The organism is Mesorhizobium sp. CO1-1-11 (assembly GCF_020164995.1).
GTDB lineage: Bacteria > Pseudomonadota > Alphaproteobacteria > Rhizobiales > Rhizobiaceae > Mesorhizobium > Mesorhizobium australicum.
The window spans coordinates 1-56,426 of the sequence record NZ_JAIUHE010000009.1 but is presented as its reverse complement, the minus strand read 5'-3'; the positions used below and the strand labels follow the sequence as shown (position 1 = coordinate 56,426).

The 56,426-nt window shown below is 62.0% G+C and carries 57 protein-coding genes, 1 tRNA gene and 2 pseudogenes (1 of these 60 running past the window's edge); 40 read left to right on the top strand and 20 right to left on the bottom strand.

Annotated features, from left to right (window positions below; all coding sequences use genetic code 11):
* The 3 genes from LB554_RS12300 to LB554_RS12290 all read right to left on the bottom strand — a co-directional run.
* Positions 1-270: the 5' end (the start) of a YcjF family protein gene (locus LB554_RS12300; protein WP_224584768.1), read on the bottom strand. It extends 816 nt beyond the left edge of the window; 270 of the gene's 1,086 nt are visible here — the first part of the coding sequence; the start codon lies at positions 268-270; the stop codon falls past the left edge of the window.
* Entirely contained in the window at positions 267-1,745 is a 1,479-nt protein-coding gene (locus tag LB554_RS12295) for a YcjX family protein (protein ID WP_140821796.1), read from the bottom strand. Before LB554_RS12295 ends, LB554_RS12300 begins: the two co-directional genes overlap by 4 nt.
* A gap of 76 nt (positions 1,746-1,821) precedes the next feature.
* Complete coding sequence (locus tag LB554_RS12290) at positions 1,822-2,325, bottom strand: SixA phosphatase family protein (protein ID WP_140616288.1); 504 nt, start codon at positions 2,323-2,325, stop codon at positions 1,822-1,824.
* A gap of 274 nt (positions 2,326-2,599) precedes the next feature.
* Here LB554_RS12290 and dksA point away from each other — a divergent pair, with 274 nt between their 5' ends.
* Entirely contained in the window at positions 2,600-3,016 is a 417-nt protein-coding gene (gene dksA, locus LB554_RS12285; protein WP_140792588.1) for an RNA polymerase-binding protein DksA, read from the top strand.
* A 148-nt stretch (positions 3,017-3,164) separates the two neighbouring features.
* Here the strand turns inward: dksA and LB554_RS12280 are convergent, their stop codons facing one another.
* The gene (locus tag LB554_RS12280) at positions 3,165-3,917 is read right to left on the bottom strand and encodes a flagellar biosynthetic protein FliO (protein WP_015317689.1); all 753 of its coding nucleotides are present in this window, start codon (positions 3,915-3,917) and stop codon (positions 3,165-3,167) included.
* A 328-nt stretch (positions 3,918-4,245) separates the two neighbouring features.
* On the opposite strand from LB554_RS12280, the gene cckA reads away from it, so the two are divergent.
* Both cckA and LB554_RS12270 read left to right on the top strand, forming a co-directional pair.
* The gene (cckA, locus tag LB554_RS12275; RefSeq protein WP_224584948.1) at positions 4,246-6,822 is read left to right on the top strand and encodes a cell cycle histidine kinase CckA; all 2,577 of its coding nucleotides are present in this window, start codon (positions 4,246-4,248) and stop codon (positions 6,820-6,822) included.
* 86 nt (positions 6,823-6,908) lie between these two features.
* A complete protein-coding gene (locus tag LB554_RS12270; RefSeq protein WP_224584766.1) occupies positions 6,909-7,622 on the top strand; it encodes a DeoD-type purine-nucleoside phosphorylase in 714 nt (237 codons plus the stop codon).
* Here LB554_RS12270 and LB554_RS12265 read toward each other — a convergent pair.
* Positions 7,619-7,918 carry a ribbon-helix-helix domain-containing protein gene (locus LB554_RS12265; protein ID WP_224584946.1) on the bottom strand — a complete coding sequence of 100 codons (300 nt, stop codon included), beginning with the start codon at positions 7,916-7,918 and terminating at the stop codon, positions 7,619-7,621. The two genes, LB554_RS12270 and LB554_RS12265, sit on opposite strands and share 4 nt — an antisense overlap.
* 245 nt (positions 7,919-8,163) lie before the next feature.
* On the opposite strand from LB554_RS12265, the gene LB554_RS12260 reads away from it, so the two are divergent.
* The 3 genes from LB554_RS12260 (at position 8,164) to LB554_RS12250 (ending at position 10,786) form a co-directional block, all read left to right on the top strand.
* Positions 8,164-8,559, top strand: coding sequence for a VOC family protein (locus LB554_RS12260; protein WP_224584762.1), 396 nt, complete (start codon positions 8,164-8,166; stop codon positions 8,557-8,559).
* Positions 8,560-8,637: 78 nt separating this feature from the next.
* Positions 8,638-9,168, top strand: coding sequence for a hypothetical protein (locus tag LB554_RS12255; protein WP_015317694.1), 531 nt, complete (start codon positions 8,638-8,640; stop codon positions 9,166-9,168).
* 46 nt (positions 9,169-9,214) lie between these two features.
* Positions 9,215-10,786: a GMC family oxidoreductase gene (locus LB554_RS12250; protein WP_140821788.1), complete on the top strand. Its 1,572-nt coding sequence runs from the start codon at positions 9,215-9,217 to the stop codon at positions 10,784-10,786.
* 155 nt (positions 10,787-10,941) lie between these two features.
* Here LB554_RS12250 and LB554_RS12245 read toward each other — a convergent pair whose 3' ends face one another.
* The gene (locus LB554_RS12245; protein ID WP_015317696.1) at positions 10,942-11,349 is read right to left on the bottom strand and encodes a hypothetical protein; all 408 of its coding nucleotides are present in this window, start codon (positions 11,347-11,349) and stop codon (positions 10,942-10,944) included.
* A 391-nt stretch (positions 11,350-11,740) separates the two neighbouring features.
* On the opposite strand from LB554_RS12245, the pseudogene urtA reads away from it, so the two are divergent.
* From urtA to LB554_RS12215, 6 genes and pseudogenes are all read left to right on the top strand, one after another.
* Positions 11,741-12,973 (top strand): annotated as a pseudogene (gene urtA / locus LB554_RS12240) (urea ABC transporter substrate-binding protein); the annotation flags it as partial.
* Positions 12,974-13,083: 110 nt separating this feature from the next.
* A complete protein-coding gene (gene urtB / locus LB554_RS12235; protein WP_224584760.1) occupies positions 13,084-14,700 on the top strand; it encodes an urea ABC transporter permease subunit UrtB in 1,617 nt (538 codons plus the stop codon).
* On the top strand, positions 14,697-15,932 hold the full coding sequence (gene urtC / locus LB554_RS12230; RefSeq protein ID WP_140821786.1) for an urea ABC transporter permease subunit UrtC: 1,236 nt from the start codon (positions 14,697-14,699) through the stop codon (positions 15,930-15,932). Before urtB ends, urtC begins: the two co-directional genes overlap by 4 nt.
* 6 nt (positions 15,933-15,938) lie before the next feature.
* On the top strand, positions 15,939-16,685 hold the full coding sequence (urtD, locus tag LB554_RS12225; RefSeq protein ID WP_015317700.1) for an urea ABC transporter ATP-binding protein UrtD: 747 nt from the start codon (positions 15,939-15,941) through the stop codon (positions 16,683-16,685).
* Positions 16,686-16,754: 69 nt separating this feature from the next.
* Positions 16,755-17,450 carry an urea ABC transporter ATP-binding subunit UrtE gene (gene urtE, locus LB554_RS12220; protein ID WP_140616298.1) on the top strand — a complete coding sequence of 232 codons (696 nt, stop codon included), beginning with the start codon at positions 16,755-16,757 and terminating at the stop codon, positions 17,448-17,450.
* A gap of 261 nt (positions 17,451-17,711) precedes the next feature.
* Complete coding sequence (locus LB554_RS12215; RefSeq protein WP_013531844.1) at positions 17,712-17,888, top strand: hypothetical protein; 177 nt, start codon at positions 17,712-17,714, stop codon at positions 17,886-17,888.
* Between the two features lie 37 nt (positions 17,889-17,925).
* Here LB554_RS12215 and LB554_RS12210 read toward each other — a convergent pair whose 3' ends face one another.
* From LB554_RS12210 to LB554_RS12175, 8 genes and pseudogenes are all read right to left on the bottom strand, one after another.
* The gene (locus LB554_RS12210; protein WP_224584759.1) at positions 17,926-19,074 is read right to left on the bottom strand and encodes a GGDEF domain-containing protein; all 1,149 of its coding nucleotides are present in this window, start codon (positions 19,072-19,074) and stop codon (positions 17,926-17,928) included.
* 181 nt (positions 19,075-19,255) lie between these two features.
* Positions 19,256-20,062 carry a DUF72 domain-containing protein gene (locus tag LB554_RS12205; protein WP_140664221.1) on the bottom strand — a complete coding sequence of 269 codons (807 nt, stop codon included), beginning with the start codon at positions 20,060-20,062 and terminating at the stop codon, positions 19,256-19,258.
* 28 nt (positions 20,063-20,090) lie between these two features.
* Positions 20,091-20,599: pseudogene (locus tag LB554_RS12200) on the bottom strand (GNAT family N-acetyltransferase).
* Positions 20,599-23,520: an excinuclease ABC subunit UvrA gene (gene uvrA, locus LB554_RS12195; RefSeq protein WP_140664219.1), complete on the bottom strand. Its 2,922-nt coding sequence runs from the start codon at positions 23,518-23,520 to the stop codon at positions 20,599-20,601. Before uvrA ends, LB554_RS12200 begins: the two are co-directional and overlap by 1 nt.
* 697 nt (positions 23,521-24,217) lie before the next feature.
* Positions 24,218-24,517, bottom strand: coding sequence for a hypothetical protein (locus tag LB554_RS12190; RefSeq protein ID WP_224584757.1), 300 nt, complete (start codon positions 24,515-24,517; stop codon positions 24,218-24,220).
* A gap of 87 nt (positions 24,518-24,604) precedes the next feature.
* Positions 24,605-25,210, bottom strand: coding sequence for an ATP-dependent Clp protease proteolytic subunit (locus tag LB554_RS12185; RefSeq protein WP_140716866.1), 606 nt, complete (start codon positions 25,208-25,210; stop codon positions 24,605-24,607).
* 23 nt (positions 25,211-25,233) lie between these two features.
* On the bottom strand, positions 25,234-25,695 hold the full coding sequence (locus LB554_RS12180; RefSeq protein WP_140716868.1) for an SRPBCC family protein: 462 nt from the start codon (positions 25,693-25,695) through the stop codon (positions 25,234-25,236).
* A complete protein-coding gene (locus LB554_RS12175; protein WP_224584754.1) occupies positions 25,692-26,006 on the bottom strand; it encodes an ArsR/SmtB family transcription factor in 315 nt (104 codons plus the stop codon). The genes LB554_RS12180 and LB554_RS12175 overlap by 4 nt, the downstream gene beginning before the upstream one ends.
* Before the next feature lie 225 nt (positions 26,007-26,231).
* Between LB554_RS12175 and LB554_RS12170 the strand changes: the two genes are divergently transcribed.
* Complete coding sequence (locus LB554_RS12170) at positions 26,232-26,756, top strand: single-stranded DNA-binding protein (RefSeq protein ID WP_023773877.1); 525 nt, start codon at positions 26,232-26,234, stop codon at positions 26,754-26,756.
* Positions 26,757-26,883: 127 nt separating this feature from the next.
* Positions 26,884-27,309: an OsmC family protein gene (locus LB554_RS12165; protein ID WP_224584745.1), complete on the top strand. Its 426-nt coding sequence runs from the start codon at positions 26,884-26,886 to the stop codon at positions 27,307-27,309.
* 6 nt (positions 27,310-27,315) lie between these two features.
* On the opposite strand, the gene LB554_RS12160 is transcribed toward LB554_RS12165, so the two are convergent.
* The 3 genes from LB554_RS12160 to LB554_RS12150 all read right to left on the bottom strand — a co-directional run bounded on the left by LB554_RS12160 (position 27,316) and on the right by LB554_RS12150 (position 28,985).
* Entirely contained in the window at positions 27,316-27,945 is a 630-nt protein-coding gene (locus LB554_RS12160) for a MarC family protein (RefSeq protein ID WP_015317712.1), read from the bottom strand.
* An 81-nt stretch (positions 27,946-28,026) separates the two neighbouring features.
* A complete protein-coding gene (locus tag LB554_RS12155; RefSeq protein ID WP_140716872.1) occupies positions 28,027-28,419 on the bottom strand; it encodes a VOC family protein in 393 nt (130 codons plus the stop codon).
* Between the two features lie 32 nt (positions 28,420-28,451).
* Complete coding sequence (locus LB554_RS12150) at positions 28,452-28,985, bottom strand: hypothetical protein (protein WP_224584743.1); 534 nt, start codon at positions 28,983-28,985, stop codon at positions 28,452-28,454.
* Between the two features lie 85 nt (positions 28,986-29,070).
* On the opposite strand from LB554_RS12150, the gene LB554_RS12145 reads away from it, so the two are divergent.
* Together LB554_RS12145 and gyrA are read left to right on the top strand one after the other, a co-directional pair.
* A complete protein-coding gene (locus LB554_RS12145) occupies positions 29,071-29,901 on the top strand; it encodes a helix-turn-helix transcriptional regulator (RefSeq protein ID WP_224584742.1) in 831 nt (276 codons plus the stop codon).
* Between the two features lie 234 nt (positions 29,902-30,135).
* A complete protein-coding gene (gyrA, locus tag LB554_RS12140; RefSeq protein ID WP_015317716.1) occupies positions 30,136-32,934 on the top strand; it encodes a DNA gyrase subunit A in 2,799 nt (932 codons plus the stop codon).
* 64 nt (positions 32,935-32,998) lie between these two features.
* Here gyrA and LB554_RS12135 read toward each other — a convergent pair whose 3' ends face one another.
* The gene (locus LB554_RS12135; protein ID WP_015317717.1) at positions 32,999-33,151 is read right to left on the bottom strand and encodes a hypothetical protein; all 153 of its coding nucleotides are present in this window, start codon (positions 33,149-33,151) and stop codon (positions 32,999-33,001) included.
* A gap of 194 nt (positions 33,152-33,345) precedes the next feature.
* On the opposite strand from LB554_RS12135, the gene coaD reads away from it, so the two are divergent.
* The 7 genes from coaD to tgt all read left to right on the top strand — a co-directional run bounded on the left by coaD (position 33,346) and on the right by tgt (position 37,925).
* A complete protein-coding gene (gene coaD / locus LB554_RS12130; protein WP_015317718.1) occupies positions 33,346-33,846 on the top strand; it encodes a pantetheine-phosphate adenylyltransferase in 501 nt (166 codons plus the stop codon).
* A 108-nt stretch (positions 33,847-33,954) separates the two neighbouring features.
* A complete protein-coding gene (locus LB554_RS12125; RefSeq protein WP_411961388.1) occupies positions 33,955-34,449 on the top strand; it encodes a peptidylprolyl isomerase in 495 nt (164 codons plus the stop codon).
* Positions 34,450-34,476: 27 nt separating this feature from the next.
* Positions 34,477-34,989: a peptidylprolyl isomerase gene (locus tag LB554_RS12120; protein WP_015317720.1), complete on the top strand. Its 513-nt coding sequence runs from the start codon at positions 34,477-34,479 to the stop codon at positions 34,987-34,989.
* 12 nt (positions 34,990-35,001) lie between these two features.
* Complete coding sequence (locus LB554_RS12115) at positions 35,002-35,451, top strand: DMT family transporter (protein ID WP_023773870.1); 450 nt, start codon at positions 35,002-35,004, stop codon at positions 35,449-35,451.
* Positions 35,452-35,457: 6 nt separating this feature from the next.
* Complete coding sequence (queA, locus tag LB554_RS12110) at positions 35,458-36,543, top strand: tRNA preQ1(34) S-adenosylmethionine ribosyltransferase-isomerase QueA (protein WP_224584737.1); 1,086 nt, start codon at positions 35,458-35,460, stop codon at positions 36,541-36,543.
* Positions 36,533-36,802, top strand: coding sequence for a hypothetical protein (locus tag LB554_RS12105; protein WP_140616328.1), 270 nt, complete (start codon positions 36,533-36,535; stop codon positions 36,800-36,802). Before queA ends, LB554_RS12105 begins: the two co-directional genes overlap by 11 nt.
* Entirely contained in the window at positions 36,795-37,925 is a 1,131-nt protein-coding gene (gene tgt / locus LB554_RS12100; protein WP_224584735.1) for a tRNA guanosine(34) transglycosylase Tgt, read from the top strand. The genes LB554_RS12105 and tgt overlap by 8 nt, the downstream gene beginning before the upstream one ends.
* A 6-nt stretch (positions 37,926-37,931) precedes the next feature.
* On the opposite strand, the gene LB554_RS12095 is transcribed toward tgt, so the two are convergent.
* On the bottom strand, positions 37,932-38,351 hold the full coding sequence (locus LB554_RS12095; RefSeq protein ID WP_015317725.1) for a DUF4864 domain-containing protein: 420 nt from the start codon (positions 38,349-38,351) through the stop codon (positions 37,932-37,934).
* 313 nt (positions 38,352-38,664) lie between these two features.
* Between LB554_RS12095 and LB554_RS12090 the strand changes: the two genes are divergently transcribed.
* From LB554_RS12090 to LB554_RS12015, 16 genes are all read left to right on the top strand, one after another.
* Positions 38,665-38,901: an Lrp/AsnC family transcriptional regulator gene (locus LB554_RS12090; protein ID WP_010909609.1), complete on the top strand. Its 237-nt coding sequence runs from the start codon at positions 38,665-38,667 to the stop codon at positions 38,899-38,901.
* 171 nt (positions 38,902-39,072) lie between these two features.
* Positions 39,073-40,485, top strand: a complete 1,413-nt coding sequence (locus LB554_RS12085; RefSeq protein ID WP_181166272.1) for a circularly permuted type 2 ATP-grasp protein — start codon at positions 39,073-39,075, stop codon at positions 40,483-40,485.
* A gap of 140 nt (positions 40,486-40,625) precedes the next feature.
* Positions 40,626-41,567: an alpha-E domain-containing protein gene (locus LB554_RS12080; RefSeq protein WP_224584733.1), complete on the top strand. Its 942-nt coding sequence runs from the start codon at positions 40,626-40,628 to the stop codon at positions 41,565-41,567.
* 64 nt (positions 41,568-41,631) lie between these two features.
* Positions 41,632-42,423, top strand: a complete 792-nt coding sequence (locus LB554_RS12075; protein ID WP_224584731.1) for a transglutaminase domain-containing protein — start codon at positions 41,632-41,634, stop codon at positions 42,421-42,423.
* 31 nt (positions 42,424-42,454) lie between these two features.
* Positions 42,455-43,186: a peptidase gene (locus LB554_RS12070; protein WP_015317729.1), complete on the top strand. Its 732-nt coding sequence runs from the start codon at positions 42,455-42,457 to the stop codon at positions 43,184-43,186.
* 113 nt (positions 43,187-43,299) lie between these two features.
* Entirely contained in the window at positions 43,300-44,712 is a 1,413-nt protein-coding gene (locus tag LB554_RS12065) for a pyridoxal phosphate-dependent decarboxylase family protein (protein WP_224584730.1), read from the top strand.
* Positions 44,713-44,839: 127 nt separating this feature from the next.
* On the top strand, positions 44,840-45,607 hold the full coding sequence (locus LB554_RS12060; protein WP_015317731.1) for a DeoR/GlpR family DNA-binding transcription regulator: 768 nt from the start codon (positions 44,840-44,842) through the stop codon (positions 45,605-45,607).
* A gap of 126 nt (positions 45,608-45,733) precedes the next feature.
* Positions 45,734-47,260 (top strand): glycerol-3-phosphate dehydrogenase, encoded by a 1,527-nt coding sequence (gene glpD / locus LB554_RS12055; RefSeq protein ID WP_140616337.1) that lies wholly within the window; start codon positions 45,734-45,736, stop codon positions 47,258-47,260.
* Between the two features lie 41 nt (positions 47,261-47,301).
* Positions 47,302-48,381 (top strand): ABC transporter ATP-binding protein, encoded by a 1,080-nt coding sequence (locus LB554_RS12050; RefSeq protein ID WP_140664202.1) that lies wholly within the window; start codon positions 47,302-47,304, stop codon positions 48,379-48,381.
* A gap of 10 nt (positions 48,382-48,391) precedes the next feature.
* Positions 48,392-49,459 (top strand): ABC transporter ATP-binding protein, encoded by a 1,068-nt coding sequence (locus LB554_RS12045; RefSeq protein ID WP_224584728.1) that lies wholly within the window; start codon positions 48,392-48,394, stop codon positions 49,457-49,459.
* Complete coding sequence (locus LB554_RS12040) at positions 49,460-50,326, top strand: carbohydrate ABC transporter permease (RefSeq protein ID WP_027044598.1); 867 nt, start codon at positions 49,460-49,462, stop codon at positions 50,324-50,326.
* Between the two features lie 37 nt (positions 50,327-50,363).
* A complete protein-coding gene (locus LB554_RS12035; protein ID WP_411962625.1) occupies positions 50,364-51,245 on the top strand; it encodes a carbohydrate ABC transporter permease in 882 nt (293 codons plus the stop codon).
* A gap of 2 nt (positions 51,246-51,247) precedes the next feature.
* Complete coding sequence (locus tag LB554_RS12030) at positions 51,248-51,535, top strand: DUF2160 domain-containing protein (RefSeq protein WP_015317737.1); 288 nt, start codon at positions 51,248-51,250, stop codon at positions 51,533-51,535.
* Between the two features lie 79 nt (positions 51,536-51,614).
* Complete coding sequence (locus tag LB554_RS12025) at positions 51,615-53,342, top strand: ABC transporter substrate-binding protein (RefSeq protein ID WP_015317738.1); 1,728 nt, start codon at positions 51,615-51,617, stop codon at positions 53,340-53,342.
* Between the two features lie 91 nt (positions 53,343-53,433).
* Positions 53,434-54,927, top strand: a complete 1,494-nt coding sequence (glpK, locus tag LB554_RS12020) for a glycerol kinase GlpK (RefSeq protein ID WP_140873777.1) — start codon at positions 53,434-53,436, stop codon at positions 54,925-54,927.
* 32 nt (positions 54,928-54,959) lie between these two features.
* Complete coding sequence (locus LB554_RS12015) at positions 54,960-55,436, top strand: DUF6882 domain-containing protein (protein ID WP_140716900.1); 477 nt, start codon at positions 54,960-54,962, stop codon at positions 55,434-55,436.
* Positions 55,437-55,541: 105 nt separating this feature from the next.
* Here LB554_RS12015 and LB554_RS12010 read toward each other — a convergent pair whose 3' ends face one another.
* Positions 55,542-56,012 (bottom strand): BA14K family protein, encoded by a 471-nt coding sequence (locus LB554_RS12010; RefSeq protein ID WP_015317740.1) that lies wholly within the window; start codon positions 56,010-56,012, stop codon positions 55,542-55,544.
* A 255-nt stretch (positions 56,013-56,267) separates the two neighbouring features.
* On the opposite strand from LB554_RS12010, the gene LB554_RS12005 reads away from it, so the two are divergent.
* Positions 56,268-56,343, top strand: a tRNA-Lys gene (locus LB554_RS12005).
* The last annotated feature ends 83 nt before the right edge of the window (positions 56,344-56,426 follow it).

Here is a 56,426-nt window from a genome sequence, read left to right as displayed (position 1 = left end):
GACAGCCAGCGAAACCAGCACGCCGAAGGCGCCGAAGAAGATGCTGCCGAGAACCGAGCGCCTTCTGGGGGCGACCGATGGCGGCGGCTCGGCGGCAATAGCGTCCGGTTCGTCGAAAACGTCGACCTCCGCCGGGATGACCAGCGCCACATCGGCCTTCATGGAGCGCGGTCTGCGCGACGGTTCGGTCTGGCGGGCTTGTGGCGCGTCTTGTTTCGGCGCGGCTTCCGGCTCGATGCGGAATGCCGCCGGTTTGCGGGGCGCGGTCATGCCAGATGGTCTCCGATCAGGAACTGCAAGGCGCGGTCGAGCCTGATATGGGGCAGCGACAGCGTGACACCTTCGGCCGTGCGTTCGAGTTTCGGCGGACGGAACCGGACGAAGCGGATTGCCGGGTCCGTGGAGTCCTGCCTGTGATCCGGCCCCGAAAGATCGAAAACAGCATCAATGTTCTCCGGTAAATCACCAGGAAATATAGCTGTTTCCGTCTTTCCGTCGAATGTTTCACCATCGATCTTCTCGCCGGCGATCGGCGTGCCGATGATAACAGGCAATGTTTCGCGACCCTGTTTGACGGTGCCTTCGCGGGTGGCGCGCACCGCCGCCATGGCGACGACGTCGACATCGGCGCCGGTGAAATTCGCCCGCGCCACGGCGCGGTCGGCAAGGCGCCGCACGATCGCCTGCAACCGGTCATGGCTTTCGTGGTGCAGATGATCGGCCTTGGTCGCCGCGACCAGGATGCGGTCGATACGCCGGGAGAACAGGTCGGTTATGAAGCTGCCCCGGCCGGGGCGAAAACAGCTGAGGATCTCGGTGACAGCGCGCTCCAGATCGGCCATGGCACCAGGCCCGGCGTTCAGCGCCTGCATGGCGTCGATGAGCACGATCTGGCGGTCCAGGCGCGTGACGTGCTCGCGGAAGAACGGTTTGACGACATGCGTCTTGTAGGCCTCGTAGCGCCGTTCCATCATGGCGTGCAACGAGCCGTTGCGCGCGCGCCTGTCGCCCAGGCCGGCCAGCGGCGCGAAAGTCAGCGCGGGCGAGCCTTCGAGATCGCCGGGCATCAGGAAACGGCCGGGCGGCAAAGTCGAAAGCGCCCGTTCGTCGAGCTTGCATGCCTTGAGATAGGCGGCGAAGCTTTCAGCCAGCCGGCGTGCCGTCATTTCCTCGGCGTCGGCATTCGGGTCGATTTCCGCCGAGATCGCTCGCCAGGCCAGCGAAAGGTCCTCGCGCACCGGCAGCGTGGCCATTTCGAGGGCTTCGCGCGAAAAATCGGCGAAGGATTTGCCGAGCAGCGGCAGATCGAGCAGCCATTCGCCGGGGTAGTCGACGATGTCGACCGACAGCTTGCCCGACGAGAACATGCGGTTCCAGCCGGAGGCCGATTCATATTCGATCGTCAGCCGCAGTTCCGAAATGGCGCGGGTCGAGTCCGGCCAGACGCGATCGTTGACCAAAGCGGCGATGTGGTCTTCGTATTGAAAACGCGGCACGGCGTCGTCGGGCTGCTGTTCGAGGAAGGCGCGCGCGATCCGCCCCGATTTCTGCGCCTCGAACAGCGGCAGACGTCCGCCGTGGATCAGATTGTGGACGAAGGCAGAGATGAAGACGGTCTTGCCGGCGCGGGAGAGACCCGTCACACCCAGACGCAGCGATGGAGAAAAAAGTCCGGTGGCACGTCCCGACAATGTGTCGAGGGCAATTCTTGCCTCGTCGGTGAAGGTGGTCAGCGATGATGCCAAAATATGATCTCTCGGGCTTGCGTCCGCCCGATATAGGCGCTGGAACCCGGCTTTGAAATGGCGCTGGAAATCGGCATCAGGGATCGGCCGGTGTCAGGAAGGCTTCGAGATAGCCCGCTCCCTGGGTCGCTTTCGCCAGATCGCCGGGGAAACGGACGACCGCAAGACCCGAGGTTGGAAAGCCGTGATTGAGCATTGCCCGCTCCGCCTCGCCGCCATCACCCGAAACCGCCATGGCGAGATCCTCCGTCATCGGGTTGTGGCCTATGACCAGCAATGAACCGGGGCCGCCATGATCCCGGACGAGGCGGAGATAGCAGGCCGCGTCCTCGCTGTAGAGCGCGTCGAAAAACAGCACCTTGCCTGTGTCGGTCTGTCCGGCCAGACCCTCGAGGGTTTCCCTGGCGCGTTTGGCGTTGGAGCACAGCGTCAGGTCCGGCACATAGGAGCGGGAACGCATCGCGGTCCCCATTTTTTCGGCATCGGCGCGGCCGGATGCGTCCAACGGACGATCGAAATCACGCATGCCCGGCAAGGCCCAGCCGGCCTTGGCGTGTCGCAACAGATAAAGCCTGCTCACCCAACCTCCAACGGTGCCCGAGAGGAGAAGTCCTGCCGCGATTAGCCACGAGAAAAGCCGCACGCACAATGGTACGCGTGCTTCAGCACGGCGAATCACTTGCACGCGATGGGCGAGGATCGTCGTACTTTCGCCATCAAAACAGATTTATGCCGCTCCGGAGAAGGCTGGAGACGCACTTTAACAATTGCGTGAGTCGGTGGCTGATTGCGCTTGTGCAGGCGTCTGGTGGCGAATATATAGGCGCCAAATTTGGGGCTGTTGGGTGAGTCGAATGAACGACATCGTTACCGCCGATTACATACCCTCCGAAGACGAGCCGTTCATGAACGAACGGCAGAAATCCTACTTCCGCCAGAAGCTCGTCACCTGGAAAAATGACATCTTGCGCGAGGCGCGCGAAACCCTCGAAATCCTGCAGCAGGAAAACGCCAACCATCCCGACCTCGCCGACCGCGCCTCTTCGGAAACCGACCGCGCCATCGAACTCAGGGCCCGCGACCGTCAGCGGAAACTCATCTCAAAGATCGATTCGGCGCTGCAGCGCATCGATGAAGGCACTTACGGCTATTGCGAAGAAACCGGTGAGCCGATCGCCTTGAAGCGGCTCGACGCGCGCCCGATCGCCACCTTGTCGATCGAAGCGCAAGAACGGCATGAGCGCCGTGAAAAAGTCTATCGCGACGACTGATAGACCGCCTTTGCATTGATTTCCAAATGGCCGGTTATCCGGCCATTTCTGTTCGATGCGTGCCACCTTCAATAGATTTGAACACGCTTGAACGCCGGCCAGCCTAGTCACTGGCAGGCGACAGTTCATCTCTTGACCTAGGCGCAGTTCATCTCTTTTGGCTTGAAAGTTCGCCCAACAGCCTGGTCATTTCATCGTCGAGCGAGGGCGGCGCCTTGGCTGCCGGTTTGCCCACCGGGCCGCCGGAGCGGGGCTGGTCGAGCGAAACCTCGAGTTCTTTCATCAGCGTGTCGTCGATGCTGTCCTGCGTCGGCGGTGGTGGCGTGTGCCTGGCGGCATTGACGTTGGCGGAGCCATAAGCAGGCAGCGGCGTGACATTGGTCGATTGATAGGTTTGCGCCGCTGGTTTCGGTGCGGGCGCCGGAGCCGGTGGTGGCGCCGCCGGACGCTGGCGGGCAGGCTGTGCCATGGCCACCGGCTGCGGAGCGGGTGCTTGTCTCGGAGGCACGGGAGCGGGCTGCGGCGACCGCGGCTTCGCAGCCGGGGCGGCGGCCGCCGGGACAGGCTGCAGGCCGCCATCTCCAGTCAACGCCGGACGGCGCGGCGCGGCGAGGCGGATGTCGCGTTCGACAACGACGTCGGTCGGGCCGCCGATCAGAAGCAGATGTTCGATGTCGTCGCGTCGCACCAGCACCAGTCGGCGATGGCTGTCGACGGCGGTTGCGTCCATGACGGCGAGCCGCGTCTTGCGGTTGCGGCCGCCGGCGACAAACGTGCCGAAGGTCAGGTTGCGCACGAGCCTGACGATGACGAGAACGATGACCAGCAGGATCAGCGCCGCGAAGGTCCACAGGAGTGCCGCCGCATAACCGGGACCCGCCACGCTATCCAGCCACTGCATTGGTTTCCCCCGAACGGTTTGGAAAGTGACGCGACACTAGACCGTTGCGACTGGCTACCGCAAGTTGCCTTTCACGCATCGTGAACAGCTTGAAACACAGGGAAGGCCAGCCGACAGCATTTTTATCCGACATTTGCCGCCCGGGCCTTTTCCAGACCAGGAGAATGTGATTCAACCGGCTAAAGCGCGTCGCGCTGAAACGGATTCATGCGGCGCGTTTCAGGTCCGTGTTTTTCATGCATGTCGTTTTCCCAAAACCGAAGTCATTTTTGGGCGACATGCATTGGGGGCGGGTGTCGGAACATCGGATTTCATGAGCAGGGGGCATATGGCCAAGGAAGCGCGCGGCGATTTCTATCCGGCACCGATCGTCGACCAGAATACGCGACCGGGCGCGGTCACCCGGCTTATCATCTTCATCGTCGTCCTGACGGGCGCCGCAATCGTCTTCGGCCTTTTCCGCGAGCGCCTCGGCGATCCGTTCCTGCTCGGCATGCTCGGCGTACTGGCGATGATCGGTGTCGGCTTCCTGTTCGCGACCGCGATCGGCTTCGTGCAGATCACACCGCGCTCCACGGGCGACGAACTGTCCAAGGCCTTCGTCGATTCGATGTCGCAGGGCCTGCTGGTCACGGACACCAAGGGTCGCGTCGTCTACGCCAACCGCGCCTATGCCGATATGACCGGCGCCTCATCGGCCGCCGACCTGAAGACGGTCGAAGGATTGCTCTCCGATGTCCCCGAAGCCTCGGTGACCATTTACCGGCTGGCGTCCGGCTTGCGTGACGGGCAGCCGGGCGACGGCGAGTTCCGGCTCGCGCAATCGATCCGGCCCGGCGCCGAACCGGGCGCGCGCTGGTACCGGGCACGCGCCCGCGCGTTCAGCGTCCCGGGCCAGCGGCTGCCGATGCTGGCCTGGCAGCTCGCCGACATTTCGCAAGAGCGGGCCGAGCAGGAGCGTTTCTTCCTCGATCTGCAGAAGGCAATCGACCACCTCGACCACGCGCCGGCCGGCTTCTTTTCGGCCGACCAGGACGGCCGCGTCACCTACATCAACGCCACGCTCGCCGGATGGCTGGGCATCGATCTCGCCAGCTTCACCCCCGGTGCCGTCGCCTTGCCCGATATTGTTGCCGGCGACGGCATGGCGCTGGTGCGCTCCGTCAAGGCGGACCCCGGGACGACGCGCAATGCGGTCATCGATCTCGACTTGACGACGATGACCGGCGAGGCGCTGCCGGTGCGCTTCATGCATCGCGTTTCGGCCAGCCGTGAGGGCGTCGGCGGGCCAACCCGCACCATCGTGCTCAACCGCACACAGGGCGAGGATGCCTCGGCCGACCTGCGCGCCTCGGAAGTGCGCTTCACCCGCTTCTTCAATTCGACGCCGATGGCGATTGCCGGTGTCGATGCCAGCGGGCGCATCCTGCGCACCAACGCACCGTTCCTGTCGCTGTTTTCCTCGGTCGTCGACCGCGATGCCGTGGATCGCCGCGTGCGGCTCGACACGGTCATCCATGACCGCGACCGGCCGGCCTTTGCCGCGGCTTTCGAGAAAGCCCGGCAGCGGCAGGCCGACATTGATCCGATTGAGACCGTGCTGCCCGGCAATGATGAGCGGCATATCCGTTTCTACGTCAACGCCGTGGCCGATGGCACCGGCGGCGAAGGAGCCGAGGAAGCGGCCATCGTCTACGCCGTCGAGACGACCGAGCAGAAGGCGCTCGAAGGGCAGATGGCGCAAAGCCAGAAGATGCAGGCCGTCGGCCAGCTCGCCGGTGGCATCGCGCACGACTTCAACAATGTGCTGACCGCCATCATCATGGCGTCCGACCTGCTTTTGACCAATCACCGGCCGTCGGATCCGTCCTTCCCCGACATCATGAACATCAAGCAGAACGCCAATCGCGCGGCCTCCCTGGTCAGGCAGTTGCTGGCCTTCTCGCGCAAGCAGACGCTGCGGCCGGAAGTGCTGAACCTCACCGACGTGCTCGCCGATCTGAGGATGCTGCTTGCCCGGCTGGTCGGCAACGACATCAAGCTCAAGGTCGACCACGGCCGCGACCTGTGGCCGGTCAAGGTCGATATCGGGCAGTTCGAGCAAGTGGTGGTCAACCTGGCGGTCAACGCGCGCGACGCGATGCCGGCGGGCGGCGATCTCACCGTGCGCACCCGCAACGTGACCGCCGAGGAATGCAAGACCTTTCCCTATCGCGAACTCGCGGCCGCCGACTATGTGGTGGTCGAAGTCGAGGATACGGGTTCAGGCATCGCGCCCGACGTGCTGAAGAAGATCTTCGAGCCGTTCTTCACCACCAAGGAGGTCGGCAAGGGCACGGGCCTTGGCCTGTCCATGGTCTACGGCATCATCAAGCAGACCGGCGGTTTCATTTTCTGCGATTCCGAAGTCGGCAAGGGGTCCACCTTCCGCATCTTCCTGCCGCGTCACATCGTGGAAGCGAAAACGGCAGCCGAAGCCGGTGAAGCGCCGGCGGCAGCGGCAGTCAAACTGGCCGATAGCACCAAGGATCTGTCCGGGTCGGCGACGGTCCTGCTGGTCGAGGATGAGGATGCCGTGCGCATGGGCGGCATGCGGGCACTGACCTCGCGCGGCTATACCGTTCACGAGGCATCCTCGGGCGTCGAGGCGCTGGAAGTGTTCGAAGCGCTAGGCGGCAAGGTCGACATCGTCGTTTCCGACGTGGTGATGCCGGAAATGGACGGGCCGACCTTGCTCGGTGAGTTGCGCAAACGCCAGCCGGACATCAAGTTCGTTTTCGTCTCCGGCTATGCCGAGGACGCTTTCGCCAGGAACCTGCCGGCGGAGGCGCATTTCGGCTTCTTGCCAAAGCCGTTCTCGCTCAAGCAACTGGCCACGATCGTCAAGGATGTCCTTGAATCCTAGGTGCTTCCAATGCCGCACTCTTGCACAACGCCGTAACAACGCCATGATTGTTGAAAATACAGCAGGCGGGCTTGGGGGAGCGGCTGTTGACGCCACACATCGAGGCAGGCAAGGGCGATTACGCCGACACGGTTTTGTTGCCGGGCGACCCGCAGCGCGCGGAGTGGATGGCGCAGACATTCCTGGACGCGCCGCGCTGCGTCAATCGCCGACGCGGCGCTCTCGGCTTTACCGGCTTGTTTCGCGGCAAGCCCGTCAGCATTCAGGCGACGGGCATCGGCGTTTCATCCTTCCTGATCTACGCCCATGAACTGCTTGACTTTTATGGCGTCCGAACACTGATCCGCACCGGTACCTGCGGCAGCCTGAGCGCCGAGGCAAAGCTGCGCAGCCTTGTGATCTCGCAATCGGCACGGCCTGAAAATACCGAGAGCGGTCGAGTTTTTGGCCTTTACGCAGCCGATGTTGGCCCGGATCCGGCGCTGCTGGCTAGCGCATTGAGCAAGGCAGCCGCACTTGGCATCGACTACCACGCCGGCCTGACAGCCTGCACCGATATATTCTACCATCCTGAAGCGCGTGCCCGTTATGCCGACGCAAGGGCGCTCGGGGCGCTGGCGGTAGACATGGAAACCAGCGCTCTCTATCGCATAGCGGCCCATTTTGGCGCGAGGGCATTGTCGCTGCTGACCGTCGTCGACAATCTGCTTACCGGCGAACAGACCGACTATTCCGAACGCCAGGCGCTTTTCACCGACATGAGCCGGCTCGCGCTCGAAGTCGCCACGGAAGGGCGCTAGGCGGCCTCTCGCTTCAACACCTCCTGCATGGATAGTCGGTGGCCGCGTAGATAGAGTGCGCAAGTTGTGCGCAGCATCGACGCGAAGTTAGGGATCTCGCCGTTGATCTCGATGGCTTCGTCGTAGAGTTTCGAGATGAATTTCGGCGTCGTCAGGTTCTGGCTTTCGGCGATTTCGTCGAGCAAGGCCCAGAACGTGACCTCGAGCTGGATGCTCGTCGAATGTCCATCAATGCGGATCGACCGGTTGATCTGACGATAGCCTTCCGGATCCTGTGCGGCAAAGACTCTGCACATCGTTACCTCCCATTTTTGTTGGTCTTGGGCGCCGACGGGGCGGTCGGTGCCTTTTGAACACTGCCTGCGGTTCATCATCGACCGGAAGGTCGTCAACGGCAATCAGACTTTCGTCCTTGGCAGACTTTCGTCCTTGGGATGGGCATATCCGTTTTTCCAATCCCATGCGTGGTAGTCGGCTGCCACCACCTTCCTTCCCCGGCGCGCATAATCATCTTCGAAAGCACGAAGCTGCGGAGTCTGATTTGGCGAAGGCAATCCACACCATGATCCGGGTTCTCGACGAAGCCCGCTCCATCAATTTCTACACCAAGGCATTCGGCCTTGAGGTCGCCCAACGACTGGACTTCGAGACCTTCACGCTGGTCTACCTCAGCAATGCCGATGCGCCTTTCGAGGTTGAGTTGACCGTCAACAAGGGGCGCGCGGAGCCCTATGCGCTGGGCGATGGCTACGGTCACCTCGCGGTCTCGGTCGCCGATCTCGACAGCGAACATGATCGGCTCGGCGCTCTCGGCCTCAATCCGAAGAAGATTGTCGAATTCAGCCGCGACGGGTCGCTCATCGCCCGCTTCTTCTTCATCGAGGACCCCGACGGCTACAAGGTCGAGGTCCTGCAGCGCGGAGGGCGCTTCCAATAGGGACAACCGGCCGCGCGGACCGGCGCGGCGCCAGCAACGGCACTCTTTCGAGTGCGAACAGCAAGCAGGGAGGAAAACATGGTCACGATCCACGAGGGGAAGCCCGGGCTTTCACGGCGCGAACTTCTCAAACGCGGCGGCGTCGGCGCGCTGCTCGTCATTTCCGGCAGCGCCGTCATCAGTCCGCAACATGCCTGGGGGCTGGAAACCTCGGCTCTGAAGCCCGAGACAATGGCGACGCTGATCCAGCTGGCGCGCGATATCTACCCGCATGACCAAGTCCCTGACAAATATTACGCCGTCGCGGTCAAGGGCCATGATGAGATGGCCGCCAAGGACAAGGCTCACAAGGAGCTTATCGAAAACGGGATCGCCGATCTCGACAAGAGAGCCGGCGAGGGCGGTTATCGCGGGCTCGGCTGGGAAGAGCAGCGGGTCGCGCTGCTCAGGGACATTGAGGGTACGGCCTTCTTCCAGGCGGTTCGCGGCGGTCTTGTCGTCAGCCTCTACAACCAGAAGGAGGTCTGGCCGATCTTCGGCTACGAGGGCGAATCCTATTCCAAGGGCGGCTACATCGCGCGGGGATTCAGCGACATCGAGTGGCTCTGACCCGCTTCGCCTCAACCGCATTCATTTGATTTCATGGGAGGAAACCATGGCAGCAGCATTTGATCTGAAAAACGACGGCGTGGTCGTCATCATCGGCTCCGGCGCCGGCGGCGGCACGCTCGGCAACGAACTGGCGCAGAAGGGCATCGATGTCGTCATCCTCGAGGCCGGTGCCCGCCACGAATATGAGGACTTCATCAACGACGAGTGGGATTCGTTCGCTCAGCTCGCCTGGACGGACAAGCGCACCACATCGGGCGATTGGCGCGTGGCCAAGGATTTTCCCAACCTTCCGGCCTGGATCGTCAAGTCGGTCGGCGGCTCGACCACGCACTGGGCGGGCGCATCGCTGCGCTTCCAGGAGCATGAGTTCAAGACGCTGTCGACCTACGGCAAGCTGGAAGGCGCCAACCTTTTGGATTGGCCGGTGACGCTGGCCGAGATGGAGCCCTATTACGCCAAGGCGGAAGCCAAGATGGGCGTCACCGGCACCAATGGCTGGCCGCGCCTGCCGGGCAACAACAATTTCAAGGTGCTGAAGGCCGGCGCCGACAAGCTCGGCTACAAGGAATGCCATACCGGCAACATGGCGATCAACTCGGTGGAGCGCGACGACCGCAATTCCTGCCAGCAGACCGGCTTCTGCTTCCAGGGCTGCAAATGGGGCGCCAAATGGTCGACGCTCTATACCGAAATCCCGAAGGGCGAGGCGACGGGCCACCTCGAGGTCCGGCCGAACGCCATGGCGATCAAGATCAACCATGACGCCTCTGGAAAGGTCACCGGCGTCGTCTATGCCGACAAGGACGGCAAACTGCAGGAGCAGAAGGCCCGCATCGTGGCGGTCGCCGGCAATTCGATCGAGAGCCCGCGCCTGCTGCTCAATTCCGAATCAGCCAAGTTCCCGCACGGCCTTGCCAACTCGTCGGGGCAGGTGGGCAAGAACTACATGCGGCATACCACGGGATCGGTCTATGCCATCTTCGACAAGCCAGTGCACATGTATCGCGGCACCACCATGGCCGGCATCATCCGTGATGAGGCGCGCCATGATCCGTCACGCGGTTTTGTCGGCGGTTACGAGTTCGAGACGCTGTCGCTCGGCCTGCCCTTCATGGCTGCCTTCCTGAACCCTGGCGGCTGGGGGCGTTCCTTCACCACCGCGCTCGACCACTACGACCACATGGCCGGCCTGTGGATCGTCGGTGAGGACATGCCGCGCGAGGAGAACCGCATCACGCTGCATGGCGACGAGAAGGACGAGCACGGCATGCCGATCGCCGATGTGCATTTCGACGACCATGCCAACGACACGGCGATGCGCAATCATGCCTACAAGCAGGCCACCGCGCTTTACGATGCGGTCGGCGCCACACGCACCTTCCCGACGCCACCCTATCCCTCGACGCACAATCTCGGCACCAACCGGATGAGCGAGAAGGCCGCCGACGGCGTCGTCAACAAGCATGGCCAGGCACACGACATCAAGAACCTGTTCGTGTCGGACGGCAGCCAGTTCACGACGGGTGCGGCCGAAAACCCGACCCTGACCATCGTGTCGCTGGCGATCCGCCAGGCCGACTATATCGCCGCGCAGATGTCGGCGAAAACCATCTGACCTCCCGACTGCCTGCTGGCGCGGAACTTGACCAGTTCCGCGCCTTTTTTCATGGCCTCAGGCGCCGACCGGCTGGCGGTCCTTCGGCAACATCCAGATGAGATGAGAAGACGGGCAGGGTTGCAGACCGAGGCGGTGTCATTGCCAGGGAAGATCTATTGATTGCTTCCCCTGGTGCAGGTCGTGGCGGTGAAGGCGCCGTCGGGCTGCTTCATGATGATGTCGAAGGAGGGCGGACTCTGGCCGTCCAGCGTTGCCTGGGTGAGCGAGAGCGAGTTGCCGCCAGTGGTGTAACCGCCAACTGGTCCCAACCAGGAGATCACGCCGTTTGCATCCATCTGGTAGTTGTAGCCCTGCTGCGCGGTCCCGAACGTGACCGGGCCGTTGTAGACGTTTCCCTTGATGGTGATGTCGCCGAGGTTGAGGAACATGCCGAGCAGGTAGGCCTCGCAGTGATAGATGCCGTCGGGCATCCTGCCGTCGCTGAAGTCGGCTCGGGCCGCTCCGGTTGCCGCCGCCAGAGCCACTATGCCGATGAATATGCGTGAAATGGCTGATGTCATGATGCCGTCCGCTTGAACGACCAAGCTTGCCCTATTTTTGCGCCGCGCCGCAACATTTGCCGTCGGCGATCTGCCTTCGAGATCAAAATATAGGCATCTAAAGAAAATGGGCAAAACTTAGGCATATGCCTTGTGCATTGCGCAAATTTCCCTCAATCAATTTTTAACCGGCTCTCTTTGTTTCGTTCAATCTAATATAGCAACGCACTGATAACATGTATCTATTTTGCGCTTTTCCGCATGCCTTCAGCGGTTGGCACGGGGGTTGCATTGCATAGTCGCGGTGCAATCAACCAGCTTGGGAGTCTTCCGCATGAGGGGTAATTTCTCGACAATAGCAAAAATGTTCTCGGCGAGCGTAGTTGCCGCCTGCCTGGTGATGTCTGCTCCGGCCAGGGCCGCCGATGATACGATCAAGGTCGGCATTCTTCATTCGCTGTCGGGCACGATGGCGATTTCGGAGACGACGCTGAAGGACGCCATGCTGATGCTCATCGACGAGCAGAACGCCAAGGGCGGCCTGCTCGGCAGGAAGCTCGAGGCGGTCGTCGTCGATCCGGCTTCCAACTGGCCGCTGTTCGCCGAAAAGGCGCGTGAGCTGATCTCGAAGGACAAGGTCGCCGCGGTGTTCGGCTGCTGGACCTCGGTGTCGCGCAAGTCGGTGCTGCCGGTGTTTTCCGAACTCGACAATATCCTGTTCTATCCGGTCCAGTATGAGGGCGAGGAAAGCGAGCGCAATGTCTTCTACACGGGTGCCGCGCCGAACCAGCAGGCCATTCCGGCCGTCGATTACCTGATGAGCGAGGACGGCGGTTCGGTGAAGCGCTGGGTGCTCGAAGGCACCGACTACGTCTATCCGCGCACCACCAACAAGATCCTTGAAGCCTATCTGAAGGCCAAGGGCGTCGCGGCCGAAGACATCATGGTCAACTATACGCCGTTCGGCTTCTCCGACTGGCAGACCGAAGTCTCGGCGATCAAGAAATTCGGCTCGGCCGGCAAGAAGACCGCCGTCGTCTCGACCGTCAATGGCGATGCCAACGTGCCGTTCTACAAGGAACTCGGCAACCAGGGCATCAAGGCCGAGGACATCCCAGTCATGGCCTTCTCGGTCGGCGAGGAAGAGCTGGCCGGTCTCGACACCGCGCCGCTGGTCGGCCATCTCGCCGCCTGGAACTATTTCGAGAGCGTCGATACGCCCGAGAACAAGAAGTTCATCGCCGACTGGCACAAGTTCATCAAGAGCGACAAGCGCACCACCAACGACCCGATGGAAGCCCATTATATCGGCTTCAACATGTGGGTGAAGGCGGTCGAGAAGGCCGGCACCACCGATCCGGACAAGGTCATCGACGCCATGATCGGCGTTTCTGTGCCAAACCTGACCGGCGGCTACTCGACGATGATGCCGAACCATCACATCACCAAGCCGGTGCTGATCGGCGAAATCCAGGCCGACGGCCAGTTCGAAACGGTTTCGCGCACGCCGGGCCTAGTGATGGGCGACGAATGGTCCGACTACCTGCCGGACTCCAAGGATTTGATCTCCGATTGGCGCAAGCCGCTGTCGTGCGGCAACTTCAACGTTGCCACCGGCAAGTGCGGCGGCAAGGGCACAAACTGATCCTCCCCGGGCAGGGCCTTCATGCCACGCCCAAGACCGCACGCGTCCGGACGGTTTCCTCCACCGTCCGGACGCGCCCATTTCAAACCTTCAAGGGTTAACACAAGCCGATGACCTTGATCCGCACGATTGGCCTGACGCTGTTGTTCCTGCTGGCGACACTGTCGTCGTCGGGCGCAGGCGAAGCCGATCTGCGCGCCATCATCGCCAAGTTCGCGACCGCCAAGGGCTTTTCCGAGACCGGAGCCGTCGTGCATGACCTCGCCGCCACCGGCGATCCCTTGGTCGAACACCCGCTTTCGGCACTCGCCGACGGCAATCTCTATATCCGCAAAGCGGATTCCCTGGTCTTCGTCGGCAAGGAAACCGGCGAAAGCGTCCAGCTTTTCGATCCGCTCAGCAGCGAAGCATCCGGCGAGGCGGCCAAGGGCGACGTCGCCAAGATCAAGGTCAACAACACGCTGCGCCGCGTCATCCGCGATGCGCTCGGCACGCTGACGCTTGGCGCCAAGGATCCGGCCGTGCGGCTGGCCGCCGCCCGCACCATGTTCAAGACGCCCGACGCAGCCAACATCGAGCCACTCGACACGGCGATCGCCGGCGAGACCGTGGCCAGCGTCAAGGCTCTGCTCGAACAGGCCCGCGCGGCCTCGGTGCTTGTTTCCGACAGGCCCGAGGCCGACAAACTCGCCGCGGTCGCCCTGATCGGCGCGCGTGGCGACCGCGACGCGGTTTCGCTGCTCACTTCGGTCGAGGGCAGTGCCTCCGGCGCGGTCAAGGACGCGGCGACCGCAGCGATCGCCAACATCAATTCGACGCTGGCCTTGTGGGATGCCGGACAGAACATCTGGTACGGGATTTCGCTGGGTTCGGTGCTGCTGCTGGCAGCGATCGGGCTTGCCATCACCTTCGGCGTCATGGGCGTCATCAACATGGCGCATGGCGAGATGGTGATGCTTGGCGCCTATACGACCTTCGTCGTCCAGCAGGTGATCCGGACGTCCTTTCCCGGCTTGTTCGACTGGTCGCTGGTGATCGCGCTGCCGCTCGCCTTCCTGGTCGCGGCATTCGTCGGTCTCATCATCGAGCGCGGCGTGATCCGGTTCCTCTACGGCCGGCCGCTGGAGACGCTGCTGGCAACCTGGGGCGTCTCGCTCATCCTGCAGCAGGCGGTGCGCTCGATCTTCGGACCGACCAACCAGGAGGTCGGCAATCCGTCCTGGATGTCCGGCTCCTTCGACGTCGGGCAACTGGCCATCACCTGGAACCGTCTGTGGATTCTGGTGTTCGCGCTCACGGTATTCGGCATGTTGCTCTATGTGATGAAGCGCACGCCCTGGGGGCTGCAGATGCGCGCCGTCACCGCCAACCGGCGCATGGCCGCCTCGATGGGCATCAGGACGCCCTGGGTCGACGCGCTGACCTTCGCGCTGGGATCCGGCATTGCCGGTATCGCCGGCGTCGCGCTCAGCCAGATCGACAATGTCTCGCCCAATCTTGGTCGCGGCTACATCATCGACAGCTTCATGGTGGTCGTCTTCGGCGGTGTCGGCAATCTCTGGGGTACATTGGTCGGCGCCTTTTCGCTCGGCATCGTCAACAAGGTTCTCGAGCCCTATGCCGGCGCGGTGCTCGGCAAGATCGTCGTGCTGGTGCTGATCATCCTGTTCATCCAGAAGCGCCCGCGAGGCCTGTTCGCGCTCAAGGGCAGGGCGGTGGAAGCATGATATCGGGACGCTTCTTTGCCGCCGGCGCGGATCGCCGCATCGCCATCACCATCTTCATCCTGCTGGCGGTGGCTATAATCGTGCCGGTGCTTAACCTGGCCGTCTCGCCGACAAGCGCCTTCTACATTCCGTCCTACATCGTGGCGCTGACCGGCAAATATCTCTGCTATGCACTGCTGGCGCTCTCGCTCGATCTGGTCTGGGGCTATTGCGGTATCCTCTCGCTCGGCCACGGCGCCTTCTTCGCGCTCGGCGGCTATGCGATGGGAATGTATCTGATGCGCCAGATCGGCTCGCGCGGCGTCTACGGCAACCCGATCCTGCCCGATTTCATGGTGTTCCTGAACTACAAGGAATTGCCCTGGTTCTGGACCGGTTTCGACCATTTCTGGTTCGCCGCCATCATGGTGCTGGCGGTGCCCGGCCTGCTTGCCTTCATCTTCGGCTGGTTCGCCTTCCGCAGCCGCGTCACCGGTGTCTACCTCTCCATCATCACCCAGGCGATGACCTATGCGCTGCTGCTTGCCTTCTTCCGCAACGACATGGGTTTCGGAGGCAATAACGGCCTGACCGATTTCAAGGATATTCTGGGCTTCAACGTGCAGGCCGATACCACCCGTTCGGCACTGTTCGCGGCCAGCGCGGTGATGCTGGCACTCGCCGTTTTCATCACCTGGGCGATCGTCGGCTCCAAATACGGCAAGCTGCTGATGGCCGTGCGCGACGCCGAGAGCCGCACGCGCTTCCTCGGCTGGCGGGCGGAGAACGTAAAGCTGTTCGCTTTTACCGTTTCGGCCGTCATGGCAGGCATTGCCGGCGCGCTCTACGTGCCGCAGGTCGGCATCATCAATCCAGGCGAATTCGAGCCGGCCAATTCGATCGAGGTGGTGATCTGGGCGGCGGTCGGCGGCCGCGGCACCATTGTCGGGCCGATCATCGGCGCGTTGCTGGTCAATGCCGGCAAATCCTGGTTCACCGGCGTGCTGCCGGAATTCTGGCTGTTCGCGCTCGGGGGCCTGTTCGTCGCCGTCACCTTGCTCCTGCCCAAGGGCATCATCGGCATGTGGGACAGCTGGCGCGGCAATGCCAGGGCGCTGCGCGTGGCGTCCCTGGCTGAAGAAGCCGGCGCCGAGGTTGGCATCGCGTCCGCGACCTCGAAGCCCGCTCGCTCGCCGGCTAGAAACCCAGGCGAGTGGTCCTGGTCCGACCCCGAACCGCAGGCGGCGGAGTAAGCGACCATGAGCAAATCCAACACTATCCTCTATCTCGACGGCGTCTCAGTGTCCTTCGACGGCTTTCGCGCCATCAACAATCTGTCCCTGGTGCTCGACAAGGGCGAGATGCGCGCCATCATCGGCCCCAACGGCGCCGGCAAGACGACGATGATGGACATCGTCACCGGCAAGACGAGGCCGGATGAGGGCGAAGTGTTCTTCGACGGCCAGGTGGACCTGACCAGGCATGACGAAGCCGAGATAGCCATGATGGGCATCGGCCGCAAATTCCAGAAGCCGACCGTTTTCGAAAGCCACACGATCGAAGAAAACCTGATGCTGGCGCTGAAGGGGCCGCGTTCGATCTTCCCGGCGCTGTTCCATCGCCAATCGCCCGCCGAGGCGCGGCAGATCGATGACATCCTTGGCATCATCCGGTTGGGCGACAAACGCAGGGAATTGGCGGCCAATCTCAGCCATGGGCAAAAACAGTGGCTGGAGATCGGCATGCTTCTCGCGCAGGACCCGAAGCTGCTGCTGGTCGACGAGCCGGTGGCCGGTATGACCGATGCCGAGACCGAGGAAACCGCGCGGCTGCTCAGGGATATCGCCCGTGACCACTCAGTCATTGTCGTCGAACACGACATGCATTTCGTCCGCGAACTCGGCGTCAAGGTTACCTGCCTGCATGAAGGCTCGGTGCTCTCGGAAGGGACGCTCGATTTCGTTTCGGCCGACGAGCGCGTCGTCGAAGTCTATCTGGGGAGATGAGCATGCATTGGCGGGTTCAATTCCATCGCTTCGATCTGTCTTTGCTGAGGTTCTGGAGAAGGCGCTGACATGCTCGAGGTTTCCAATGCCACGCTGCACTACGGCGCCGCCCAGGCGTTGCGCGGCGTATCGCTGAAGGCGGGCGCCGGCAAGATCACCTGCGTGCTCGGCCGCAACGGCGTCGGCAAGACCAGTTTGATGAGATCGATCGTCGGCCACCACAGGCTGACGAGCGGAAGCGTTGCCTTCGAGGGGAAGGCGCTCGACCGGAGCGCGGCGTATGACCGCGCCCGGTCGGGCATCGCATTCGTTCCGCAGGGCAGGGAGATCTTTCCGCTGCTCAGCGTGCGGGAAAATCTCGAATCCGGCTTCGCGCCCTTGAAGCGCGCCGACCGCAACGTGCCGGCGCACGTCTTCGAGCTGTTTCCGGTGCTGAAGCAGATGCTTGGCCGCCGTGGCGGCGATCTTTCCGGCGGCCAGCAACAGCAGCTCGCCATCGGCAGGGCACTCGTGATGCGGCCGAAGCTGCTGGTGCTCGACGAGCCGACCGAAGGCATCCAGCCCTCTGTCATCAAGGATATCGGCCGCGCCATACGCTATCTGCGCGACCAGGCCGGCATTGCGGTGCTGCTGGTCGAACAGTATCTCGATTTCTGCCGCGAACTCGCTGACGAGGTCAACATCATGGATCGCGGCCAGATCGTCCACACCGGCCCAGCGGAAGATTTAGACCGGGCTGATGTCCGCAAATTCCTCACGGTCTAGAATCGGCGCCAGACTTCATTGAAGATTTGAAGTTATTGGCAAGACCAATATTTCCTACATCCATCATCTGCGTCTCTGGCACATGCAATATCGCATGCTAGTGTTTCCGTGGCTTTGTGAGTCGGCCGTTTCCGTATCAGTCTGGTTATCGCAGATCGCGGCGCGGCAAAGGCCCTGCAAGTTCCACGCAAGCAAGGCTTCCTACCTTCCCGATCTGATTGTCGTTCAAACGCGTTTGGGCACACAGGCTAAGGGACAGCCATGGAACGTTACGTCGAAGACTACCAGAAGCGGCGGCTTACCGAACGCGTCGACATCATCGCCGCCATCAACATTCTGAGGTCACAGGGCTGTGACTACGACGACCTGATCGAGGAGATCACCAAGGTCTTCTATGTCGATCTCGATACCTTCAATGAAATCGTCATGGCGGCCTAATGCATGTCGCCCGGCGGGCTTGGCATGATACGCGCGTTTAGCTCGCGCGTCGGAATGGCGAGGCGGTGACGCGGTTGCGACCTCCCCGCTTGGCGTCATAGAGCGCCTTGTCGGCGGCGCTGAGTACCTTGTCCAGGCTGATGCCCTCTTTGCTGCCAAACGCAAATCCGGCGCTGACCGTACAGGTGAGGGAACCGGTTTCGGTTTCTATCAGTCGCGTCGCGAAAGCCGCCCGGATACGCTCGGCTGCTTCCTCGACCGCCTCCGGCAGCGTGCGCTTCAGTACCAGCGCGAATTCCTCGCCGCCCATGCGCGCGGCGACGTCGGCCGGCCGAAGGTTGGCTACCAACTCGTTGGCGAACACCCTCAGCACTTCATCGCCCGCCGCATGGCCGAATTCGTCGTTGATGGTTTTGAAGTTGTCGAGGTCGAAGACGACCACCGCGGTAAAGGCGCCGACCGGGACATGGCCATGCATGTCGAACAGCGCGCGCCGGTTGAGCAGGCCGGTCAGGGAATCCGTCTGGGCGTTGCGATGGTGGTGCCTCGCCAGACGCCCCTGATTGAGGGCAAGCGAGAGCGCGCCAATACCTGTCATGCTGGCGATAACCACGACGAGGCTGAGCTCCTCGGCCCAGTTGCTTGGTGCATGTCCGAGCACCAGTTTTCCTTCCCAGGCGAGAACCATGGCGCAGAGCCCGAAGGAGGTGGCCGTGGCCGAATAGAGCGCGGTGATGCCGATCGTCAGGGCGGGTGCCTCATCACGGCCCTTCCAGTATTCGAAAGCCGTGGCGAACAGGAGCACGGCGGCAAACATGTTCTCCGCCACGAAGCCGAGGCCATCGTAGCCCAGAGCCATGGGGGGCAACGCTATCGCCAGGGAATAGCAACCCCACAGGGTCCGCGGCAGTGGCGAGCCGCCGGTTCGGAACTGATAGGCCGCACCCAGCATCGTCGAAAAGCCGATCAGCAGAAACGCCGAGGTGGCGATGCCGAGCAGGCGTCCCGGCATCCCGATATAGGCGTCATAGATAAAAATATCGCCGACCACGAACACCAGGCTGATCGCCCATGTCAGCAGGAATTTTTCCGAGCGGGCGGTCAGCCACATGCCGAACAATGTCAGGCTGAGGCAAGCGGCCGAGAAACCGACGGCCAGCAGAAGTGAAGTGTAGTCGAGCGACATGCCCTCTTTCCCTGCCGGCGGCGGTCCCAGCTCTGCGGCTTGGCGTCGGCGCATTCATGCGGCAAGGAAGTGTCGATAAGGTTACGATCGTGGCGAAGATGCCCAGGAACAGGCGCTTTGCTACGCTAATACGCACAGGCTATGCGCCTATTGTGTGTAGCTGGAACCGACTGATGCCTTTTCAGTCGGCTACGCGCCTCATCAATGCCATCGCCCCGAACGGCGCCCGCACCTTGCCCTCGGTGATGAAGTAGACGAACACGTCGCGCGGTTGGACCGGCGCGTCGCTGGCAGGGTCGGCGCGCCGCAGATCCGCCGGCTGCTTGCCTTGCGCCCAGATCTTGGCCCGCGCCGCCCATTCGTCGAGGCCCTTTGGCGTGTAGCAGTCCGGATTGTCATCCGAGCCGGTCTGCAGCCGGGCGTAGATGAAATCGCCAGTGATGTCGGCGATGTCAGGATATTTGGCATGATCGGCATAGACGATCGCCGCCTTGTATTTGCGGGCGAGCGCTGGGAATTCCGGCACGATGAAACTGTCGTTGCGCACTTCCAGCGCGTGGCGCAGCGCGACACCATCCTGCTTTTCCGGCAGCAGCTTCAGAAACGCCTCGAAATCGTCCGGATCGAACTTCTTGGTCGGAGCGAACTGCCACAGGATCGGTCCCAGCTTGTCGCCGAGCGCGGCAACGCCGGAACCCAGGAAACGCATCATCGATTCACCGGCCTCGCCCAGCACGCGCCGGTTGGTAACGAAGCGGTTGCCTTTCAGCGAATAGACGAAATTGTCAGGTGCTTCGTTGGCCCATTTGACGAAGGTCGGCTCCTTGAAGCTCGAATAATAAGTGCCGTTGACCTCGATGCTCGGCACCTGCCGGGTAGCGTATTGCAGTTGCTTGGCCTTCGACAGTTTCTCGGGGTAGAAGGACGTGTCCCAGGGTTCGAAGGTCCAGCCGCCCATGCCGGCGCGGATTGTTCCCGATTTGCTCATTGTCGTCCTCCCAGATTTCTAGTGGCGATCAGGCCGTGGTGGACCTGTTGTCGACGGGTTTGGCCATGTCGACGAGTATCCACCCTGGCCGGTAGGGATTGGGCCGGCGACCCGTTTCGCGATAGCCGTAAGCGAGATAGAGCGCGATGTTTCGTTCCATTTTCGCATTGGTGTAGAGCCGTATCTCCGGCAGGCCCCACTGCCGCGCCTGCTCGTCAGCGTGCTTCAGCAATGCAATACCGAACCCCTTGCCTGGAAGGCAGGCGACACCGCGACGGAGAAGATCATCGCGTGATCTTCATGCCGCTCCAGCGTGATCACTCCGGCAAGTTCATCACCGCTCTCCAGCAGCCAGACCTGGCCCTGGGCAATACGCGGCGCGTAGTCCTCGGTAACCGGGATCGGCGGTGCATCGAGTATGGCATTGTAGGGAGCGTAGGCGGCTTGCGTCAGCGCGACGATTGCGGCGAGATTTTCGGGGCCGGCAAGCCTCACCCCAAAGCTGCTCTGGACCGTGATGAGATCATCCTTACCCATCACTCCGCCGCTTCGCGTTTGCCTCCGGGGCGTCGCTCCAGCAGTTCCTTCAGGAACTGGCCGGTGTAGCTGCGCTTTTCGCGCACGATCGCTTCCGGCGTGCCCGAGGCGACCAGTTCGCCGCCGCCATCACCGCCCTCGGGGCCGAGGTCGAGCACCCAGTCTGCGGTTTTTATCACTTCGAGATTGTGCTCGATGACCACCACCGTATTGCCTTGGTCGACCAGTTCATGCAGCACTTCCAACAGCTTGGCGACGTCGTGGAAATGCAGGCCGGTGGTCGGCTCGTCGAGGATGTAGAGCGTCTTGCCGGTCGCCTTGCGCGACAGTTCCTTGGCGAGCTTGATGCGCTGCGCTTCACCGCCGGACAGCGTCGTCGCCTGCTGGCCGATGTGGATATAACCAAGGCCGACCTGCTTCAGCGTCTCCAGCTTGTCGCGTACGCCGGGTACGGCGGCGAAGAAATCGACGCCTTCCTCGACGGTCATGTCGAGCACGTCGGCGATCGACTTGCCCTTGAACAGGACGTCGAGCGTCTCCCTGTTGTAGCGCTTGCCATGGCAGACGTCGCAGGTGACGTAGACGTCGGGCAAAAAGTGCATCTCGATCTTGATGACGCCGTCGCCCTGGCAGGCCTCGCAGCGGCCGCCCTTGACGTTGAAGGAGAAACGGCCCGGCTGATAGCCGCGCGCCTTCGCTTCCGGTAGACCGGCGAACCAGTCGCGGATCGGCGTGAAGGCGCCGGTATAGGTGGCGGGGTTCGAACGCGGCGTGCGGCCGATCGGCGACTGGTCGATGTCGATGACCTTGTCGAGGAACTCCAATCCCTCGATGCGGTCATGCTCGGCCGGATGTTCGCGCGAGCCCATGATGCGGCGCGAGGCCGCCTTGAACAGCGTCTCGATCAGGAAGGTCGACTTGCCGCCGCCCGATACGCCGGTGACGGCGGTGAAGGTGCCGAGCGGGATTTCGGCGGTGACGTTCTTCAGATTGTTGCCGCGCGCGCCGACGATCTTCAGCCGCCGGTTTTTCTTCGCCTCGCGGCGCACGCCGGGCGTTGCCACTTCGAGCGCGCCCGACAGATATTTGCCGGTGATCGAATTGGGGTTGGCCATCACCTGCTGCGGCGTGCCCTGGGCGATGATCTCGCCGCCATGGATGCCTGCGGCCGGACCCATGTCGACAACGTAGTCGGCATGCAGGATTGCGTCCTCGTCGTGCTCGACGACGATCACGGTGTTGCCGATGTCGCGCAGGTGCTTGAGCGTATCGAGCAGGCGCGTGTTGTCGCGCTGGTGCAGGCCGATCGACGGCTCGTCCAGCACGTAGAGCACGCCGGTCAGGCCTGAGCCGATCTGCGAGGCCAGCCGGATGCGCTGGCTTTCGCCACCCGACAGCGTGCCGGAATTGCGCGACAAGGTGAGATAGTCGAGCCCGACATCGTTGAGGAAGCGCAGACGCTCGCGGATTTCCTTCAGGACGCGGACAGCGATCTCGTTCTGCTTGTCGTTGAGCTGCGCCGGCAGGTCGGTGAACCATTTGTCGGCGTTGCGGATCGACTGTTCCGTCACTTCGCCAATGTGCTTGCCGGCGATCTTCACCGCCAGCGCCTCCGGCTTCAGCCGGTAGCCCTTGCAGACCGGGCAGGGCGTTGCCGACATGAAACGCTCGATCTCCTCGCGCATCCAGGCGGATTCGGTCTCCTTCCAGCGGCGCTCGAGATTGGGGATGACGCCTTCGAAGGTCTTGGTCGTCTTGTAGGAGCGCAGGCCGTCATCATACTGGAAGGTGATCTCGCGCTCGCCGGTGCCGCGCAGGATCGCTTCCTGGGCTTGCGCTGAAAGATCCTTGAACTTGTCGCCGAGCTTGAAGTCGTACGCCTTGCCCAATGCCTCGAGCGTCTGCGAGTAATAGGGCGAGGTCGATTTCGCCCATGGGCTGACGGCGCCGTCGCGCAGCGACACGTTCTCGTCCGGCACCACGAGGTTGGGGTCGATGGCGCGCTGGCTGCCGAGACCGTCGCAGGTCGGGCAGGCGCCAAACGGGTTGTTGAAGGAGAACAGCCTGGGCTCGATTTCCGGAATGGTGAAGCCGGAAACCGGGCAGGCGAACTTTTCCGAGAACAGGATGCGCTCATGCGTCTCGTTCTTCGACTTGTTGACCGAATCCTCGCCAGTCTGGCTGGCATCGAGCGGCCTGTCGGCGAACTCGGCCACTGCCAGCCCCTCGGCCAGCTTCAGCGCCGTCTCGATGGAGTCGGCAAGCCTTGTGGCAAGGTCGCCGCGAACGACGATGCGGTCGACGACGACGTCGATGTCGTGCTTGTATTTCTTGTCCAGCGCCGGCACATCGGCGATTTCATAGAAGACGCCGTCGACCTTGACGCGCTGAAAGCCCTTCTTCTGCAACTCCAGCAGTTCCTTGCGATATTCGCCCTTGCGGCCGCGCACGATGGGCGCCAGCAGGAACAGGCGCGTGCCTTCCTCGACGGCCAGCACCCGGTCGACCATCTGGCTGACCGTCTGGCTCTCGATCGGCAGGCCGGTGGCCGGCGAATAGGGCACGCCGACGCGGGCAAACAGAAGGCGCATATAGTCGTAGATCTCGGTGACGGTACCGACCGTCGAACGCGGGTTCTTCGACGTGGTCTTCTGCTCGATCGAGATGGCCGGCGACAGGCCGTCGATCTGGTCGACGTCGGGCTTTTGCATCATTTCGAGGAATTGCCGGGCATAGGCCGAGAGGCTCTCGACATAGCGGCGCTGGCCTTCTGCATAGATGGTGTCGAAAGCAAGCGACGATTTGCCGGAGCCCGACAGGCCGGTCATGACGATCAGGCTGTCACGCGGCAGGTCGAGATCGACATTCTTCAGATTGTGTTCGCGCGCCCCGCGAATGGAAAGATATTTATGGTCGGCCATGTCAGGTCGCCGCCTCAGATCTGGAATTTGTGGGATAGGCGGGTTTCCCCGGCCATTCCCTATGTAGTTATTTTTGCCGCCACGTCGAGAGACGCCACAATTCTCGACAGAAGTCGTTTAACCGCCTTTCGCGCGAGGGGGCAAGCGGAAAGAACAAAGACCGAACACGCTCCTGACAAAGCTGTGCGGAAGCTGACCCGAACGTAAGCTTCCGGCGATCACATTTTTCCGTAACCGGCTATTGATGGTTGACGCGGCCAACTCACGGGAGCAGTCTTGCGAAGTCAGCGAAGCCGGCCGTCTATCGATGGCCTCGCCGCCCCAAGGCGGCCTGCGAGACGCCGCAGGCATTTGCGATTTGCGCTTCACGACGACAATGTCGCAACGGACAAGAGGAGCGGAGCATGACGCCACCGGATAGTCCCCCAGGGCTTCAGTTGTTACTGGAGCCGCGGCAGGCATAAGTGCCAAGGGCAGGCGTTTGCGCCACCCGACAAACCGTGACCTGCCGTATCCCTGAAAATCAGAGACTGCTAGTCGGATCGTCGGCTGAATGCCGCGAAGCATCCGAAATCAAACGCCGGCAGTACACTCCCGGCAAAAATGGGTTTGAGATCCAGAAAAGCCCCGCCCGTTTGCCCAAGGCACGGCGGGGCTGTTCTTTTGGCGGGCTCCAGTTGGAAGGCCCGATCTTTGCCTATCTGGGTGGCTTGGTCCCGCCAACTCCGACATCGACGGTGATGCTGCCGGAAATCCTGACATTGGTATTGCCGATCTTGAACTGCCCGTTGCCGCTGCTGGGGAACGCGTCGTCGGGTTCGGGCACCGGGGCCGGCTTGGCGATGCGATAGCCGCCGGTTACGCCGGGCAGGGCGCCTTTCCGAACCGACGACGAGGCCTCGTCGGCAAGTGCCGACCTGGACACAAGGCCGACGATGGCAAGCACCATGGCGGCCGTGACACGGTGCGATGTTCCTGATCGATGAGTGTCGGTCATCCCCTTGTTATAGGGGCCTGCCGCCACCGGAACCAGAGCGGGATCGTCAAATCTTCGACAAGCAGCAGGGTTTGACTCACTCTGGTCCTACGCAGCCTTTTTGCGGGTGTCGAACACATGGTCGACAATTCCCCACGCCTGGGCCTCGCGGGCGGTCATGAAATGGTCGCGGTCGAGCGTGCGTTCGACGTCTTCATAGCTGCGGCCGCAATGCTGGGCGTAGAGTTCGGTCATGTGGCGTTTGGTCTGGCCGATGCGTTCGGCGTGCCGCTGGATGTCGGAAGCCTGGCCCTGGAAGCCGCCCAGCGGCTGATGCAGCAGGATGGTGGCGTTGGGCAGGGCGATGCGCCGTCCGGCCGTGCCCGCCATCAGCAGGAACGATCCCATCGATGCTGCAAAGCCCATGCACACGGTCGACACCGGGCAGCTGATATACTGCATCGTGTCGTAGATGGCGAAGCCGCTGGTCACCATGCCGCCCGGCGAGTTGATGTAGAGCGAGATCTCCTTCTCGGGATTGTCCGACTCCAGCGACAAAAGCTGCGCGCAGACCAGCGCCGAGACGTCGTCGTTAATCTCCCCGTTGACGAAGACGATGCGCTCGCGCAGCAGCCGCGAAAAAATGTCGAATGCGCGTTCGCCGCGGCTCGATTGCTCGATTACCATCGGCACAAGACTGGCAACACCGCTCATTTTCTGTCTCCAATTTTCCGTGTTCAAGCCGCGTGCAGCAGCAGAAGGCGTGGGGTGTTCGCGGCTATAGGCGTGCCGGTCCCGTGCAGCGAAAGTCGGCAGCCTGCCCCCGCCATGGCCACGGCCGGCATCGCCTTGCGAGCAAAGCCGTCATGGAGGATGCGCAGATGCGTGCCGCCGGAAACGGTTCGGGCGAGTGTGAAGGTGACGGTGCTGTCGAGTGGGTGCGCGGCATCGTCCGACCGCTCGCGCCAGGAATAGCGCAGCAGGCGTTCGGGCTCGGCATCGAGAATCTCGCATTCGATCGCCGCGTCTTGACCGGCGAAGGCAAAGCGGCTGCCGGTCTGCGGCCTGATGTCGTTGGGCATCATCCAGGCGGCGAGCAGTTCCGGCACGGTCAGCGCCCGCCAAACCTTTTCCGGCGGCTCGGCAAGATCGTATTCGAACTCAATCGCATCGGGAGAGACTTCGCTTTGGCTGTTCATTGATCCATGTCCTTCAAAACCGTCTTCAGCCTTTCGATGCGCTCCGGCCAGAAGGTACGGTAGCGTTCGATCCATGAGAGCAGCGGGGCAAGCCCCTGCGGATCCGCACGATAATAGGCGTTGCGGCCGGAGCGCCGCTCGACCACGAGGCCGGCGCCCCGCAGCACCGCCAGATGCTGCGACACCGCCGGTTGCGACACCGTCAGGCCGCTGCGCAATTCCGACACGCTCATCTCGCTTGTGGCGAGACGCTCAAAGACGGCGCGGCGTGTCGGGTCGGCCAAGGCGCGGAAAATCTCTGCTTCGATCATGACAAAAGCATAAGTCGATACTTATCGATTTGGCAAGCGCTGTTTTGAGACCCATATGCGGCGTTCCGGCATTGCTGCCATTCCTTGACAATTGGCGGCGGTGCATATAGGAACGAAAAGGGAACAAAAACCTTGTGGGAAAAGCCAGCCTTGGCAAGCGGCTGACGTGCGTAGCCTGTAAGGTGCTGCGACAAAAATTTGTTTCGGATAGCGCGGAGAAATATCATGGCGGGTAGCGTCAACAAGGTCATTCTGGTCGGCAATCTCGGCGCTGACCCTGAAATCCGCCGCCTGAACTCGGGCGAGCCGGTCGTCAACATTCGCATCGCGACGTCGGAAAGCTGGCGCGACAAGAATTCCGGCGAGCGCAAGGAAAAGACCGAGTGGCATAACGTCGTCATCTTCAATGAGGGCATCGCCAAGGTGGCGGAGCAGTATCTGAAGAAGGGCATGAAGGTTTATGTCGAGGGCCAGCTGCAGACGCGCAAATGGCAGGACCAGACCGGTGCCGACAAATACACGACCGAAGTCGTGCTGCAGAAATTCCGCGGCGAGTTGCAGATGCTCGACGCGCGTGGCCAGGGTGAGGGCGGTCAGGTTGGCGGCTACAGCGGTGGCGGCAGCAGCCGTGGTTCCGATTTCGGCCAGTCGAGCCCGAACGAAGGGTTCAACCGCGGTGGCGGCAACGCTCCCAGGGGCGGCGGTGGCGGTGGTTCGTCGCGCGAACTGGACGACGAAATTCCGTTCTGATCGAAAGCCGCACCAAATAGCGAATGCCTTTACTTGATATGCCCCGAGGGTCCGCATGGACTTTCGGGGTTTTGCATGGTGGTTTTGAGCTGACGTTGGCGCGATCAGAGACGTAAGAGGACTGGCGATGAAGGCACGGGTAAAATGGGTCGAGGAGCGCACCTTCGTCGGCGAGTCCAGCAGCGGCCACAAGGTCGTGCTGGGCACGGCGTCAGGCCCGGAAGGCAAGACGCCGGGACCGAGCCCGATGGAACTGGTGCTGATCGGTACCGGCGGCTGCTCGGCCTATGATGTCGTCCATATCCTCGAAAAGGGGCGCGAGGCCGTCGAGGATTGCGTGGTCGAGCTCGATTCCGACCGCTCCGAAACCGATCCCAAAGTGTTCACCCGCATCCATATGCATTTCATCGTCAAGGGTCGGGCGCTGTCCAGCGACAAGGTCAAGCGGGCAATCGACCTTTCGATCGAAAAATACTGCTCGGCCTCCGCCATGATGGCCAAGACCGCGAGGATTACCCACGACTTTGAAGTCATCGATACGACCGCAAAATAAGCGGGCCTACGAGGCCATCAGCGCCTTGATGCCATCTGCCACGAACTGCACGGCCAGTGCCGCCAGGATAACCCCGAGCAGGCGGGTCAGGATCGAGCGGCCGGTCTGGCCGAGGATGCGGTCGATGCGTTCCGACAGCACGAATACCAGATAGGTTATGACGAGGCAGACAAGAATGATGCCGACCAGGGCCGCCTGCGCCGCAAAACCCTGAAACGAGCCTGAGAGCAGCACCGTCGCGGAAATCGCGCCGGGGCCGGCGATCAGCGGGATCGCCAGGGGGAAGGCGGCGATGTTGTGGATCATGTCCTTGGTGATGGCGACGTCGCCGATCTTTTCCTTGCGGTCCTGCCGGCGCTCGAACACCATTTCAAAGGCGATGAAGAACAGCAGGAACCCGCCGGCGACACGGAACGCCGGCAAGGTGATGCCGAACACCGACAGGATCGATGCGCCGGCCACCGCAAACAGCGCCATCACCAGAAAACCGATGACCGAGGCGCGCACGGAAACCTGGCTGCGCTCCTCGCGGTTCATGCCGCGTGTCACGGCGAGGAACAGAGGCGCCAGCCCAGGCGGATCGATGGTCACGAGAATGGTGACGAAGGCATTGAACAGGCTGTCGAAACTCGGCATCGCTGACCCTCCCGCCGGGCCAAGCCCGTACCCACATTGGTAGAGCAAAGCCCGGTCGGTGGGAACAGTCAGAACCGCAGGTTAGGCGGCAGCGCCGCAATAGGCCTCCAGGCGATAGCCGTCCGGATCGACAACGAAGGCCGCGTAATAGTTCTCGCCATAGTCGGCGCGCAGGCCCGGTCCGCCATTGTCGCTGCCGCCTTCGCGCAACGCCCCGGCATGAAAGGCACCGACGCTATCCCGTGTCGGCGCGGCGAAGCAGAAATGCAGGCCGGATCTTTCGTCCGCCGGCACCGGGCGCGCCGCCTCGTTGACCCACAGCGCGACAGCCTGGGGCGCGACAGCCTGGACACCATAGCCGAGCGAACCCGGCGATTGGCTGACGCAAGTGAAGCCGAGCGGCCTCAGCGCGGCATCGTAGAAACGTTTGGAGGCAGTGACGTCGCGAACGCCGATCGAGATATGATCGAACATGGTTTTCTCCATTGTTACTAAGGGTTGTGGGGTCATCTTTTAGTTTGACGACGCGCCAGGAACTCGACTTCGAGGTGCCAGTCCGCGCCGTCATGCGAGCGCTCGCCGAGCCATCGGAAGGAATTCTCGGTGATGCGCGAAAAGCTCCAGCGTACCGAGGAACCAGTGCCGTCGGCGCCGACCTGCACGATCGTGTCGCCTTCGGCGCGGCCGAGCTGGCGGCTGAAATACTGGTTGCGCGGGTCGCTCCAGAAGATGTGCCAGGCATCGATTCCGGGGTCATAGACCCGCAGCGTCGTGCCGTAAAAGGTCCATTTGCCAAGCGATGGCGAGGGGCCGGCGTCACGCGCGGGCAGGATCCAGACATCCTGGATGGCGCGGCCTTCCAGCGCCCAGCCGAAGTGCACCTCGCCGCGTCCGGTCAGCACCGTGCCGTCCTCGAGATGGCGCGCGGCGTCAAACGTCCACGCACCGACGAAGCGGCCGTAAAGGCTCAGTTTTTCGGCAAGCCCTTGGATCGGTCCGGGACTGTGCAAGGCTTCGGCAAATGTGGATTGGTCGGGCATGGCTGCGATCTCTTCTTGTCAGGAGACCGCGAGCAATAGGTGCCGCCGGGGTTTTGGGCTTGGGAAAAATTGCTATATTTCAGCCATGACGGCGACCGCGAATACCCTTGCATCCGGACCTGGCTGGCACGTGGCGGATGTGATCTGCACGGCCAGCGCCGGCGATCGGCCGTTCGAGGAAGTCCATCGGGATTTTTGCGTCGCGGCGGTCACCAGTGGCACCTTCCGCTATCGCGCACAGCAAGGCACCGCAATGCTCGCGCCAGGCAGCCTCCTGCTTGGCAATTCCGGCACATGCTACGAATGCGGGCACGAGCATGGCAGCGGCGACCGTTGCCTCTCCTTCCATTTCGGGCCGGCTTATATGGACCGGATCGTCGCCGACGTACCGGGCGCTGGGAAGCTCACCTTCGAGACGCCCCGCCTGCCGCCGTTACCCGCCATCGCACCGCTGCTGGCCGAGGCGGAAGCCGCGCGCGACATGGCCGACGCAGGCGCCTTCGAGGAACTTGCCCTGCGCATCGCCGGTGCCGCCGTGGCGACAATCTCAGGCGCAAGGCACGCCAGTCGCGATCCAAGCCGCCGCGACCAGAAAAGGGTTGCCGAGGCGGTGAGGCGGATCGAACTGGATGCCGACGGACCGGTCTCGCTTCCAGCGTTGGCGGATGAGACCGCGACCAGTCCTTATCATTTCCTGCGCACCTTCCGGCAGGTTGCCGGCATGACGCCCTATCAATACCTGCTCAGGACCCGATTGCATCGTGTGGCGGTGCGATTGCGCACGTCCAACGATGCCATCTCGGCAATTGCTTTCGAAGCCGGCTTCAACGATCTGTCGACCTTCAACCGCCGGTTTCGGCGCGTCATGGGCGAAACGCCTGGCCGGTATCGGTCCGGGCGCGTTGGCAGCCGCTGAAAAGTTGCCAGGAGCTCCAATTGATCGCGCTCGGGGCGTTCGTCTGGGGAAAACGGTCCATTGCCGGCTTTTGCCTTGCTGGCGGCGAAAGGTCGTGGCCATATCGTCGCAATCAGTGGTATCCACTTGAAATTACCGCTAAAATTGACACTGGAAAAGTGCCCCGGACATTGGAGTTTCGGCCTCGCTTCCTATATAAGCAGCGAGTGATTCCTGATTAGATTGTGATCCGATTTGACCGACCAGAAGACACCGCGCGGCACAGACGGCGGCCCTAGCGGCATCGAGCCGATATCCATCATCGAGGAGATGCAGCGCTCCTATCTCGATTACGCCATGAGCGTGATCGTCAGTCGTGCGCTGCCCGATGTGCGCGACGGCCTGAAGCCGGTGCACCGTCGCATCCTCTATGCCGCCCATGAGAGCGGCTATCACTGGAACCGCAAATATGTGAAATCGGCGCGCCCCGTCGCCGACGTGATGGGTAAATACCATCCGCATGGCGACGCCTCGATCTATGACGCCCTGGTGCGCATGGCGCAGGACTGGTCGTTGCGCGTGCCGCTGATCGACGGGCAGGGCAATTTCGGTTCGATCGACGGCGATCCGCCGGCGGCGATGCGCTACACCGAATCGCGCCTGACCAAGGTCGCGCACGAGCTGTTGGAGGACATCGACAAGGATACCGTCGATTTCCAGGACACTTATGATGCTTCGGACACCGAGCCTAAGGTTCTGCCGGCGCGCTTTCCCAATCTGCTGGTCAACGGTTCGGGCGGCATTGCCGTCGGCATGGCCACCAACATCCCGCCGCACAATCTCGGTGAAGTCTGCAACGCCGCTATTGCCGTCATCGACAATCCGGCGATCGACCTGCCGGCGCTGATGGAGATCATTCCGGGCCCCGATTTCCCGACCGGCGGCATCGTGCTTGGCCGTTCCGGCATCTACAGCGCCTATTCCACCGGCCGCGGCTCCATCGTCATGCGCGGCAAGGTCAACATAGAGCAGCGCGGCAATGACCGCGAATCGATCATCATCACCGAGGTTCCCTACCAGGTGAACAAGGCCTCGATGATCGAGAAGATGGCCGAACTGGTGCGCGACAAGCGCGTCGAGGGCATTTCCGATATCCGCGACGAAAGCGACCGCCAGGGTTATCGCGTCGTCATCGAGCTCAAGCGTGACGCCGTTGCCGACGTCGTCCTCAACCAGCTCTACCGGTTCACGCCGCTGCAGACCTCTTTCGGCGCCAATATGGTGGCTCTGAACGGCGGCAAGCCGGAACTGCTGAACCTGACCGACATGCTGAAGGCGTTCGTCACCTTCCGCGAGGAGGTGATCAGCCGGCGGACGAAGTTCCTGCTGCGCAAGGCGCGGGACCGCGCCCATGTGCTGGTTGGCCTGGCCATCGCCGTCGCCAACATCGACGAGGTCATCAAGCTGATCCGTACCGCGGCGGACCCGCAGACGGCGCGCGAGCAGTTGATGGAGCGGCGCTGGCCCTCGGGTGACGTTGAATCGTTGATCCTCCTGATCGACGATCCGCGCCATCGTATCAACGAGGACGGCACCTACAATCTGTCCGAGGAACAGGCGCGCGCTATCCTCGAACTGCGCCTGCAGCGCCTGACCGCGCTTGGCCGCGACGAAATCGCCGATGAGTTGAATACGATCGGCGACGAGATCAAGGACTACCTCGACATTCTGTCGTCGCGCGCGCGCATCCAGCAGATCGTCAAGGACGAGCTCGCCGCCGTGCGCGACGAATTCGGCACGCCACGCCGCACCGAGCTCACCGATGGCGGCGCGGACATGGAAGATGAGGATCTGATCCAGCGCGAGGACATGGTCGTGACGGTGAGCCATTCCGGCTACATCAAGCGCGTGCCGCTGTCGCTCTATCGGGCGCAGCGCCGCGGCGGCAAGGGCCGCTCCGGCATGTCGACCAAGGAAGAGGATTTCGTCACCCGGCTGTTCGTGGCCAACACCCACACGCCGGTGCTGTTCTTCTCCTCGCGCGGCATCGTCTACAAGGAAAAGGTCTGGCGGCTGCCGATCGGCAACCCGCAGTCACGCGGCAAGGCGCTGATCAACATGCTGCCGCTGGAGCAGGGCGAGCGCATCACCACCATCATGCCGCTGCCCGAGGACGAGACGAGCTGGGGCGATCTCGACGTGATGTTCGCCACGACGCGCGGCACCGTGCGCCGCAACAAATTGTCCGACTTCGTCCAGGTCAATCGCAACGGCAAGATCGCCATGAAGCTGGAGGAGGAGGGCGACGAAATTCTCGGCGTCGAGACCTGCACCGACAATGACGACGTGCTTCTGACGGCGAATTCGGGCCAGTGCATTCGCTTCTCCGTCGGCGACGTGCGCGTCTTCCAGAGCCGCAATTCCGTCGGCGTTCGCGGCATAACCATGGCTGAAACCGACCGCATCATCTCCATGTCGGTGATCGAGCATGTCAATGCTTCACCGGCGGAACGCGCCGCTTACCTCAAGCGGGCGGCGTCGGAGCGGCGGCTTGCCGCCGAGACAGCCGGAGAGGAAGAAGAGATCGCGCTCACCAATGAGGAGATCGGCGAGGAGACCGAGCTTCCAGACGACCGCTACGAATTCCTCAAGGCGCATGAGCAGTACGTGCTGACGGTGACCGAATATGGATACGGCAAGCGCTCGTCGTCCTACGACTTCCGCCTGACCGGCCGCGGCGGCAAGGGGATCCGTGCCACCGACGTGTCCAAGGCAGCCGAAATCGGCCAGCTGGTGGCAACCTTCCCGGTCGGCAATGACGATCAGATCATGCTGGTGTCGGATGGCGGCACCGTCATCCGGGTACCCGTTAACGGCATCCGTTTCGCTAGCCGCGCCACCAAGGGCGTGACCATCTTCAACACGGCTGAAGGTGAAAAGGTGGTTTCGGTCGAGCGGATTTCGGAGCCGCAATCGGACGAGGAAGTGGAAGAGGCCGTCGAGGGTGGCGCGGGGCCGGATTCGAATGACAGCGGTCCGGACAACGCCGAATAGTTCCTGGTACGTTTGACATAGCAACGCCGGCCTGTCGGCCGGCGCGGCAGCGTTGCGGACTGTCTTAGTAGTGGCGATACGGCTTGCGCAGGCCAAAGCCTTCGAAGCGCTTGGTGGTGGCCTTGACGCGGATGCGCTGTGCTTCCTGATGCAGCCCGAATACTGTGGCGATCAGCATGGCGACGGTCATTGCGGTGGCGAGCATGTAGATCAGCATGTGCGTGTTCTCCTGCGCCTTACAACGGATATATGGGACTTTGGTTTCATCTTATTAAGGGTGCAGCCTAGTGAACGCTGCGTGAAGGCTTCGTGATCAGCGTGTTCATCTGTCGTTCATGCGCCGGAAAAGGTTCATGGGCCGCCTGCCAATCGGATTTGCCTTTGTGAAAGAGGCTCGCTAGAAGCTCCGCCATGACCGAACGCATCGCCCTTTATGCCGGCTCCTTCGACCCGCTGACCAACGGCCATCTCGATGTGCTGAAAGCGTCGCTGGCGGTTGCCGACATTGTTTATGCCGCGATCGGCATTCATCCGGGCAAGAAGCCGCTGTTTTCGTTCGAGGATCGGGTGCAGTTGATCGAAGCCGCCGCGAAGGCCGAATTCGGCCGCGATGGCGCCCGCATCAAGGTGGTTGCCTTCGATGGGCTGGTGATCGATGCGGCCAGGAGAGAAGGCGCCTCGATCATGATCCGCGGTCTGCGCGACGGCACCGACCTCGACTACGAAATGCAGATGGCCGGCATGAACGAAACCATGGCGCCTGAATTGCAGACGGTTTTCCTGCCCGCCAGCCCGTCGGTGCGCACCATTACCGCCACACTTGTGCGCCAGATAGCCTCGATGGGCGGCGACATCCGCCCCTTCGTGCCGGCGGCCGTGGCCGGCGCGCTCACCGCAAAATTCGCGAAATAAGCTCGGAGAACCCTCATGCAGCTCAAAAGGCTCGCCTCATTCCTTGTTGTGCTCGCCGGTCTCGTGACCGCATCGGTCTCGGCCTATGCCGCAGATCCGGAAAACACGATGATCATCACGCTGAAAGATGGCGACGTGACCATCGCGCTGCGCCCCGATCTGGCGCCCAAGCATGTCGCGCAGATCAAGAAGCTGGTGCGTGACCATGCCTACGACAATGTCGCATTCCACCGTGTCATCGATGGCTTCATGGCGCAGACCGGCGACGTCAAGTTCGGCAACATGAATAAGGGCTTCAATGCCCAGGCCGTCGGCACCGGCGGCTCCGACCTGCCCGACCTGCCTGCCGAGTTCTCGCAGGCCGAGCATTACAAGCGCGGCGTGGTCGGCATGGCCCGTTCGCAGGATCCGAACTCCGCCAATTCGCAGTTCTTCATCATGTTCGCACCGGCGCCGCCGCTCGATGGCCAGTATACGATTGTCGGCAATGTCGTCAGCGGCATGGACCTGGTGGACAAGATCAAGAAGGGCGACGAGGCGGACAATGGCACGGTCATCGATCCCGACCGGATGATCAAAGTGCGCATCGCCGCCGACAAATAGTTCCAATTTTACAAAAGGATATCTGACATGGCTGAGATCAAGGACCGCGAGAACGCGCTCATCATGGAAACGACCAAGGGCAAGGTCGTCATCGAACTGTTTCCCGATTTGGCTCCTGGCCATGTCGCCCGCATCAAGGAATTGGCGCGTGAAGGCGCCTATGACGGCGTCGTCTTCCACCGCGTCATCGAAGGCTTCATGGCGCAGACCGGCGACGTGAAATTCGGCAATTCCAGCAAGCCCAGCTTCGCGCCGTCTCGCGCCGGCATGGGCGGCTCGGAAAAGCCTGACCTGAAGGCCGAGTTCTCCAACGCGAACCACGGCCGCGGCACCTGCTCGATGGCTCGTTCGCAGAACCCGAACTCGGCCAATTCGCAGTTCTTCATCTGCTTCGACGACGCCGCGTTCCTCAACCGCCAGTACACGGTCTGGGGCCAGGTCATCGAGGGCATGGACAATGTCGACAAGATCAAGCGCGGCGAGCCGGTGCAGGATCCCGACAAGATCGTGTCCCTAAAGGTCGCGGCCGACGTCAAGTAAGGACAAACGACAATGATGGGCGTCGTCTGGTCGCTTCTCGGCATCCTGTCCGGCGCCTTCATTGCCATCCAGGCGCCGATCAATTCGCAGCTTGCGCGCGGCCTGGGTCTCCCGGTCGCGGCGGCCGCGTTTTCGTTCCTGTCGGGCGCGGTCGTGCTTGGCATCATCTCCGTCACGGTGGTGAAGCTGCAGGGCATCTCGCTTGACTGGAAGGCGCCCGCGCCCTGGTTGTTTGTCGCCGGCGGCATGCTCGGCGGCTTCTATGTCACGCTTTCGACGATCCTGACGCCGCGCATCGGCGCGGCCGCGCTGATGGCGTTCCTGGTGGCCGGCCAGTTGCTTGCGGGCATGCTCATCGACCGCGTCGGCTTCCTTGGGGTCGCTGTGCGTGAAATCTCGCTCGGCCGCGTCGCCGGCGCGGTGCTTCTGCTGGCCGGAGCGCTGCTCGTTCGGCTGTTTTGAGTCCCGATGCGCGTCGACCTCTTTGACTTCGACCTGCCGGAGGAGCGCATCGCGCTTCGCCCGGCAGAACCGCGCGACAGCGCCAAAATGCTGGTGGTCAAGCCAGGCAAGGGGCTGGAGGACGGGACGGTTGGCGACCTGCCATCCTTGCTCCGCGCCGGCGACGTGCTGGTTTTCAACGACACCAAGGTCATTCCGGCGCAGTTGAAAGGCATCAGGCGGCGCGGCGAAGCACAGTCGCAAGTCGAGGCCACGCTGCACATGCGCATGGCGCCGGACCGCTGGCTGGCCTTCATGCGGCCGGGCAAGCGCATTGCCGCCGGCGACCGCATCCATTTCGGCCATGAAGGCAATTCCTGTTTCCTCGGCCAACTCGACGCCACCGTGATCGAAAAAGGCGAGGGCGGCGAAGCGCTGCTCGGCTTTGATCTATCCGGTCCTTTCCTCGACGAAGCGCTGCACGCGGTCGGCCACATTCCACTACCGCCCTACATCGCCTCGAAGCGCGATGACGACGAGCGCGATCGTGCCGACTACCAGACCATCTATGCCCGGGAAGAAGGCGCGGTAGCGGCGCCCACCGCGGGCCTGCACTTCACGCCGGCGCTTTTCGCGGCGCTGGACGCCAAAGGGGTCGAACGCCGCTTCGTCACCTTGCATGTGGGCGCCGGTACGTTCCTGCCGGTCAAGGCGGACGATACCGCGGACCATAAGATGCATGCCGAGATCGGCTCGGTCAGCCAGGCGACCGCCGATGCGCTCAATGCGGCGAAGGCGAGGGGCGGGCGCGTCATTGCCGTCGGTACGACCTCGCTGCGCCTGCTCGAGAGTGCGGCGCGTGAAGACGGCACGCTGGCGCCGTGGTCCGGACCGACCGACATCTTCATCACGCCCGGCTACCGCTTTCGCACGGCCGACATGCTGATGACCAACTTCCATCTGCCGCGCTCGACGCTGTTCATGCTGGTCTCGGCTTTCAGTGGCCTCGACACGATGCGTGCCGCCTATGCGCATGCCATCGAGAGCGGTTACAGGTTCTATTCCTATGGAGACGCCAGTCTTTTGTTCAGGGAGGAGAACGATGGACGATGATCTGCAAACCTTCGACCGCGACAGGCTGATCGCGGAAGTGAAAAGGCTGCGCGCCGGCATTCGCGCGCACCGCGATACATCAGGTCATGACCTCTGCTGGCATCACCCCGATCTGTGGGACCTGCTGCCGGAAAGGACCGAGCCGTCAATCGCGGTGCCGCCCTGGCCAAAATTCATGCGCGGCTGCATCCAATACCGTCAGTCGCTCGACGAGCAGGCGCCGGATGCGCCGGTATTCGACAAGGAATTCAATGGCTGAGAATTTCACCTTCAGGGTGTTGGCGACCGATGGCAAGGCGCGGCGCGGCCTGATCGACATGCCGCGCGGCGAAATCCGCACGCCGGCCTTCATGCCGGTCGGCACCGGTGGCACGGTCAAAGCCATGTACATGGACCAGGTGCGCGGCGTTGGTGCCGACATCATCCTGGGCAACACCTATCACCTGATGCTGCGGCCCGGGGCCGAGCGCGTGGCGCGGCTCGGCGGTCTGCACGAATTCGCCCGTTGGCCGCACCCGATCCTGACCGACAGCGGCGGTTTTCAGGTGATGTCGCTGTCGAAGCTGAGGAAGCTGACGGAAAAAGGCGTCACCTTCCGCTCTCACATCGATGGTGCGGCCTACGAGATGTCGCCGGAGCGCTCGATCGAAATTCAAGGTCTGCTCGATTCCGACATCCAGATGCAACTCGACGAATGCACCGCGCTGCCGGCCGAGGTCAAGGAGATCGAGCGCGCCATGGAACTGTCGCTGCGCTGGGCGGAGCGCTGCAAGACGGCGTTCGGCGACCAGCCGGGCAAAGCGATGTTCGGCATCGTGCAGGGTGGTGACAACGCGGCGCTCAGGGTTCGCTCGGCACAGGCGCTGAGCGCGATGGAGCTCAAGGGCTATGCTGTCGGCGGCTTGGCCGTCGGCGAGCCGCAGGCGGTGATGCTCGACATGCTCGACATCACCTGTCCCGAACTGCCAGATAACAAGCCACGCTATCTGATGGGCGTGGGAACCCCGGACGATATCCTGAAATCGGTTGCCCGCGGCATCGACATGTTCGATTGCGTGATGCCGACGCGCGCCGGCCGGCACGGGCTGGCCTATACTAGGCGCGGCAAGGTCAACCTGCGCAACGCCCGCCATGCCGACGATCCGCGCCCGCTCGATGAAGAGAGCGACTGCCCGGCAGCCAGGGATTATTCGCGTGCCTATCTGCACCATCTGGTGCGCTCGCAGGAGGCGCTCGGCGCGATGCTGCTGACCTGGAACAATCTTTCGTATTACCAAAAGCTTATGCAGGATATCCGCGCCGCGATCGAGACCGGCGGCTTCGAGGCACGCGGGGCCGAGATATCAGAGGGTTGGGCGAGGGGCGATATCCCGGCGCTGTAGACCCGTTCAGGTGCTGAGCGAGTTCGACGCCCGCAGGCTGCAGCCGGTGATCTGGAATGTGCCGTCAGGCTGCTGCTGCAGCGTGTAGACCGCCTCGTAGTCCTTGCCGTCGGGGCCGACGATCAGCACTTGCTGGACGATCGAACCGGGACCAGTCTGCTCGACCTTGCCGAAAGCATAGGACTGGGGTTTGCGCACAGGCGGGTAGCCGTTGGTCACCATATTCATGAAGGCATCGACGGTCGGGAATATCTGCTTCACGTTTGGGGCGGCAAAGCTGTACGCCTTGGCGCCGTCATCGGCGATGAGGGCCTTCAACTGACTGTCGATGACGGCCTGACCAGCCTTGATCTCGGCATCTCCGGCAGACGCCTGGAAAGCCAGCATGAGCGAAACGAACGCGAATGCGAAAAAGCCGCGGCGCATGGCTTGTCTCCACCGTCCTCGAACCGCCTCCAGAAGTTCCAGGAGACATCCTAACATACGTTCCAGGGCGCCTCACGGTTTCAGCGGCCGCCAATATTCGTCGCGCCTCGGTGCAGAAGCCGAACGATATTGCAGGGCATGCCCGCGCTGGTGATCGGCGGCAGGCTCTGCAAGCACGGCATGCCGGTTGCGGAGCCGCGCGAGGCGGTGGCCGGGACCCCGCGCCGGCTAAGCGCGCATTCCAGTGCTTGAAAGGCTGCCTCCAGTCTGCCAGAAGGGCCGCTTGGACCTGGAAGTTTAGCGGGACGAAGCCATGAAGGCGTTTTTCGTGCAGATCAAATGCGAGCTGGGCAAATCCTATGAGGTTGCCAGCGCGCTTGCCGACGCCGAGATCGCCTCGGAAATCTACTCCACCGCCGGCAACTACGATCTGCTCGCCAAATTCTATGTCGACGACGAAGAGGACGTCGGCCATTTCGTCAACGAGAAGGTGCAGATTCTTCCCGGCATCAAGGACACGTTCACCGTCGTCACCTTCCGCGCCTTCTAACAGTGCGAGTCAGTTGCCCCGGCACGAGGCAAAGGCTGATCAAGCTCGTATTTGGGCTGCCTTAATTTTAGGCAGCCGCAACATACTGATCGTCCGCTTCCCCCAAATCACCGATTGCGCTTGATTTTCTCCCACGACGCCAGTGAAATGGCTTCACAGGGGAGTATGCGATTGGCAGCGTTCGATGAAATGCTTCCGGAAGTCTCCGGATTGAGAAGACCGTATTCGGCTTACGATCGCTGGCTGAAGGAGCAGGATCCAGCCAGGCTTACCGAGAAGATGCAGGACGCCGAACGCGTCTTTCGCAAGACGGGCATTACCTTCGCCGTCTATGGCGAACAGGAAGCCTCCGAACGGCTGATCCCGTTCGACATCGTCCCTCGCATCATTTCAGGCAATGAGTGGCGGCGCCTGACGCAGGGCATCGAGCAGCGCGTCCAGGCGCTGAACGCCTTCCTCGACGATATCTACCATCGCCAAGAAATCCTGCGCGCCGGCCGCGTCCCAAGGGATCTGATCGCCAGGAACGAAGCCTTCCTGCCGGAGATGATCGGCGTGCGGCCGCCGGCCGGCGTCTATACCCACATTATCGGCGTCGACATCGTTCGCATCAGCGAGGACGAGTTCTACGTTCTGGAAGACAATGCGCGCACGCCGTCCGGTGTCTCCTACATGCTGGAGAACCGCGAAACGATGATGCAGCTGTTCCCCGAGCTGTTCCAGAAGATCAAGGTGCGGCCAGTGGAGAACTACCCGCAGCTGCTGCGCCAGTCGCTGGCGGCCGTGCGGCCGCAGAACACCAAGGGTGCCCCGACCATCGCGGTGCTGACGCCGGGCAGTTTCAATTCCGCCTATTTCGAACACGCTTTCCTTGCCGACCAGATGGGTGTGCAGCTTGTGGAGGGCCAGGACCTGCGCGTCGTCGACGGCCATGTCGCGATGCGCACCACCGAAGGCTACAAGCAGATCGACGTGCTTTACCGCCGCGTCGATGATTCCTTCCTCGATCCGCTGACCTTCAGGCCGGATTCAGCGCTTGGCATACCCGGCATCATGGATGTCTACCGCGCCGGCAATATCACCATCGCCAATGCGCCTGGCACGGGTATCGCCGACGACAAGGCGATCTATTCCTATATGCCGGAGATCGTCGAATTCTACACCGGCCGCAAGGCGATCCTCGGCAACATCCCGACCTGGCGCTGTTCGGAACCGGACAGCCTGAAATATGTGCTCGAGCACATTCACGAACTGGTGATCAAGGAAGTGCATGGTTCCGGCGGCTACGGCATGCTGGTCGGCCCAGCGGCGACCAAGAAGGAATGTCAGGATTTCGCCAAGAAGCTGCAGGCCAAACCGTCTAATTACATCGCCCAGCCGACGCTCGCGCTCTCGACCTGTCCGATCCTGACGGAAAAGGGGCTGGCGCCGCGCCACGTCGATCTCAGGCCCTACGTCCTGGTCTCGGATCGCATCCAGATCGTGCCCGGCGGGCTGACGCGGGTGGCGCTGAAGGAAGGCTCACTGGTGGTGAACTCTTCCCAGGGCGGCGGGACGAAAGATACCTGGGTGCTGGATGATTGAGCTGAGCGAGTAGGGATTAGCGATTAGTAAGTAGTGAGTAGTCAGCTACAGAGGGAAAACGCATGTCATATCTCATATGGATTCAACTATTTACTACTGACTACTCACTAATCTCTACTCACTAGCCCAAGGGCCTTCCCATGCTTCTCGGCCGCACCGCCAACGGGCTCTACTGGATGAACCGCTATATCGAGCGGGCGGAAAACATGGCGCGGCTGGTCGACGCCGGGCTGCGCATGGCGCTCACTCGCACCCAGAGCGCGTCGGAGGAGTGGAATTCGGTGCTGCTCAGCGCCGGCTCAGACATCACCTTCAAGCAGAAATACCCGGACTATACGGCCGCCAATGTCTCCGATTTTCTCTTGCGTGACACGTCGAACCCATCGAGCACGATGTCGTCGATCGAGACCGCCCGCAACAATGCGCGCATGGTGCGCACCGCGCTGACGCGCGAGACGTGGGAGAGCATCAACGAAGCCTGGATGGCGCTGAAACGGATGCTGGCGAGGCCGATCGACGAGCGCGAGCTGCCCAACGTGCTCGACGCGATCAAGCGCGAGACCGCGCTGATCCGCGGCTCGTTTTACGGCACCATGCTGCGCAACGAGATCTTCGATTTCTCGCAGCTCGGCACCTATGTCGAGCGCGCCGACAACACCGCGCGCATCCTCGACGTGAAATACTACGTGCTGTTGCCGTCGATCTCCTGGGTCGGCTCGACGCTCGACAACTATCAGTGGGAATCGATCCTGCGCTCGGTGTCGGCGCATCGCTCGTATCGCTGGGTTTATGATGCCGACTACAAGCCGACCAACATCGCCGACTACCTGATTCTCAACGTCCGCATGCCGCGATCGCTGACCTTCTGCTATCGCTTCCTGGCAGAGCATCTGAAGTTCCTGGGCGACGACTATGGCGAGCGCCATGCCTGCCATGCGACAGCGGAAAAGACGCAGGCAATGCTGCAAGCAGGATCGATCAAGGACATATTCGACGCCGGGCTGCACGAGTTCCTGGCCGGGTTTATTCGCGACAACACCAGGCTCGGCGACGAGATCGCGCAGGACTACAGGTTTTATTGAGCATGATCCCGGGAAGTGGATATCGGTTTTCGCTAGAGATCATGCACGCGAACGGAAGATGGCCATGCGGCTGAAAATCACGCACCGGACCGAATACCGCTACGACGCACCGGTGCAGTATCTGCTCCAGAGGCTGCGGCTGCTTCCCGTGAGCGGGCCGACTCAGACCGTGCTGTCCTGGGCGCTGAAGGTCGACGGTGCGCGCGAGGAAGTGCGATTTACCGACCACTACGGCAACGACAACAGGCTGTTGAGCGTCGAGGGTGACCACGACTTCATCACAGTCGAAGCGTTGGGCGAGGTGGTGACGCGCGATACATCGGGTGTTTGCGGGCCTCATCAGGGCTTCGCGCCACTTTGGTTGTTCGCGCAGGAGACCGCTTTGACCACCATAGGCGGCGGCATCCGTGATCTTACCGAGGCGGTCGGCAAGGGCACCGACCTTGACAGGCTGCACCGGCTGATGGCCGCCATTGGCGAGCGCGTCGCCTACACGCCGGGAACAACCAATGCGACGACCTCGGCCGAGGAAGCTTTGGTACTGAAAACCGGAGTCTGCCAGGATCATAGCCACATCTTTGCCGCCGCCGCGCGCGCCATGGGATTTCCGGCCCGCTATGTCAGCGGCTATCTGATGATGGATGCGGTGGAGCAGGCGGCAAGCCACGCCTGGGCTGAAGCGCATGTCGCGGGCCTCGGCTGGGTTGCCTTCGACCCCGCCAACGGTATTTCTCCCGACGAACGCTATGTGAAAGTGGCAACCGGCCGCGACTACCGTGACGCTTCGCCGGTGTCGGGAATTCGACTGGGACAGGCGGAAGAACTGCTTGCGGTCACCGTCACGGTAGAGCAGTAATCCCCCAGGGATTACCGCCTTAAGAGATTCCATGACCTATTGCGTCGGCCTCAAGATCGATCGCGGGCTCGTGTTCATGTCGGACACGCGCACCAATGCCGGTATGGATTCGATCTCGACCTTCAAGAAGATGCATGTCTGGGAACAGCCGGGCGAGCGCGTCATCGTGCTGATGTCGGCCGGCAACCTGGCGACGACACAGGCCGTGGTCAGCCTGCTCGACGAGCGCACCAAGGCGGTGACCGACCGCCATGAGAAGCTGCTCGAGACGCCATCCATGTACCAGACGGTGCGGCTGCTCGGCGACACGGTGAAGGAAGTGATCGCGCAATCGTCGCCCGCGGGCGAGAAGGCCGATTCCTATTTCAATGCCTCCTTCATCCTCGGCGGGCAGATCAAGGGCAGCCCGCCACGCCTGTTCATGATCTACCCCGAAGGCAACTTCATCGAGTCGACCGACGACACGCCGTTCTTCCAGATCGGAGAGACCAAGTACGGCAAGCCGATCATCATTCGCGCCTACGAAAAGACGATGAGCCTGGCAGAGACGGTGAAACTGCTTCTGGTGTCGTTCGATTCGACGCTGAAGTCGAACCTGTCGGTCGGCCTGCCGCTCGACCTGCTTTTCCTGGAGCAGGACGCCTTTCAGGTCGGCCTTAAGAAGCGGATCGGCCAGGACGACCAGTATTATCGCACGATCTCCGATGGATGGTCGAATGCGCTGAAGACGGCCTTCGCCAGCCTGCCGGATTTTCCTGGCTAGTCCGCATATCTCGCGCCCGTCGGCGGCTTCAAATATTTCACATGGTGACTAATATCCGATCTTGAGGAGCCGGCGGCTACCACCGGCAGCGAATGACCTGTCGGGAGGACAAGATGAACAATGATGATTTCCGGCAATGGTCGCAACGCGCCGCTGATTGGGGCGCCGACTATCGCAACAATTTGCGTGAGCGGCCGGTGCGGCCGCTGATCGAGCCGGGCGACATTTTCAGGAGCATCGAGGCGTCGCCGCCCGAAGACGCGGAGTCGATGGACAGGATTTTCGCCGATTTCCAAGAGAAGATCGTGCCGGGGATGACGCATTGGCAGCACCCGCGCTTCTTCGCCTATTTCCCGGCCAACGCGGCGCCGGTCTCGGTGGTGGCTGAATATCTGGTGTCGGCGATGGCCGCGCAATGCATGCTCTGGCAGACCTCGCCGGCGGCGACCGAGCTTGAAATGCGGACCGTCGACTGGATGCGCCAGGCGCTCGGCCTGCCGGAAGGATTCTCCGGCGTTATCCAGGATTCGGCCTCGTCGGCGACACTCAACGCGGTGTTGACGATGCGCGAGCGGGCGCTGGACTGGCAAGGCAACAAAAAAGGATTGGCCGGGCAGGGGCGGTTGCGCATCTATTCCTCCGACCAGGTGCACACTTCGATCGATCGGGCGATCTGGGTGTCAGGCATAGGCGAGGACAATCTCGTGCGCATTCCTGTCGCCGGCCGTTTTCGCGCCATGGACGCAGCCGCACTCGACGCGGCAATCGTCGCCGACCGCGCGGCCGGCATGTTGCCCGCCGGCATCATCGCCAGCGTCGGCGGCACCAGCACCGGGGGCACGGACGATATTGCAGCAATTGCGGCAGTCGCCGGTCGGCATGGGCTCTACCTGCATGTCGATGCCGCCTGGGCCGGGTCGGCGATGATCTGCCCGGAGTACCGGCATTTCTGGGCCGGCGCCGAGCTGGCGGATTCCATCGTCTTCAACCCCCACAAATGGCTGGGCGCGCAATTCGACTGCTCGATGCAGTTCATTCGCCAGCCCGAGGACCTCGTTCGCACGCTGGCCATCAAGCCCGAATTCCTTAAGACACATGGCCGCGACGGCATCATCAACTATTCCGAATGGTCGGTGCCGCTTGGTCGGCGCTTCCGGGCGCTGAAGCTTTGGTTTCTGCTGCGCGCGCATGGACTGGAAAACCTGCGAACCATGATCCGCAACCATGTCGCCTGGAGCGAGGGCCTTGCCGCTCGGCTGGCAAGGGAGGTGGATTTCGAGATCGTCACCGAGCCGATGCTGTCGCTGTTTTCGTTCCGGCACAAGGCTGCCTCGGGCGCCGATGCCGACGAGCACAATCTGCGGCTCGTCAATGCGATCAACGACGATGGCCGCATCTACCTGACGCAAACGAAGCTCGATGGAAAGGTGGCGATCCGCTTCCAGGTCGGCCAGTTCGACGCGACGGCGGGAGACGTCGATGCCGCTTTCACCGCCATTACCGAAATTGCGCGTGCCACGGCCTGAAAAGGCTGGATGAAGGTGGCACCGAGGTTCACCCGTACAATCATCAGATTTCGTTAGCCGGCTTGCACCTTTTCATCGGTTTCGTTTTATATTATAAGCAAAAAAAACGAAAACGGGAGCTTGCCTTATGTATCTGTCGCCGCGCCATGCCGAGATCATCCAGATGGCCAAGGACAACGGCCGCGTGCTGGTCGATGACCTAGCCACGCATTTCAACGTGACGCCGCAGACCATACGCAAGGACCTCAACGACTTGTGCGACCAGCGGCTGCTTTCGCGTGTCCATGGCGGCGCCTTGTTCCCGTCTGGTATCGAGAACATGGAGTATGAAGCCAGGCGCAAGATCGCGGCCGACGAGAAGGAAGCGATAGGCCGCGCGGCGGCCAGGCTGATCCCCGACAACGCCTCGCTGTTCATCAACATCGGCACCACGACAGAGGCGGTCAGCAAGGCGCTACTCGATCACGACGGCCTGATGGTCATCACCAATAACATCAATGTTGCCAATAGGATGCGCATCTATCCCTCGATCGAGGTGGTGATTGCGGGCGGCGTGGTGCGCGGCTCCGACGGGGGTGTTGTCGGCGAGGCGGCGGTCGATTTCATCAGGCAGTTCAAGGTCGACTACGCTGTCATCGGCGCCTCGGCTATCGATCATGATGGCGCGCTGCTCGATTTTGATTTCCGCGAGGTGAAGGTGGCGCAAGCGATCATCGCCAACGCCAGGCACGTCATCCTGGTTTCCGACCAGACCAAGTTCGAACGCACGGCGCCTGTGCGTATCGGCCATCTGTCGCAGGTCAACACCTTCATCACCGATCGCTGCGACATCCCGTCCGTGCGCAAGATCTGCCAGGAGGCCGAGGTTCAGCTCATCGAGACGTCGCTTGGCTGACGCAATTCACGGTCTTCTCACAGGCGTGTGATATTTCGTTTGACATTCGTTATGAGTTCGAAATAATTCCGCCACGGTTTCGCAAAAGAGCAAAAATGGTGCAATGCGAAATCGTGGAGGAGCTAGGTGGACACATCTTCAGTCCGGGACATTTTCGTCATAGGTGGCGGCATCAACGGCTGCGGCATCGCCCGCGATGCCGTGGGACGCGGGTTCTCGGTCTTTCTCGCCGAAATGAACGATCTCGCCAGCGGAACCTCGTCCGGTTCGACCAAGCTGATCCATGGCGGGCTGCGCTATCTCGAATTCTATGAATTCCGCCTGGTGCGCGAGGCGCTGATGGAGCGCGAGGTTCTGTGGAAGAACGCTCCGCACATCATCTGGCCGATGCGCTTCGTGCTGCCCTATGCCAAGGGCCTGCGCCCGGCCTGGCTGATCCGGCTCGGCCTTTTCCTTTACGACCACATCGGCGGGCGCAAGTTGCTGCCGGCGACCAGAACGCTCGACATGGCAAGCGACCCGGCGGGCAAGCCTTTGAAGCCGCTGTTCAAAAAGGCTTTCGAATATTCGGATGGTTGGGTCAACGACGCGCGGCTGGTGGCGCTGAATGCTCGTGACGCCGCTGACCGGGGCGCAACGATCCGGACTCGCACCAAAGTGGTTGGAGCGCGCCGCGAGGGCGGAATCTGGGCGATAAAGATCGAGGACCTACGGACCGGCGAGACCGACGAGGTCAAGGCACGGTTGCTGGTCAATGCGGCGGGTCCTTGGGTCGACCACGTGCTGTCCGGCGTCGTCGGCCTCAACGACGTGCACAATGTCCGCCTCGTGCAGGGCAGCCACATCGTCATCGCCAAGAAGTTCGACGACCCGCGCGCCTATTTCTTCCAGAACAGGGACGGCCGCATCATCTTCGCCATCCCCTACGAGGACGAGTTCACGCTGATCGGCACCACCGACCAGGATTATCCCGGCGACCCACATGATGTGAGGATCAGCGACACCGAGATCGACTATCTCTGTGCCGCGGCGAGCGAGTATTTCGCGGTTCCCGTCAAGCGTTCCGACATCGTCTGGACCTATTCGGCCGTGCGTCCGCTCTACGATGACGGCGCCTCCAAGGCGCAGGAAGCGACACGTGACTATGTGCTGAAGGCGGATGGCGGCGACGGCGCCGCGCCGCTGGTCAACGCGTTTGGCGGCAAGATCACCACCTATCGCCGGCTGTCGGAATCGATGCTGGAGAAGATCGAAGGTTTTCTCGGCAAGCGCGGCAAGCCGTGGACATCAGATGCGCCGCTGCCGGGCGGCGATTTTCCGGCCACGGGTTTCGATGCGCAGGTGGCGAAGCTGAAAAGCGCCTATCCTTTCCTCGACCAGCGCTTGGCGCGCCGGCTGACGAGGCTCTATGGAACGCGTGTACAGGTGCTGCTCGGCTTGGCCAAGTCGATTGCCGATCTCGGCCGCAATTTCGGTGGCGATCTCCACGAAGCCGAGGTGCGCTATCTCGTTGAAAACGAATGGGCTGTGACGGCGGAAGACGTGCTGTGGCGGCGAACCAAGCGCGGCCTGCATCTTAACCGCGAGCAGGTCGCGGCACTCGATGAATTCATGCGCGGCATAAGCCGGCAGCACGTCGCGGCCGCCGAATGAAGAGGTTTTGAGCTGATGCGGAAAGCCTGGGAGGAGGCGTCATGCTGGAACTGAGGAACGTCACCAAGACGGTCGGTGCGGTCGAGCACATCCGCGACGTGTCGCTGACGCTTCAGCACGGCTCGCTCAACGTTTTGCTCGGGCCCACACTTTCAGGCAAGACCAGCCTGATGCGGCTGATGGCCGGCCTCGATGTGCCGACCTCCGGCTCGGTCTGGTTCGACGGCCGGAATGTCACTGGCACGCCTGTGCAGAAGCGCAAGATCGCCATGGTCTACCAGCAGTTCATCAATTATCCGGCGATGACCGTCTATGACAACATCGCCTCACCCCTCAAGGTGGCCGGCGTCGAGCAGGGCAAGATCGACAGCCAGGTGCGCGAAGCGGCGGCACTCCTCAAACTGACCCCCTATCTCGACCGCACGCCGCTCAGTCTGTCGGGCGGGCAGCAGCAGCGCACCGCGCTGGCGCGCGCCATCGTCAAGAATGCCAGCCTTGTGCTGCTCGACGAACCGCTTGCAAATCTCGACTACAAATTGCGCGAGGAATTGCGAGCCGAACTGCCGAGGATATTCGCGGCCGCCGGTACCATCTTCGTCTATGCCACCACCGAGCCACATGAGGCCCTGCTGCTCGGCGGCAATACAGCAACGCTGTCGGAAGGCCGCATCACCCAGTTTGGGCCGACCATCGACGTGTTCCGCAAACCGGTCGACCTGGTGACGGCGAGGACCTTCGCCGATCCGCCGCTCAACACCATCGTGCTGGCCAAGAAGGGGGCGGATTTTCTGCTGGAGGGCGGCGTCAAGCTGCCGGTGCCCGCTGATCTCGTCGGCATCGCCGATGCGAACTATACGGTCGGCTTCCAGCCGCACCATCTTTCGCTCGACCGGCCCAATGCCTCCGCGGTGCCGGTGCGGGCGAAAGTCACCATCACGGAAATCACCGGGTCCGAAAGCTTCATCCATCTCGACTTTGCCGATGTGCGCTGGGTGATGTTGACCCATGGCATCAGGGATTTCGAGACAGACGCGGTGGTCGAAGTGTTCATCGATCCACGTCACATCATGGTCTTCGACGAGCACGGCCGGGCCGTGACCGCGCCGAAGCTGGCGGCTTGAGGAGGGCGATATGGCGCGCATCGACGTCAACCATGTCAGGCATTCCTATCTGCCGAACCCGCGCAAGGATGCCGATTTCGCGCTGCGCGAAGTGCATCACACTTTCGAGGATGGTGGTGCCTACGCGCTGCTCGGGCCGTCCGGCTGCGGCAAGACCACGCTGCTCAACATCATATCGGGGCTGCTGCATCCCTCGCATGGCCAGTTGCTGTTCAACGGCAGGGACGTGACCAATCTGTCGACGCAGGAGCGCAATATCGCGCAAGTGTTCCAGTTCCCGGTCATCTACGACACCATGACGGTCTATGACAATCTGGCGTTCCCGCTACGCAATCGCGGCGTACCGGAGGCAGATGTCGACCGCAAGGTGCGCGAGACGCTGGAGATGATCGACCTGGCGTCCTGGGCGAAGAAGAAGGCCAGGGGCCTGACCGCTGACCAGAAGCAGAAGATCTCGCTCGGCCGCGGCCTGGTGCGCTCGGACGTCAACGCCATCCTGTTCGACGAGCCGCTGACCGTCATCGACCCGCATATGAAGTGGGTGCTGCGCTCGCAATTGAAACAGCTTCATCGCCGCTTCGGCTACACGATGGTGTATGTCACCCACGACCAGACCGAGGCGCTGACCTTCGCTGACCAGGTCGTCGTCATGTATGATGGCGGCATCGTGCAGATCGGCACGCCGGCCGAACTGTTCGAGCGGCCGCGCCATACCTTTGTCGGTTATTTCATCGGTTCGCCGGGCATGAACGTCATGCCGGTGGCGATCGACGGCAAGACGGCGACGCTCGGCTCGCAGCGTATCGAACTGCCGGGCGCGCCCAAAGCCGCCGGCGGCGCCGTCGAACTCGGCATTCGCCCCGAATATGTGCGGCTCGGCCGGGACGGCATGGCCGTCTCGATCACCAAGGTCGAGGATGTCGGCCGCCACAAGGTGGTTCGCGCCAAGCTGGAAGGCAGGGACATCGCTGCCGTCATCGGTGAGGACGAGACCGTGCCAGCCGAACCGAAGGTGCGGTTCGATCCGGCCGGCATCAACATCTATGCCGGTTCCTGGCGTGTCGAGATGGAGGCATAGATGGACAAGACCTGGAACAACAAGGCCTGGTTCCTCGTGCTGCCGGTGCTGGTGCTGGTGGCCTTCACCGCCGTCATACCGCTGATGACGGTGGTCAACTATTCGGTGCAGGACACGTTCGGAAACAATGTCTTCACCTGGGCCGGCACCGAATGGTTCGAGGAACTGCTTTCATCCAGCCGCTTCTGGGAAGCGATGGTTCGCAACCTGATCTTTTCCTTTATCATCCTGGCGATCGAGGTGCCGCTCGGCATCTTCATCGCGCTCAACATGCCTAAGAAGGGCTGGGGCGTGCCGGTCTGCCTGGTGCTGATGTCGCTGCCACTACTGATCCCGTGGAATGTCGTCGGCACCATCTGGCAGGTGTTCGGACGCAACGACATCGGACTGTTGGGCTATTACCTCAACGCGATCGGCATCGACTACAATTACGTGCAGGATCCGTTCGATGCCTGGGTGACGATCATCGTCATGGATGTCTGGCACTGGACCAGCCTCGTCGTGCTGCTCTGCTATGCCGGGCTGGTCTCGATCCCCGATGCCTTCTACCAGGCGGCAAAGATCGACGGGGCCTCGCGCTGGGCGGTATTCCGCTACATCCAGCTGCCGAAGATGCAGCGCGTGCTTTTGATCGCCGTGCTGCTGCGCTTCATGGACAGTTTCATGATCTACACCGAACCGTTCGTCGTCACCGGCGGCGGGCCGGGCAACTCGACGACCTTCCTGTCGATCGACCTCGTCAAGACGGCGCTCGGCCAGTTCGACCTTGGCCCGGCGGCCGCCATGTCGCTGGTCTACTTCCTCATCATCCTGTTGTTGTCATGGGTGTTCTACACCGTGATGACCAATTACGACGCGGAGCGCTGAAATGGCTGGCGCCAATGAACGAACCGAGCGCAATGCGATGAACGGGACCGCCTCGGAAAGTCTCGCCGGTGCACTGTCGCAGAGCGATCTCGACAGGCGCATGCGCCGGCGCGGCGAGGAATCGCGCTGGTGGTGGATCGTGCCGACGCTCTACATCATCGTACTTCTGCTGCCGATTTACTGGCTCATCAATATGAGCTTCAAGACCAATGCCGAGATCGTCAACTCGATGACGCTCTACCCGCACACGCCGACGATCGCCAACTACGTCACCATCTTCACGCAGAGGGCTTGGTATTCCGGCTACATCAACTCGATCACCTATGTCGTCATGAACATGGTGATTTCGGTGTCGGTGGCGCTGCCTGCGGCTTACGCTTTCTCGCGCTATCGTTTCCTCGGCGATAAGCATCTGTTCTTCTGGCTGCTGACCAACCGCATGGCGCCGCCGGCCGTGTTCGCACTGCCGTTCTTCCAGCTCTATTCGGCCTTCGGCCTCATCGACACGCACATTGCGGTGGCGCTGGCGCACTGCCTGTTCAACGTGCCGCTGGCGGTGTGGATCCTCGAAGGCTTCATGTCGGGCGTGCCGAAGGAGATCGATGAAACCGCCTATATCGACGGCTATTCGTTCCCGCGTTTCTTTGTCAGGATATTCATGCCGCTGATCGCCAGCGGCATCGGCGTCGCCTGCTTCTTCTGCTTCATGTTCTCATGGGTGGAACTGTTGATCGCGCGCACGCTGACCACCACCGACGCCAAGCCGATCGCCGCCACCATGACGCGCACCGTATCGGCCGCCGGCATGGACTGGGGCCTCCTTGCCGCAGCCGGCGTGCTGACGCTGATCCCTGGCGCGCTCGTCATCTGGTTTGTCCGCAACTATATCGCCAAGGGCTTCGCCCTGGGGAGGGTATGATCATGAATCTCGACCTCTCCTGGATGGCGTGGACGTGGCCGACGGCCGCTTTCTTCGCCACCATTCTTCTGTTGCTGTGCGGCATGGCCGCTTGGGAATACGCCTCGCCAGGCGGCAATCCGCGCGTCGGCATGCTGCGCTTCGAGACGACACGCGGCGATCGCCTGTTTCTGTCGCTGCTTGGCAGTGCCTTTATTCATCTCGCTTGGCTGGGTCTCGTCGGATCCAACCTTTGGTGGGCTCTCGCTCTCTCCGTGGTCTACGCCGTCGGCGTGTTCCGCTACGTATAGAGGGGGAAACTGTTGGAGCGGCCGCGTGCCGGCGACTGCTCCAGATCGCACTTGAAACTTAAAACTGTGGAGGAAACTAATGCGACGGCAATTTTTAACGTCAACGACCGCCCTTGTCCTGTTGCTGGGGGCAGGCAATGCCTATGCCGGAATGGACGAAGCCAAGTCCTTCCTGGACAAGGAAATCGGCCCCCTGTCGACGCTTTCGCGCGCCGATCAGGAAGCCGAAATGCAATGGTTCATCGACGCCGCCAAGCCGTTCGCCGGCATGGACATCAAGGTCGTCTCTGAAACCATCGCCACCCACCAGTATGAATCGCAGGTGCTGGCGCCGGCCTTTACCGCCATCACCGGCATCAAGATCACACATGACGTTATCCAGGAAGGCGACGTCGTTGAGAAGATCCAGACGCAGATGCAGACCGGCCAGAACCTCTATGACGGCTGGGTCAACGATTCCGACCTGATCGGCACCCACTGGCGCTACCAGCAGGTGCGCAATCTGACCGACTGGATGGCGGGTGAGGGCAAGGACGTCACAAATCCGAACCTGGACCTGAAGGACTTCATCGGCACCTCGTTCACGACGGCTCCCGACAAGAAGCTCTACCAACTGCCCGATCAGCAGTTCGCCAACCTCTACTGGTTCCGTTACGACTGGTTCAACGACGAGAAGAACAAGGCCGACTTCAAGGCGAAATACGGCTACGACCTCGGCGTTCCGGTCAATTGGTCGGCGTATGAGGACATCGCCGAATTCTTCACCGGTCGCGAGATAGACGGCAAGAAGGTCTATGGCCACATGGACTACGGCAAGAAGGACCCGTCGCTGGGCTGGCGGTTCACCGACGCCTGGCTGTCGATGGCCGGCAATGGCGACAAGGGCCTGCCGAATGGCTTGCCGGTCGACGAGTGGGGCATCAAGGTCGACGAGAATTCACGCCCTGTCGGCTCCTGCACCGCCCGCGGCGGCGATACCAATGGTCCTGCGGCGGTCTATTCGATCCAGAAGTATCTCGACTGGTTGAAAGCCTACGCGCCTGCCGAAGCGCAAGGCATGACCTTCTCTGAATCCGGCCCGGTGCCGGCGCAAGGGGCGGTTGCCCAGCAGATCTTCTGGTACACCGCCTTCACCGCTTCGATGGTCGACGCCGGCGCTAAGGCGGTGCTGAACGACGATGGCACGCCGAAGTGGCGCATGGCGCCGTCGCCGCACGGCGTGTACTGGAAGGACGGCATGAAGCTCGGCTACCAGGACGTGGGTTCCTGGACGCTGATGAAGTCGACGCCGACCGATCGCGCCAAGGCCGCCTGGCTTTACGCGCAATTCGTCACCTCGAAGACCGTGGACGTGAAGAAGAGCCATGTCGGCCTGACCTTCATCCGCGAGAGTACTATCCACGACAAGAGCTTCACCGAACGTGCGCCGAAGCTCGGCGGCCTGATCGAGTTCTACCGCTCACCCGCCCGTGTGCAGTGGTCCCCGACCGGCACCAACGTGCCTGACTATCCGAAGCTGGCTCAGCTCTGGTGGCAGGCAATCGGCGATGCGTCGTCCGGAGCCAAGACGGCTCAGGAAGCGATGGACTCGCTCTGCGGCGAGCAGGAGAAGGTGATGAGCCGCATCGAGAAATCGGGTGTCCAGGGCGATATCGGCCCGAAGATGGCCGAAGAGCATGATCTCGCCTACTGGAACGCCGACGCAGTCAAGAAGGGCAATCTCGCGCCTCAGCTCAAGATCGAGAACGAGAAGGAAAAGCCGGTCACCATCAACTACGACGAACTGGTCAAGAGCTGGCAAAAGTAAGACGATCTATGCGGGCGTTCGCGCCCGTGTGAAATTGAGGGAGGCGGCGCGTTGCCGTCTCCCTTCTTTTTGTCAAGGCGGAGGATGCAGAATGAGCGGTTTGGTGCTTGCGATCGACCAGGGAACGACATCGACACGGGCGATCCTGTTCGACGGCACGATGAATGTCGTGGGCAGCGGACAGAAGGAATTCGCCCAGCACTATCCGGCCTCAGGCTGGGTCGAACACGATCCGGAGGAGATCTGGTCGAGCGTCATTGAGACGGTGAGGGCCGCGCTAAAGAATGCCGGCCGCGACGCTTCGGATGTGGCTGCGATCGGCATCACCAACCAGCGCGAGACGGTCGTCATCTGGGACAAAGCGACCGGCAAACCGATTCACAACGCCATTGTCTGGCAAGACCGGCGCACCGCACCGTTATGCCAGAAGCTCAGGAAGCAGGGGCTTGAGAAGAAATTCACCCGCAAGACCGGCCTGCTGCTCGACCCCTATTTCTCCGGCACCAAGATCGCCTGGATGCTGGACAAGGTGAAGGGCGCGAGGAAGCGTGCCGAGAAGGGCGAGCTGCTCGCCGGCACCATCGACAGCTTTTTGATCTGGCGGCTGACCGGCGGCAAGGTTCACGCCACGGATGCCACCAACGCGTCGCGCACGCTGGTCTACAACATTGCGGAGAATGCCTGGGACGAGGAGCTGCTGGCCATCCTGCGCATCCCCGCCGCGATGCTGCCCGAAGTCAAGGATTGCGCCGATGATTATGGAATAACAGAGAAAAACCTGTTTGGCGCCGAAATCAGAATCCTCGGCGTTGCCGGCGACCAGCATGCCGCGACGATTGGCCAGGCCTGCTTCGAGCCAGGCATGATGAAATCCACCTATGGCACCGGCTGTTTTGCGTTGCTCAACACCGGCAGCGACCTGGTGCGGTCGAAGAACCGACTCTTGACCACCATTGCCTATCGGCTGAACGGCAAGACCACCTATGCGCTGGAAGGCTCGATCTTCATCGCTGGGGCTGCCGTGCAATGGCTGCGCGACGGCATCAAGGTGATCGGCAAGGCAGAGCAGAGCGGCAAACTCGCGGCGGAAGCCGATCCGACGCAGAACGTCTATCTGGTGCCGGCCTTTGTCGGGCTCGGTGCGCCGCACTGGGATGCCGAGGCGCGGGGCGCGATTTTCGGATTGACCCGCAACACCGGACCGGCGGAGTTTGCCCGCGCGGCACTGGAATCCGTCGCCTACCAGACCCGCGACCTGCTCGACGCCATGCACAAGGATTGGAAGGGCGCCAAGGCAAAGACGGTGCTCAGGGTCGATGGCGGCATGGTGGCATCGGACTGGACCATGCAGCGCCTGGCCGACATTCTCGACGCGCCGGTCGATCGGCCGACAATTCTGGAGACGACCGCGCTGGGGGCGGCATGGCTTGCCGGTTCGAAGGCCGGCGTATGGCCGAAGGCGCGGGAATTCGCGAAGACCTGGGCCCTGGAGCGGCGGTTCGTGCCCGACATGGAATCCGCTACCCGGTCCGTCAAATTGGCGGGCTGGCGGGACGCTGTGCGCCGGACATTGAGCGTGCCATAATCGCCTTGAGGTGAGGGCTTGGCGAGGGGGAAATGACGCCGGAATGGTATAGCAACTGGTGCGCGGAGGCATTCGAACAGCTTACCGCGAAGAACGCCCGTCTGGAGAAGGATTTCCACTTGGGGCACTGGCCGCGCTATGACTACGACCTGACAGCGGGGAAGCTGCTGTTTTCACAGGAAGGGAAGGTCGCGGTCGTCGCCGAAATCCAGATCGCGGGTTCCACGAGCACAATGGCTGGCAACTGGCTGTGGGCCTGGGCGAACTCCAACCTGCCCGACGAACTCCTTGCGGACGCAAAGCAGGTCCGATCCTTCGGGGAACAGAACGGCATCGACGAGCTGGCGCAGGCTTACGTGGTCGATACCGACGACGACCTCGAAGCACTCGGATGGGAACTCAGCGGGGCTATGGTACGGATTTGCGACGCTGTTGGAGCGTACCGCTCTCCCCGCGGCAAAGGTGGCGGTCTTTACCTGGTTATCAAGAGCCTGAGCTGGGCCAGCTGACAAACGCGACCACTGCCAACCATGTTAGGATAGACGCGACAAGGCCCGCGTCTTCTATACGCGGGCCTTTACTCACCATTACCAGCTACTGATACTCAACAGGGATCAGTAAGGGGAGCGGCACTCCCGACGAGGACCATTGTTCGGCTGGAAGGTGTTGTCGGAAGCGCGGTAGCTCCGATAATGATCGTAGCACCACTGAACGTGCGAGTTGCCTTCATAGACGCGGTTGTTCTCGTTGTTGACAATCGCGCCGGTGATCAGCGCGCCAGTCGCGAAGGCGGCCAGCGGGAACCAGTAGTCGCCATGACGGCGATAGCCGCGGCGATATTCACGATAGCCGCGATGCCCATTCCAATACATGTCACCGTTGCGGCTAAAGCTTCGATTGCGCGAGAAATTGCGGTCGAAGGAGCGGTTTCTCCTCCACTCCCGGTATTGCACCGTCTGCACATCCGGCGCTGCCGCCTGGGAGAGTGGCACGAAGTTGGGCTGGGCGTTGACCGGCACCACCTCCGCCGCGACGAATGTCGCCGAAAGGGTGGCGGCAAGCAGGCCCGTTGTGATTCTATTCATTGGCATTCTCCTCGAGGGTTGGCGAACGTCCCTTTGGCAAAAAACGACAGTGCGTCGGATTTGTTCCGCCGTGCAGGCAGCCGTTCCCGCACGAAACCCAAACCGCCGGGCTGGTCGCCAGAACCCGGGGGAACAAGCAAGGGGCAGCGAATTAGGGCAAAGAGCAGGTTTGGAACCCCTCTTTTCCGGTTGACCGGTCGCGGCACTCTCCCTATGTTCCGCGCAATTTCGAGGGCGGCCTTTTCGAGCCCGCGGGAGCGCGTAGCTCAGCCGGTAGAGCAACTGACTTTTAATCAGTAGGTCATGGGTTCGAATCCCATCGCGCTCACCATCGTCAAATGGTCCGTTCCGGACACATAGGTTACGGTTTATACCGGAGACATGGGTAACACTTTTGGCCCGAAGGGGTTTTGG

Excerpts from the sequence above, each read along its gene's own strand:
- dksA (WP_140792588.1), top strand. The coding sequence starts at position 2,600 with ATGAACGACATCGTTACCGCCGATTACATACCCTCCGAAGACGAGCCG.
- LB554_RS12280 (WP_015317689.1), bottom strand. The coding sequence starts at position 3,917 with ATGCAGTGGCTGGATAGCGTGGCGGGTCCCGGTTATGCGGCGGCACTC.
- cckA (WP_224584948.1), top strand. The coding sequence starts at position 4,246 with ATGGCCAAGGAAGCGCGCGGCGATTTCTATCCGGCACCGATCGTCGAC.
- LB554_RS12265 (WP_224584946.1), bottom strand. The coding sequence starts at position 7,918 with ATGTGCAGAGTCTTTGCCGCACAGGATCCGGAAGGCTATCGTCAGATC.
- LB554_RS12255 (WP_015317694.1), top strand. The coding sequence starts at position 8,638 with ATGGTCACGATCCACGAGGGGAAGCCCGGGCTTTCACGGCGCGAACTT.
- LB554_RS12250 (WP_140821788.1), top strand. The coding sequence starts at position 9,215 with ATGGCAGCAGCATTTGATCTGAAAAACGACGGCGTGGTCGTCATCATC.
- LB554_RS12245 (WP_015317696.1), bottom strand. The coding sequence starts at position 11,349 with ATGACATCAGCCATTTCACGCATATTCATCGGCATAGTGGCTCTGGCG.
- urtB (WP_224584760.1), top strand. The coding sequence starts at position 13,084 with ATGACCTTGATCCGCACGATTGGCCTGACGCTGTTGTTCCTGCTGGCG.
- urtC (WP_140821786.1), top strand. The coding sequence starts at position 14,697 with ATGATATCGGGACGCTTCTTTGCCGCCGGCGCGGATCGCCGCATCGCC.
- urtD (WP_015317700.1), top strand. The coding sequence starts at position 15,939 with ATGAGCAAATCCAACACTATCCTCTATCTCGACGGCGTCTCAGTGTCC.
- urtE (WP_140616298.1), top strand. The coding sequence starts at position 16,755 with ATGCTCGAGGTTTCCAATGCCACGCTGCACTACGGCGCCGCCCAGGCG.
- LB554_RS12215 (WP_013531844.1), top strand. The coding sequence starts at position 17,712 with ATGGAACGTTACGTCGAAGACTACCAGAAGCGGCGGCTTACCGAACGC.
- LB554_RS12210 (WP_224584759.1), bottom strand. The coding sequence starts at position 19,074 with ATGTCGCTCGACTACACTTCACTTCTGCTGGCCGTCGGTTTCTCGGCC.
- LB554_RS12205 (WP_140664221.1), bottom strand. The coding sequence starts at position 20,062 with ATGAGCAAATCGGGAACAATCCGCGCCGGCATGGGCGGCTGGACCTTC.
- uvrA (WP_140664219.1), bottom strand. The coding sequence starts at position 23,520 with ATGGCCGACCATAAATATCTTTCCATTCGCGGGGCGCGCGAACACAAT.
- LB554_RS12190 (WP_224584757.1), bottom strand. The coding sequence starts at position 24,517 with ATGACCGACACTCATCGATCAGGAACATCGCACCGTGTCACGGCCGCC.
- LB554_RS12185 (WP_140716866.1), bottom strand. The coding sequence starts at position 25,210 with ATGAGCGGTGTTGCCAGTCTTGTGCCGATGGTAATCGAGCAATCGAGC.
- LB554_RS12180 (WP_140716868.1), bottom strand. The coding sequence starts at position 25,695 with ATGAACAGCCAAAGCGAAGTCTCTCCCGATGCGATTGAGTTCGAATAC.
- LB554_RS12175 (WP_224584754.1), bottom strand. The coding sequence starts at position 26,006 with ATGATCGAAGCAGAGATTTTCCGCGCCTTGGCCGACCCGACACGCCGC.
- LB554_RS12170 (WP_023773877.1), top strand. The coding sequence starts at position 26,232 with ATGGCGGGTAGCGTCAACAAGGTCATTCTGGTCGGCAATCTCGGCGCT.
- LB554_RS12165 (WP_224584745.1), top strand. The coding sequence starts at position 26,884 with ATGAAGGCACGGGTAAAATGGGTCGAGGAGCGCACCTTCGTCGGCGAG.
- LB554_RS12160 (WP_015317712.1), bottom strand. The coding sequence starts at position 27,945 with ATGCCGAGTTTCGACAGCCTGTTCAATGCCTTCGTCACCATTCTCGTG.
- LB554_RS12155 (WP_140716872.1), bottom strand. The coding sequence starts at position 28,419 with ATGTTCGATCATATCTCGATCGGCGTTCGCGACGTCACTGCCTCCAAA.
- LB554_RS12150 (WP_224584743.1), bottom strand. The coding sequence starts at position 28,985 with ATGCCCGACCAATCCACATTTGCCGAAGCCTTGCACAGTCCCGGACCG.
- LB554_RS12145 (WP_224584742.1), top strand. The coding sequence starts at position 29,071 with ATGACGGCGACCGCGAATACCCTTGCATCCGGACCTGGCTGGCACGTG.
- LB554_RS12135 (WP_015317717.1), bottom strand. The coding sequence starts at position 33,151 with ATGCTGATCTACATGCTCGCCACCGCAATGACCGTCGCCATGCTGATC.
- coaD (WP_015317718.1), top strand. The coding sequence starts at position 33,346 with ATGACCGAACGCATCGCCCTTTATGCCGGCTCCTTCGACCCGCTGACC.
- LB554_RS12125 (WP_411961388.1), top strand. The coding sequence starts at position 33,955 with ATGATCATCACGCTGAAAGATGGCGACGTGACCATCGCGCTGCGCCCC.
- LB554_RS12120 (WP_015317720.1), top strand. The coding sequence starts at position 34,477 with ATGGCTGAGATCAAGGACCGCGAGAACGCGCTCATCATGGAAACGACC.
- LB554_RS12115 (WP_023773870.1), top strand. The coding sequence starts at position 35,002 with ATGATGGGCGTCGTCTGGTCGCTTCTCGGCATCCTGTCCGGCGCCTTC.
- queA (WP_224584737.1), top strand. The coding sequence starts at position 35,458 with ATGCGCGTCGACCTCTTTGACTTCGACCTGCCGGAGGAGCGCATCGCG.
- LB554_RS12105 (WP_140616328.1), top strand. The coding sequence starts at position 36,533 with ATGGACGATGATCTGCAAACCTTCGACCGCGACAGGCTGATCGCGGAA.
- tgt (WP_224584735.1), top strand. The coding sequence starts at position 36,795 with ATGGCTGAGAATTTCACCTTCAGGGTGTTGGCGACCGATGGCAAGGCG.
- LB554_RS12095 (WP_015317725.1), bottom strand. The coding sequence starts at position 38,351 with ATGCGCCGCGGCTTTTTCGCATTCGCGTTCGTTTCGCTCATGCTGGCT.
- LB554_RS12090 (WP_010909609.1), top strand. The coding sequence starts at position 38,665 with ATGAAGGCGTTTTTCGTGCAGATCAAATGCGAGCTGGGCAAATCCTAT.
- LB554_RS12080 (WP_224584733.1), top strand. The coding sequence starts at position 40,626 with ATGCTTCTCGGCCGCACCGCCAACGGGCTCTACTGGATGAACCGCTAT.
- LB554_RS12075 (WP_224584731.1), top strand. The coding sequence starts at position 41,632 with ATGCGGCTGAAAATCACGCACCGGACCGAATACCGCTACGACGCACCG.
- LB554_RS12070 (WP_015317729.1), top strand. The coding sequence starts at position 42,455 with ATGACCTATTGCGTCGGCCTCAAGATCGATCGCGGGCTCGTGTTCATG.
- LB554_RS12065 (WP_224584730.1), top strand. The coding sequence starts at position 43,300 with ATGAACAATGATGATTTCCGGCAATGGTCGCAACGCGCCGCTGATTGG.
- LB554_RS12060 (WP_015317731.1), top strand. The coding sequence starts at position 44,840 with ATGTATCTGTCGCCGCGCCATGCCGAGATCATCCAGATGGCCAAGGAC.
- LB554_RS12050 (WP_140664202.1), top strand. The coding sequence starts at position 47,302 with ATGCTGGAACTGAGGAACGTCACCAAGACGGTCGGTGCGGTCGAGCAC.
- LB554_RS12045 (WP_224584728.1), top strand. The coding sequence starts at position 48,392 with ATGGCGCGCATCGACGTCAACCATGTCAGGCATTCCTATCTGCCGAAC.
- LB554_RS12040 (WP_027044598.1), top strand. The coding sequence starts at position 49,460 with ATGGACAAGACCTGGAACAACAAGGCCTGGTTCCTCGTGCTGCCGGTG.
- LB554_RS12035 (WP_411962625.1), top strand. The coding sequence starts at position 50,364 with ATGAACGGGACCGCCTCGGAAAGTCTCGCCGGTGCACTGTCGCAGAGC.
- LB554_RS12030 (WP_015317737.1), top strand. The coding sequence starts at position 51,248 with ATGAATCTCGACCTCTCCTGGATGGCGTGGACGTGGCCGACGGCCGCT.
- LB554_RS12025 (WP_015317738.1), top strand. The coding sequence starts at position 51,615 with ATGCGACGGCAATTTTTAACGTCAACGACCGCCCTTGTCCTGTTGCTG.
- glpK (WP_140873777.1), top strand. The coding sequence starts at position 53,434 with ATGAGCGGTTTGGTGCTTGCGATCGACCAGGGAACGACATCGACACGG.
- LB554_RS12015 (WP_140716900.1), top strand. The coding sequence starts at position 54,960 with ATGACGCCGGAATGGTATAGCAACTGGTGCGCGGAGGCATTCGAACAG.
- LB554_RS12010 (WP_015317740.1), bottom strand. The coding sequence starts at position 56,012 with ATGAATAGAATCACAACGGGCCTGCTTGCCGCCACCCTTTCGGCGACA.